We start from the raw sequence: 55,470 nt of genomic DNA, 5'->3' as shown, positions 1-55,470 counted from the left end.
CCCGGAGATAGCCGAGGCGAACAGAGTGCCAGCGCATCAGGAGTCAGGATGGCCGTACGTAGGGACGGCGGCGTGGATGTTGGTGACCGACGTCATCGTTCCGGCGCCTGCTCCAGCCGACTCACCCCAGCCGCGCAGGCCTCGTGGACGGGGCAACCACCCAAAACCACTGGCGGGAATACGGTCCCAACGGTTCCGACTCCACCCTCCCCAACCTGTGGGACGGCGGCGCCAAGGTCCTCGACGCGAACAACGCCCGTCCTCACCTTGAGCGGCGACACTGAAAGGGCTCAATAAATAATCCAGTATGCCTGGCTTGCTCTACTTTAACAGAGAGGATATAGCTCAAGTTCGAGAATTTGTTCGATGTTGAGCTTTGAGTGACAAGTTGACCGACGCGACCTTGTACCACACGAGCTTGCCTTCGACTGGGAAATAGCTTGTGCCGCCCTAGTGCTTTCCACCAGTGGCTCCGCGTACCATGCGGCGCATGGCAGCTGATAACTCGTTCCCATACACGCCAACCCCCGGGAAGCTAGAAGAATTTCTGGAAAAGCTTCAGGGCGTGGGCGTGCCGACGAGGATCGACCAGCAGTACCTAGGCTCGGTGGGGTTCGCGTCATCGAACAGTCGTCCGTTCATCCCGCTAATGAAGAAGATCGGGCTGTTGGGCAGCTCCGGTAAGCCGACCGAGCTCTACACCAAGGGCCTCCGCGGCGGGGAGAGCGGTCGCGCCCTGATTGCGGCGGGCATCCGTGCCGGGTACGACAACGTGTTCCAGACCTATAGCGACGCATACAATCGGTCTGACGCCGAACTCGCGACCTTCTTCCGGAGTCATTCGGATTTGGATGACAAGAAGGTGGGACTCGCGGTCAAGACCTTCAAGGCTGTGTGCAAGTTCGGCAACTTCAACTCGGTCGCTGGTGCCGCAGGCAATGAAGACGAAGGCGACGAGGGCGTTGCCGACGAGCAGGCCGAGTCGACGAATGGGCGCCGCCAACGCCAGCAGGGCAGCAACGGGTCCGGCTCGGTGGTCATCAACGTGAACATCGCACTCTCCGTTGATGCGACAAGTGACGCTGCTGTCTACGACGCGTTCTTCGCCGCGATGGCGAAGCACCTCAAGGGCCTGACGGATGGCGGCGCCTAGGACTCCGCGCGAGGTCGCCGACGGGGCGGCCAACGCGCAGGACGAACTACGTAGGCTTCTCGCCAAGCGGGAGACCTCGACGTATCGCGCAATGACGGTAACCGAGTCCTATGACAAGCTGATGAACCTCAACATCAAGCAGGACAAGCTGTTTCGTGAGGCACTTCAGTGCGTGGAGCATGGGCTCTACCGGTCCGCACACGTCACGTCATTCGCCGCACTGATGGATTTCATCCACGAGTGGATCGCGAACGACGCTTCCCGCCTCTCCGCGATCCAGGCCAACTACACCGCGTGGAACATCAAGCAGGCTTCGGACTTCCGCGATCAGAAGGATCACACCCTCTTTGAAGTCATGAAGAAGCAGGCTTTCATCACCAACGGAATGATGAAGGCGCTACAGGGGCTGCTAGCCAAGCGGAATGAGTGTGCGCATCCGGACGACTATGAGCCGGGCATAAACGACACGCTTGGTTACCTCGATGAAATGATGAAGCGGATTGGGGTGCTACAAAAGAAGTAGATGAAGCTAGGCACCGTATTCGTACGCGCGTTCGATATGGATCAGCGTGCGTTCGCCATCGACTGCGACCTCACTAGATGCGCACGCTCTTGGCGGTAGCGGAGCAGCAGGCCGTCGACGGAGACCGATCCACCGCCCGACTGTCAGCCAGATTGGGGCTGGGCGTCGCCTGAAGTGACCCCAGGCCCCCAGCTCTTCCGTTTTATACCGCGAGATCCAGTCACTAGTGACGCGAGCTCTCGCCCGGCGCAACGCGATGTAGCCATTGGACCGAGTGGATCCGCTCCCAGTTGCAATGTTCCGCGGACAACCGAGACGGTGGCGCCGACCTCCGTTTGAACTCGCAGGGTGAACCGCTCCGAGAACAGACCGGAGCCTCCGTCAGACGCGGAGCGGTTCTGTTCCAGCGCAAGCGATCACGAGCTTGAGAACCAGACAAAGGGGCTTGCCCTCCCCAGACAAGCCCCTTCAAGATTAGTTTAATTTTCAATTAAACATTGAACCGGAACTCCACCACGTCCCCGTCCTGCATCACGTAGTCCTTGCCCTCCATGCGGGCCTTGCCCTTGGCGCGGGCCTCGGCCACCGAGCCCGTTTCGACCAGGTCGGCGAAGGAGATGACCTCGGCCTTGATGAAGCCCTTCTGGAAGTCGGTGTGGATCACGCCGGCCGCCTCGGGGGCCGTGGCGCCCTTCTTGATGGTCCAGGCGCGGGATTCCTTGGGGCCGGCCGTGAGGTAGGTCTGCAGGCCGAGGGTGTCGAAGCCGACGCGGGCGAGGGTGGCGAGGCCGGGCTCCTCCGCGCCCACCGACTCCAGCAGCTCCAGGGCGTCCTCCTCGTCGAGTTCGGCGAGGTCCTGCTCCAGCTTGGCGTTGAGGAAGATCGCCTCGGCGGGGGCGACCAGGGCGCGCTGCTCGGTCTTGAAGTCCTCGTCGAGCAGTTCGTCCTCGTCGACATTGAAGACGTAGAGGAACGGCTTGGTGGTGAGGAGGTGCAGGTCGTGCAGGAGCTCGTTGCGCTCGGTGCCCTGGACGATGCCGTGGGCGAAGAGCGTGTCGCCCTTCTCCAGGATCTCCTTGGCCTCCTCGACGGCCTTGACCTTGGGGGCCACGTCCTTCTTGATGCGCGACTCCTTCTGGAGGCGCGGGAGGACCTTCTCGATCGTCTGGAGGTCGGCGAGGATCAGCTCGGTGTTGATCGTCTCGATGTCGTCCTTCGGCGAGACCTTGCCGTCGACGTGCACGACGTTCTCGTCCTTGAAGGCACGGATGACCTGGCAGATCGCGTCGGACTCCCGGATGTTCGCGAGGAACTTGTTACCCAGGCCCTCCCCCTCCGAGGCGCCGCGCACGATGCCGGCGATGTCGACGAAGTCGACCGTCGCGGGGAGGATGCGTTCCGACTTGAAGATCGACGCCAGCTTGGCCAGACGGGCGTCGGGGACGCCGACGACACCCACGTTGGGCTCGATCGTGGCGAACGGGTAGTTGGCCGCCAGCACGTCGTTCTTGGTCAGGGCGTTGAACAGGGTCGACTTGCCGACATTGGGCAGGCCGACGATTCCGATCGTGAGCGACACGTTGCGACTTCCCGTAGTGAGAGGGTGAGTGGGCCAGGGGCTGCCAGTGCCGGCGGGCCGGCCGATCCACCAGTTTACGGGGTTCGGGCCCCCTGGCCGGCGGCCGCGTCGAACACCTGGCCAAGCTCTCCTCTTCGGCTTGGTTTCGGCGTGTCTGGGCCGCGATTGGGCACATTAACCGACCTAAGTTGGTCCGATGGAGCAACGCAGGACCCGCCCCCGACAACCCGGACCGCGCCGAGGCGCCCCCCGCGCGCCGCTGCCGCCGCAGGCGAGACGGCGGCCGGGGACGGCCGAGCGCCGGCCCGCTCCGGGAAGGTCGCGTCCGGCACCGGTGGCGGGGCCCGCGCGGCTGCCGGGTCCACGGCTCACGGGGCTCGGCTGCGGCCTCTTCTGCATGGCCGCGATGTTCCTGCTCGGCTTCCTGGACGACCTGCTTCTCGAGGCGTCCCTGACCGTGTACGGCGTGCTGTTCCTGCCGGTGTCCGCGCTGACCGCGCTGTGGGTGCGCGGGGGCGATCTGCTGACCGCACCCGTCGTCGTCCCGATCGCCTTCGCCGTCGGCCTGCTGGCCGTCACCGACGGCGGCGGCGGTTTCCTGGGCGGGGTGATGGGCCTGGTGACCGCCCTGTCCACGCAGGCCGGCTGGCTCTACGGCGGGACGCTGATCGCCGGGGTGATCGTCATCGTCCGCCGGATCCGGCTGATCCGGCGCCGCCGCAGAGCCTGACCCCGGCCCGCGTGCCGTGGTGGCGCCTGCTTGCCGTGGCGGCGCCTACCTGCCGTGGCGGCGCCTACTTGGCGTGGTGCGCCGCGCGCATCGCCGCGCCCACGATCCCCGCGTTGTTCTGCAGCTGGGCCGGGACGATCTCGGCCTTGATGCCCTCGATGTACGGCAGGAACTTGTCGGCCTTGCGGCTCACCCCGCCGCCGATGATGAACAGGTTCGGGGTGAAGAGCATCTCGACGTGCGCCAGGTACTTGTTGACCCGGTGCGCCCACTGCTCCCAGCTGAGGTCGCCGTCCTCCTTGGCCTTGCTGGACGCCTTCTTCTCCGCGTCGTGGCCGTCCAGCTCCAGGTGGCCCAGCTCGGTGTTGGGAACCAGCTCGCCGTCGACGAACAGGGCGCTGCCGATGCCGGTGCCGAAGGTGAGCAGGAGAACCACGCCCTTGCGGTCCCGGCCGGCGCCGAACTCCATCTCGGCCACACCGGCCGCGTCCGCGTCGTTTACCACGGTCACCGGGAGTCCGCCGAGCCGCTCGCTGAACAGCGTGCGCGCGTCGGTGTCGATCCAGCTCTTGTCGACGTTCGCCGCCGTGCGGATGTGAGTGCCGTCGGTGATCACACCGGGGAAGGTGAGCCCGACCGGGCCGCTCCAGCCGAAGTGGTCGACCACCTGCTTGACCCCGTCGGCGACCCCGTCGGGCGTCGCCGGGTGCGGGGTGAGCACCTTGCACCGCTCCTGGGCCAGGTCGCCCTTGTCCAGGTCCACGGGAGCGCCCTTGATCCCGGAACCACCGATGTCCACACCGAAGATCTGCATGGCTACACGTTACGTCGTACGACTGACAGTCACGACGCCGGAGGACCGTACGAAGGTCCTTACGCCCCGGCGCCGGTGCCGCCGCGCTCGGCGACCAGGGTGGCCGCCTCTTCGCGCAGGTCACGGCGGAGTTCCTTGGGGAGTGAGAAGGTGATGGACTCCTCGGCCGCCTTGATGATCTCGACGTCGCCGTAGCCGCGTTCGGCGAGCCACTCCAGGACCTGCTCGACCAGCACCTCGGGTACGGAGGCACCGGAGGTGACGCCGACGGTCGTCACGCCCTCCAGCCACGCCTCGTCGATCTCGCTGGCGAAGTCGACCAGGTGGGCGGCGCGGGAGCCGGCCAGCTTGGCGACCTCCACCAGCCGCTTGGAGTTGGAGGAGTTGCGGGAGCCGACCACGATGACCAGTTCGGCCTCGGCGCCCATCTGCTTCACGGCGAGCTGGCGGTTCTGCGTGGCGTAGCAGATGTCGTCGCTGGGCGGGGAGATCAGCTGCGGGAACTTCTCCTTCAGGGCGTCGACGGTCTCCATCGTCTCGTCGACGGAGAGGGTGGTCTGGGAGAGCCAGACGACCTTGGACTCGTCGCGGACCTCGACCTTGGCGACGTCCGCCGGGCCGTCGACCAGCTGGATGTGGTCGGGGGCCTCGCCGGAGGTGCCGATGACCTCCTCGTGGCCCTCGTGGCCGATCAGGAGAATGTCGTAGTCCTCGTTGGCGAAGCGGACGGCTTCCTTGTGGACCTTGGTGACGAGCGGGCAGGTCGCGTCGATGGTGGCGAGGCGGCCGCGCTCGGCCTCCTCGTGGACGACGGGGGCGACACCGTGCGCGGAGAACATCACGATGTTCCCCGGCGGGACCTCCTCGGTCCGCTCGACGAAGATCGCGCCCTTCTTCTCCAGGGTCTGCACGACGTACTTGTTGTGGACGATCTCGTGCCGGACATAGATCGGGGCCCCGTACTGCTCCAGGGCCTTCTCGACGGCGATCACGGCGCGGTCCACACCCGCGCAGTAGCCACGGGGGGCGGCGAGCAGGACACGGCGGCCAGGCGAAGCAGTCATGGCACCCATCGTAAGGCCGCGTTCGGGGGGTCAAAGATCGCGTCCGGGTGACGATCCCGGGGAGACTGGCCGAAGAGCGGGGGTGTGCCAGACATACGGCCGCGGGAGGCACTGATGTCCGAGACCGGTACGGCGACGGCGCCCCCGCCCGGGGCGGACGAACGGCACCGGTTGCGGCGCAGCCTCGGCTTCCGGGACCTGGTGGTCTACGGACTGCTGTTCATCGCCCCGATGGCCCCGGTCGGCGTCTTCGGCACGCTGGACGCCAGGTCCCACGGCGCGGTGGCGCTCGTCTACGTCGTCGCCACGGTGGCGATGGCGTTCACCGCGTTCAGCTACGCGCAGATGGTGCGGGTGGTCCCGCTGGCCGGGTCCGTGTTCGCCTACGCGCGCGTGGCGCTCGGGAAGGAGGCCGGGTTCGTCGCGGGGTGGATGGCGATGCTGGACTACCTGCTGATCCCGGCGGTGGCCTACCTCTTCTCGGGGATCGCGATGAACGCGCTGGTGCCGGAGGTCTCGCGGTGGGTCTGGACGGCGCTGGCGGTGGTCGTGACGACGCTGCTGAACCTGTGGGGGGTGCGGGCGGCCGCCGTCGTCGGCTTCCTGGTGCTCGCCCTGGAGATCGTGGTGCTGCTGGTGTTCATGGTGTCGGCGGTCGTCGTCCTCGCGCGCGACGGGGCGCGGCGGGGGCTGTGGTCGCCCTTCTCGGGAGACGGGACACAGGGGGCGTTCGCGCTGTCGGCGGTGGTCGGTGCGGTGTCGGTGGCGGTGCTGTCGTATCTGGGCTTCGACGCGATCGCCACGTTCGCGGAGGAGGTGACCGGGGGGTCGGAGAAGGTGGCGCGGGCGGTGCTGTTCTGTCTGGCGCTGGCCGGTGTGCTGTTCGTCGCCCAGTCGTATCTGGTGGCGCTCCTGGAGCCGACGACGTCCGCGCGGCTGGCCGCCGATCCGGCGAAGCAGGGGACGGCGTTCTACGACGCGGTCGACGTGTCGGTGGGGGCGTGGCTGCATGATCTCGTCGCGGTCAGCAAGGCGATCGGGGCGGCGTTCGCGGCGCTGGCCGGGCAGGCGGCGGCCGGGCGGCTGCTCTTCGCGATGGGGCGGGAACGGCGGCTGCCGCGGGCGCTGGCCAGGACCGACGGTGGGGTGCCGCGGGTGGCGGTGCTGTGCGCGGCGGTGATCACGATGGTGGCGGCGGTGTGGGCGGCGCGGCGGGGCGACGGCGTGGACAGGCTGGTGTCGGTGGTCGACATCGGGGCGCTGACGGCGTTCACGTTGCTGCACGCGAGCGTGGTGAGCTGGTTCGCGGTGCGGCGGGAGGGGGGTGGGGCGGGGGTGAGCTGGGGGCGGCATGTGGTGATGCCGGTGGTGGGGGCGGCGATCACCGTCGCGGTGATCGTGGCGGCTTCGGGGGCGGCGCAGGTGGTGGGGGCGGTGTGGTTGGTGGTGGGGGTGGGGGTGCTGGTCCTGCAGCGGGGGTCGGTGGAGGGTGGCGGGTAGGGGATTTCGCCCCCGCCGCCCCTGCCCGTCCCGTCCTCCAGGGGGTGGGCCCCCTACGACCGCCCGTTTCGGGGGCTGCCGCCCCCGGACCCCCGCTTCGGCCTGAACGGCCTCGTCCTCAAACGCCGGACGGGCTGGAGAGTGGGGGCTGAGCGATGTGGTGGGGGTCCTGTCGGTGCGCGCCGTTACTCTCGGCGCATGGCTTTGAACACGTCCGCCGAAGCTCCCGTTCCCGTCGGTGAGATCTCCCGGCTGATCGGTGGGTGGATCGATCGACTGGGGGCCGTCTGGGTCGAGGGGCAGATCACACAGCTCTCGCGGCGGCCGGGGGCGGGCGTCGTGTTCCTGACGTTGCGGGATCCGTCGCACGACATCTCGATCGGCGTCACCTGTTACCGGCAGGTGTTCGACGCGGTGGCCGACGTGGTCGGCGAGGGCGCCCGGGTCGTCGTACACGCGAAGCCCGAGTGGTACGCGCCACGTGGGCAGCTGTCCCTGCGGGCTGCCGAGATAAGGCCGGTCGGGGTCGGGGAGCTGCTGGCTCGGCTGGAGATGCTCAAGAAGGCGCTGGCCGCGGAGGGGCTGTTCGCCGCCGAGCGGAAGAAGCCGTTGCCGTTTCTGCCGCAGTTGATCGGGCTGGTGTGCGGGCGGGCCTCGGCCGCCGAGCGGGACGTGCTGGAGAACGCCCGGCACCGGTGGCCGGCGGTGCGGTTCGAGGTGCGGAACGTGCCGGTGCAGGGCGTGCACGCGGTGCCGCAGGTCGTGCAGGCCGTGAAGGAGCTCGACGCGCTCGAGGAGGTGGATGTGATCATCGTCGCGCGCGGCGGCGGCAGTGTGGAGGATCTGCTGCCGTTCTCCGACGAGCAGCTGGTGCGGACGGTCGCCGGGTGCCGTACGCCCGTGGTGTCCGCCATCGGGCACGAGCCCGACAACCCGCTGCTCGACTACGTGGCCGACCTGCGCGCCTCCACCCCCACCGACGCGGCCAAGCGGGTCGTCCCGGATGTCGGGGAAGAGCTGGAGCGGGTGCGGATGCTGCGGGACCGGGGCCGGCGCAGTGTCGACGCGCTGGTGGCGCGGGAGGAGCGGGGGCTGGCGCATGCGCTCGCGCGGCCGGCCATGGAGGATCCGCACCGGATGGTCGACGAACGCGCCGATCACGTCGCCTCGCTGGTCGACCGTTCGCGGCGCACCCTCGGGCATCTGCTCGACCGCGCCGACTCCGAGCTGACGCACACGCACGCGCGCGTGGTGGCCCTGTCCCCCGCCGCCACGCTGAAGCGCGGTTACGCCGTGCTGCAGAAGGACGGCGGTCATGTGGTGCGGGATCCGGGGGACGTCGAGCCGGGCGAGGCGTTGCGGGCGCGGGTCGCCGAGGGCGAGTTCACGGTGCGGGTCGACGGCTGACGCCGTGTCGTACGAGTCGATGAGAAAGGTCAGTGCATGAGCAGCAAGACGGAAGAGGCCGCCCTCTCGTACGAGCAGGCGCGGGACGAGCTGATCGAGACCGTGCGGCGGCTGGAGGCCGGCGGGACGAGCCTTGAGGAGTCCCTCGCGCTCTGGGAGCGGGGCGAGGAGCTGGCCAGGGTGTGCCGGCGGTGGCTGGAGGGGGCGCGGGCCCGGCTGGACGCGGCGCTGGCCGAGGAGGAGGACAAGGGAGAAGGGGCCGAGGAGGAGGACTGAGCGGGGCGGTCGATGTGAGGCGGATCACTACAGTCCGGTTTTTGTTGAAGCTTGAATCTTCTCTCGCTTATGGTCGTGCCGTCAGCCTATCCGGACCGCGGTCCGGATACGAACCGCGACGCGACCTCTAGGAAGTTCAACCATGTCTCTCGTTCTCGACCCCACCGCACAGGACCTGCTGTTCCGCGAGGCCCGCACCGCCAACACCTTCACCGACGAGCAGGTTTCCGACGAGCAGGTCCAGGCGATCTACGACCTGGTCAAGTACGGCCCGACCTCGATGAACCAGTCGCCGCTGCGCGTGGTCCTGGTCCGCTCCCCCGAGGCCCGTGAGCGCCTCGTGCAGCACATGGCCGAGGGCAACCAGAAGAAGACCGCCACCGCCCCGCTGGTCGCGATCCTCGCCGCGGACAACGAGTTCCACGAGGAGCTGCCGGAGCTCTTCCCGCACTTCCCGCAGGCCAAGGACGCCATCTTCGGCGACCGCGCGGTGCGTGAGGGCAGCGCGGCCCTGAACGCCGCCCTCCAGGCCGCCTACTTCATCATCGGCGTCCGTGCCGCCGGCCTCGCCGCCGGCCCGATGACCGGCGTCGACTTCGCGGGCATCCAGAAGGAGTTCCTGGACGACGACCACACCCCGTTCGTGGTCATCAACATCGGCAAGCCGGGTCCGGACGCCTGGTTCCCGCGCTCCCCGCGCCTGGCCTACGACGACGTCGTCACGACCGTCTGAGTCACACCGCAGATGCGCGAGAGGCCCCCGGCAACGGCGCCGGGGGCCTCTCGCGCTCGCGGTTCGCGACGCCCTCGTCAGGACATCTTCAGCGCCTCGGCCATCTTCGTCAGCTGGGTGAAGGAGGCCGTGCCGGCCACCACCGTGGTCGAGCCGGAGGTGCCGTCCAGCACCAGCGCGTCGTAGCGGCCGCCGGTGTAGTGCGTCCAGGTGCGGTCGCCGATCTTCTCGGTCGTCTTCGTGGCCGACGCGCCCTGACTGGCGTCGGTGATGAAGTCCGCGCGCTTCTGAGTCGACTGCTCGATCTGGACGTACTGACCGTCGGGGGTCTGGTAGCCGAGGTGCCAGCGGTCCCCGTCCTCGCCCTGGAAACGGACCGAGGTGGCCTTCCAGGCGCCGGACAGGCCCTCGGGCGCGGCCACCGGGTAGGTCGCGGCGCGCCGTGCCGTCAGCAACTCGACCCGGTAGTCGACCCTCGGTAGGTCGGGAGCGTGATCGTCGTGCGGGACGAGCAGGTAGATGAAGCCCGCCGCGAGGCCGATCAGGGCCAGGGAGAGAATCATGTCCCGGACCGTCTTCTGCTTGCCGTTCGTGCCTGCCACGCCCCCTATCGTCGCAGGTGCCCGCTGCGCTCATCCGTGGGGTCCCCTGCTCATTTTGTCAGCCTGACGATAGAGTCGACGGGAAACCCTCATCCGGCCGTCGTCGTATCAGAAAGGTGCGTACCGATGACCGAGAATCATCATCATCTGCCGTCCGAACTCGATGTTCCCTCCGAGGCCCCCGACCGCAACCTCGCCCTGGAGCTCGTCCGGGTGACCGAGGCCGCCGCGATGGCCGCGGGACGCTGGGTCGGCCGCGGCGACAAGAACGGCGCCGACGGCGCCGCGGTGCGCGCCATGCGGACCCTCGTCTCCACCGTGTCGATGAACGGCGTGGTCGTCATCGGCGAGGGCGAGAAGGACGAGGCCCCGATGCTCTTCAACGGAGAGCGCATCGGTGACGGCACCGGGCCCGAGGTCGACATCGCCGTCGACCCGATCGACGGGACGACGCTGACCGCGAAGGGCATGCCCAACGCGATCGCCGTGCTGGCCGCGGCCGAGCGCGGGGCCATGTTCGACCCGTCCGCCGTCTTCTACATGGACAAGCTGGTCACGGGCCCGGAGGCGGCGGACTTCGTCGACATCAACGCGCCCGTGTCCGTCAACATCCGGCGGGTCGCCAAGGCGAAGCGGGCCACGCCGGAGGACGTGACCGTCGTCATCCTCGACCGGCCGCGGCACGAAGGGATCATCAAGGAGATCCGGGAGGCCGGCGCGCGCATCAAGCTGATCTCCGACGGTGACGTCGCCGGGTCGGTCTACGCGCTGCGCGAGGGCACGGGCGTCGACATGCTGCTCGGGATCGGCGGCACGCCCGAGGGCATCATCTCGGCGTGCGCGGTCAAGTGCCTGGGCGGGACCATCCAGGGCAAGCTGTGGCCCAAGGACGACGAGGAGCGGCAGCGGGCCATCGATGCCGGGCACGACCTGGACCGGGTCCTGACGACGGAGGACCTGGTGACCGGGGAGAACGTGTTCTTCGTCGCCACCGGCATCACCGACGGGGAGCTGCTGCGGGGCGTGCGGTATCGGTCGGAGACCGCGCTGACCGAGTCGATCGTGATGCGGTCGAAGTCGGGGACGGTGCGGCGGATCGACTCCGAGCACCGGCTGCGCAAGCTGCGGGCGTACAGCAGGGTCGACTTCGACAGGCCGAAGTAACGCCTACGGAGAGGGAGCTGCCGACCGTACGCGGCCACAGGTGCGCTGTGGCTGGTCGCGCAGTTCCCCGCGCCCCTAGGGGGTTGCGCCAGCGGCACGCTGCGAGGCGCCGGCAGGCGCGGCCACGCGGCGGCAGGCGCGAATCGGCACAGCCCCGCGCCCCCAGGGGGTTGCGCCAGCGGCACGCTGCGAGGCGGCGGCAGGCGCGAATCGGCACAGCCTCGCGCCTCTTGCGGGGCGCTGGCAAAAGGCGCCCTCGGTGCGGAGAGGGCGCCTTTTTGTCAGCCTGCCTGCGCTATGCGGTTTGTCGCTGCCGCCCTCGCCGCCTTCTTCAGTTCCATGTCGCGGCGCCTGCGGCGGGCCAGGACCACGCGGCGTTCGGCGGCGGTGAGGCCGCCCCAGACGCCGTAGGGCTCGGGCTGGAGCAGCGCGTGTTCGCGGCACTCGACCATCACCGGACAGCGGGCACAGACCCGCTTGGCCGCCTCCTCCCGCGACAGCCGGGCAGCGGTGGGTTCCTTGGAGGGTGCGAAGAACAGGCCTGCCTCGTCGCGCCGGCACACCGCCTCGGTGTGCCAGGGGGCGTCTTGGTCCCTGTCCCGCACAGGCACCCGCTGGGCCGGAACGGCAGCTACCTGCAGGGACGAATGCGGCGGTTGCAGCACGGGTCTACTCCTGACGACGGCTTCGCGAGCGAGAGACGATGCAGCAAGGCCTACCCGCTGTGCGCGGGCCTATGCACAGCGTCCTCAACAGCCGTAGTACGGCGGCTTGTTCACGACCCCTGAGGCCGCCGGGCCGGGAGTGATTCGCGACCGTCAACGGTCCAGGTGTTTGCGCAACTTCCTGTCGACCTTGTCCTGAACCCGGTCCAGGATGTCCTCTATGAGCTTTCCGCGCTTCGGCCGCGCCTCCACGTTGCCGAGGACGGCCCATCCGTCGACATAGACGACCGGCGCGTCGGAGTCGACCGAATCCAGTGTGTCCGCCTCGAAGTTGCCCAGCACACCGCCGCCGGTGCCGCGCAGCGACACGTTCTCCGGGACGCGGATCTGGACGTCGCCGAAGACCGAGACCGCCTTGATGACGACCTGCTGGTACTCGAAGATCGCCTCGGTGAGGTCGAGCTCGATGGAACCGAAGACCGCGTAGGCGTGCAGCCGGCGGCCCGCCCGCCAGCGGCCCCGGCGGCGGGCGCTGCTGAAGACCGCCACCACGTTGCTGTCCGCCTCGACGGGGATCGCGCCGGGCGTCGGCCGGGGCGGCACCGGCGTGTAGGCCGGGGCGGCCGGGCCGGCGTGGGCCGCGGGCAGGTCCCGTATGAAGACCTCCAGCTCACCCACCGTCTTGGCGTTCAGCACCCCCTCCACGCGCTCGGCGTGCTCGTCGGCGGTCAGGCGCCCCTCGGCGAGGGCCTCCCGCAGGATGTCGGCGACGCGGTCACGGTCGGCGTCCGAGGCGCGCAACTCGGCGACCGGCGCTCCGGCGGGCTCACGAGGGGGCTGCTTCTGAAGGTCCACGGCAGCAGGGTACCGAAACGCGATAGATCGCGACTACCCCTCATCGCCACCTGTGGAAAACCCGTACGATCCCCGAACTGAGCCTTACCTCACAGGCTCCCCGTCAGTGGCAGGTTCTACGCTGGTTGCGCCCGCCAGCGTCGGCGGGCGGCCGTCCGTCAGAGTGAGGAATGGGCTGAGATGCCTGAGTTCGCGTATACCGATCTACTCCCCCAGGGCGAGGACACCACCCCGTACCGGCTGGTGACCTCGGAGGGTGTGTCCACCGTCGAGGGACCGGACGGGCGGACGTTCCTCAAGGTGGAGCCCGAGGCGCTGCGCAAGCTGGCCGAGGAGGCCATCCACGACATCCAGCACTACCTGCGTCCCGCACACCTCGCCCAGCTCCGCCGGATCATCGACGACCCGGAAGCGTCGGGCAACGACAAGTTCGTCGCGCTCGACCTGCTGAAGAACGCGAACATCGCGGCGGCCGGCGTGCTGCCCATGTGCCAGGACACCGGCACGGCCATCGTGATGGGCAAGCGCGGGCAGAACGTGCTGACCGAGGGCGGCGACGAGGCGGCGCTGAGCCGCGGCATCTACGACGCCTATCTGAACCTCAACCTGCGCTACTCCCAGATGGCTCCGCTCACCATGTGGGAGGAGAAGAACACCGGGTCGAACCTGCCGGCCCAGGTCGAGTTGTACGCCACCGACGGCGGCGCCTACAAGTTCCTCTTCATGGCGAAGGGCGGCGGCTCCGCCAACAAGTCGTTCCTGTACCAGGAGACGAAGGCGGTCCTCAACGAGGCCTCCATGATGAAGTTCCTGGAGGCGAAGATCCGTTCGCTCGGTACGGCGGCGTGCCCGCCGTACCACCTGGCGATCGTGGTGGGTGGCACGAGCGCCGAGTACGCGCTGAAGACCGCCAAGTACGCCTCCGCGCACTACCTCGACGAGATCCCGGCCGAGGGCTCGGAGCTGGGGCACGGTTTCCGGGACAAGGACCTGGAGCAGAAGGTCTTCGAGCTGACGCAGAAGATCGGGATCGGCGCACAGTTCGGCGGCAAGTACTTCTGCCACGACGTGCGCGTGGTGCGGCTGCCGCGGCACGGCGCGTCCTGCCCGGTCGCCATCGCCGTGTCCTGCTCCGCGGACCGCCAGGCCGTCGCGAAGATCACCGCCGAGGGCGTCTTCCTGGAGCAGCTGGAGACGGACCCGGCCCGTTTCCTCCCGGAGACCACCGACGAGCATCTCGACGACTCGTCGGACGTGGTGAAGATCGACCTGAACCAGCCGATGGACACGATCCTCGCGGAGCTGACCAAGTACCCGGTCAAGACCCGGCTCTCCCTCACCGGTCCGCTGGTGGTGGCCCGGGACATCGCGCACGCCAAGATCAAGGAGCGGCTGGACGCGGGCGAGGAGATGCCGCAGTACCTGAAGGACCACCCGGTGTACTACGCCGGTCCGGCCAAGACGCCCGAGGGCTACGCCTCCGGTTCCTTCGGGCCGACGACGGCCGGCCGGATGGACTCCTACGTCGAGCAGTTCCAGGCCGCCGGCGGCTCCAAGGTGATGCTCGCCAAGGGCAACCGCAGCAAGCAGGTCACCGACGCGTGCGACGCGCACGGCGGCTTCTACCTCGGCTCCATCGGCGGGCCGGCCGCCCGCCTCGCCCAGGACTGCATCAAGAAGGTCGAGGTCGTCGAGTACGAGGAGCTCGGTATGGAGGCGGTCTGGAAGATCGAGGTCGAGGACTTCCCCGCGTTCATCGTCGTCGACGACAAGGGCAACGACTTCTTCCAGGACCCCGCCCCGGCTCCGACGTTCACCTCGATTCCGGTCCGGGGCCCCGGGCTGGCCTAGGGCGTCCGGCGCGGCGGGGGACGGATGTCGCCCCCGCCGCCCCTACCCGTCCCGTCCTCCAGGGGGTGGGCCCCCTTCGACCGCCCGTTCCGGGGGCTGCCGCCCCCGGACCCCCGCTTCGGCCTGAACGGCCTCGTCCTCAAACGCCGGACGGGCTGGAGAGTGGGGGTGCGGACCGGGTCTCGTCCGCACACGCCGGACGGGCTGAGAGAGGGGTGCGGACCGGGTCTCGTCCTCAAGCGCCGGACGGGCCGAGAGGGCGGGGGTGCGGCCCGGCCCTCGCCCACACTCCAGACGGGCTGGAGGGCGTGCGGACCAGCCCTCGTCCGTGCTCGCCGGACGGGGCCGTGGGTGTCAGTGGGGCATGCAGCCGAACCAGTTCACCGTGTTGCCGTCGGCTGTGTAGCCCATGCACCTGATGGTTCTGTCGTGCAGCTTCTCGGTGCGGTCGACCGGGCCGTTCAGGTACTCCGTCTTGTGGTGGGGCTCCACCAGGTCGTCGACCTCGATGCGGTACCAGCGGCGCTCGCCGGACGGCAGGGTGCAGCCGTGGGCGGTGATGTTGCGGCTGGGATCGCCGCTCCAGACGGGCCGTTCGGCACGGTCGCAGTGGGCGCGGCCGGCCGCACCGGCGGTGCCGGCTCCCGCGCCCAGCAGGGTCGCCGCGCCTATGGACACCGCCGCGACGGCGCCGAGCAGACCCTTTGGAGTGAAGTTCATCGGTTGGTCCTCCTGCCAGCCGTGGTGACGGCGGGGAATCGCCCTGTCACCTTGGGCCGATAGTCACATTTATCCGTGATGTCTGGCTCGGTGGCCGGGGGTGCAGTCCCCCGACCCGGTGACGTCGGTGGTGCCAATGCAGCAGGCCGGAACAACCGCCGCTCCCCGATCGCTGACAAGGGCATGAGCGACTACCGCATCGAACACGACTCCATGGGCGAGGTCCGGGTCCCCGCCCACGCCAAGTGGCGGGCCCAGACCCAGCGGGCCGTCGAGAACTTCCCCGTCTCCGGTCAGCGGATCGAGCGCGCGCACATCGAGGCGCTGGCCCGGATCAAGGGCGCCGCGGCCAAGGTGAACGCAGAGCTGGGGGTGGTCGACAAGGACATCGCCCAGGCGGTCCAGGAGGCGGCCGAGGAGGTCGCCGAGGGGATGTGGGACGAGCACTTCCCCATCGACGTGTTCCAGACCGGGTCCGGCACCTCGTCGAACATGAACACCAACGAGGTCATCGCGACGCTGGCGACCGAGCGGCTGGGGCGGGACGTCCATCCCAACGACCATGTGAACGCCTCGCAGTCCTCCAACGACGTGTTCCCGTCGTCCATCCACATCGCCGCCACCGCCGCCGTCACCCGGGACCTGATTCCGGCGCTCGACCATCTCGCCGACTCCCTGACCAGGAAGTCCGAGGAGTTCGCCGATGTGGTGAAGTCCGGGCGGACGCATTTGATGGACGCGACGCCGGTGACCCTGGGGCAGGAGTTCGGCGGGTACGCGGCGCAGGTGCGGTACGGCGTCGAGCGGCTGCGGGCCTCGCTGCCCCGGCTCGCGGAGCTGCCGCTCGGGGGGACGGCGGTGGGCACCGGGATCAACACGCCGCCCGGGTTCTCCGCCGCGGTGATCGAGGAGGTCGCCCGGGTCACCGGGCTGCCGTTCACGGAGGCACGGAACCACTTCGAGGCGCAGGGCGCCCGGGACGGGATCGTGGAGACCAGCGGGCAGCTGCGGACCGTCGCCGTCGGGCTGACGAAGATCGCCAATGACCTGCGGTGGATGTCCTCGGGGCCGCGGACCGGGCTGGCCGAGATCTCGCTGCCGGATCTGCAGCCGGGGTCCTCGATCATGCCGGGGAAGGTCAACCCGGTCATTCCGGAAGCCGTGTTGATGGTGGCCGCTCAGGTCATCGGGAACGACCAGACGATCGCCGTGGCCGGCGCGGCCGGGAACTTCGAGCTCAACGTGATGCTTCCGGTCATCGGGAAGAACGTGCTGGAGTCCGTCCGGCTGCTGGCCAACGTCTCGCGGCTGCTCGCCGACCGGACCGTGGACGGGATCACCGCGCACCGGGAGCGGGCGCGGGAGTACGCCGAGTCGTCGCCGTCCGTGGTCACGCCGCTCAACAAGTACATCGGGTACGAGGAGGCCGCCAAGGTCGCCAAGAAGGCGCTGGCCGAGCGGAAGACGATCCGCCAGGTCGTCCTTGAGGGCGGGTACGTCGAGCGGGGCGATCTGACCGTCGAGCAGCTGGACGAGGCGCTTGATGTCCTGCGGATGACACGGCCGTAACCGGGTGCGAACGTTTCGCGCCGCCCGGCCAGAACCGTGACGTCCGCCGCAGCGTCGTATGCCTACGGCACCTAATATCTGTGCATGGCAGACGGTGGAGCGGTGAGACGCGTGATGCGCGGGGAAACGGGCGGTGCGACCGGTGACGGGTCCGGTTTCTGGACTCCGGGGAGCCAGATCCTGTGGCGGTACCGGGAGAACGCCGGGGACGGCTTCCACATCGCGCGCCCCGTCACCGTCGTCCGGGACGACGAGGAGCTGCTCGCCGTCTGGCTGGCCCCCGGCACCGAGTGCGTCAAGCCCGTGCTCGCCGACGGCACGTCGGTGCGCGAGGAGCCGCTGGAGTCCCGGTACACCAAGCCGCGGGCGGTCGCGCACGGCCACTGGCTCGGCACGGGCGTGCTGAAGCTGGCCCGGCCCGGTCAGCCCTGGTCGGTGTGGCTGTTCTGGGAGCGGGGCTGGCAGTTCAAGAACTGGTACGTCAACCTTGAGCAGCCGCTGGTCCGTTGGGGCGGCGGAGTGGACTCCGAGGACTACTTTCTGGACATCTCCGTGCACCCGGACCGCAGTTGGCGCTGGCTCGACGAGGACGAGTTCGCGCAGGCCCAGCGGGACGGCCTGATGGACGCGGAGACGGCCGCGGACGTGCGGACGGCGGGCGGGGCCGCGGTGGCCGCCGTCGAGGCCTGGGAGGCGCCCTTCTCGGACGGCTGGCAGCACTGGCGCCCGGACCCGTCCTGGGCGGTACCGTCACTGCCGGAGGACTGGGACCGTACGCCCGCGCACGTGTCCTCATGAGACCCTTGATGCGCCCCCGGTCCACAACCGTAGGATCGTCCTCCGCAAGGAAACGTGAGCACAACTCCCGGAGCATGCGCCGGGCTTGACCGAACGTCACCGAGGGGCGGCAGGACGTGAGCGAGGGGTACGAGGGCAACACCGGCGAGCGGTGCGCGGGCCGCAGATCGTTCGCCGGTGGCACAGGAACAGCCTCCAGCCACGCCGAAATTCCGTTCCTGGGACACGTAATCCGGGTATCGGCACTTCGGCGGGACCACCTGCGCGCCCGGCGCGCAGCCCCGGACGGACGGATTCGACACGCGTGACGGAGCACCCCACCTCCTACGAGCGCCCACAGCCGGGCGTCGACCCCGCGGAGGCCCGCGGGGCGCTCCTGCGTTCCCCGCAGCCGCAGGTGCAGGCACAGGGACAACCGCAGCCCTGCCCGCGCGGCGGCACCGCCTTACCGGCACAGGCCCGCGCGGGCGAGACGCCCTCCGGTCCCGGTACCAGCACGTCCAAGGAGCACTCCGTCAACGGCCCCGAGCACGCCCAGCCCACCAGCGCTGAGCCCGATCCGCACCGGCCGCGCCCCACCCCGGAGGGCATCCCGCCACAGCCCGGCGCCGAGCCGGAGCGGGCGGTGAGCTCCCAGGAGCGCCGTACCGGACGCGGGCTGCCGCCCGGCCGGCCGATGCCGATGCGACGGGACGGCGACCGGCTGCGCTTCGTGGGTGCCGCGACCCGCCGGATCGCCCGGGGCATCGACCTGGACGAGATCGTGATGGGGCTGTGCCGGGCGACCGTGCCGACCTTCTCGGACGCGATCCTGGTCTATCTGCGCGACCCGCTGCCGGTCGGTGACGAGCGGCCCGTGGGCCCGGTGGTGCTGCGGCTGCGCCGCACCGACCGGATCCCGGAGGAGCGGGACACCGACGGCGGCTTCCTGCCGGTGCCGGTCCCGGAGCCGGATCCGGCCGACATCGGCCTGGCCGCGCTCACCGCGGAGCTGTGCGAAGTAAGGCCGGGCGGTGCGCTGAACGAGGTGCTGCGGGGCGTACGACCGGTGTTCGCCGACTCGCCCGCCGCCCGTGCCGCCCTCCCCGAACTCCTCGGCGAGGACAACGAGTCCCTCGTACCCGGCGCCCGGCACGCGATCCTCGCCCCGCTGCGCGGCCGGCGCCGGGTGATCGGCGCGGCCCTGTTCCTGCGCCGCCCGGAGCGGCTGGCGTTCGAGGCCGACGACCTGCTGGTCGCCGCCCAGCTGGCCACGCACAGCGCGCTCGGCATCGACAAGGCGGTGCTGTACGGCCGGGAGGCCTACATCGCCGACGAGCTGCAGCGGACCATGCTGCCGGAGAACCTGCCGAGCGCGACGGGCGTGCGGCTGGCGTCCCGCTACCTCCCGGCCGCCGAGACCGCCCGGGTGGGCGGCGACTGGTACGACGCGATCCCGCTGCCGGGGAGCCGGGTGGCGCTGGTCGTGGGCGACGTCATGGGGCACTCGATGACCTCGGCGGCGATCATGGGCCAGCTGCGGACCACGGCCCAGACGCTGGCGGGGCTGGATCTGCCGCCGCAGGAGGTCCTGCACCATCTCGACGAGCAGGCCCAGCGGCTCGGCTCCGACCGGATGGCGACCTGCCTGTACGCCGTCTACGACCCGGTCTCGCATCGCATCACCATCGCCAACGCCGGCCATCCGCCGCCGGTGCTGCTGCACCTGGGCGGCCATGCCGAGGTGCTGCGGGTGCCGGCCGGGGCGCCGATCGGCGTCGGCGGGGTCGACTTCGAGGCGGTGGAGCTGGACGCGCCGGCCGGGGCGACGCTGCTGCTGTACACCGACGGGCTGGTGGAGTCCCGGCTGCGGGACGTGTGGACCGGCATAGAGCAGCTGCGCGAGAAGCTCGCCGCGACCGCGCAGCTGACCGGGCCGGACCATCCCCCGCCGCTTGAGGCGCTGTGCGACGAGGTGCTCGACATGCTCGGGCCGGGTGACCGCGACGACGACATCGCGCTGCTCGCGGCCCGGTTCGACGGGATCGCGCCGAGCGATGTGGCGTACTGGTTCCTGGAGCCGGAGGACGCGGCGCCGGGGCGCGCCCGGCGGCTGGCGCGCCGGGCCCTGGCCCGCTGGGGGCTTGAGGAACTCACCGACTCCGTCGAGCTGTTGGTCAGCGAGGTCGTCACGAACGCGGTGCGGTACGCGTCGCGGCCGGTGACGTTGCGGTTGCTGCGGACGGATGTGCTGCGGTGCGAGGTCGGCGACGACGTGCCCCAGCTGCCGCGGCTGCGGCAGGCGCGGGCGACGGACGAGGGCGGCCGGGGGCTGTACCTGGTGAACCGGCTGGCGCGGCGGTGGGGGGCGACCCGGTTGAGCACCGGGAAGGTCGTCTGGTTCGAGCTGAACAGGTAGCGCCGAAGGGGCTGCTTGAGGTCGCCGGGGAGCTGCGGGCCGGTGGGGGCCGTTCGCGCAGTTCCCCGCGCCCCTGAAGGGGCGCTGTTGTCAGCGCCCCTTCCAAGGGCCCCGTGAGGGGCGCGGGGAGCTGCGCGAGCGGCCGCGATGGGCCCGCACCCGGCTACGTGCCGGGGCGGGCCCTTCCGTTACTGGTCGTCCGCCGGGTCCAGCGGGTTGTCCGTGGTGCCGTCCGTCGGGCTCTCCGCCGGGGTCGACGGGGCGCTGGTCGTCGGGGTCGGGGACTTCGTCGGGGTCGAGCTCGGGGTCTGGGACGGCGTCTGGGACGGGGTCGCGGACTTCGTCGGGGTCGAGCTCGGGGTCTCCGAGGGCGTCTCGGACGGGGTCAAGCTGGGGGTAGGCGACTCTGTCGGCTGGACGGCCGCGCCCAGATCGGTGTTCAGGTCGAACTTGGCCTTCTTCGTGACGCCGAAGGTGTACGCCGCCCAGATCTGCGCGGGGTAACCGCCACCGTTGATACGGCCGGTGCCGGGGATCAGGCCCGTGGCGCCGGTGAGGGACACCTGGTTGTGGGTCTTGGCGTCCTCGCCGAACAGGCCCACCGACGTGACCAGGTCGGGCGTGTACCCCGTGAACCAGGCCGACTTGTTGCTGTCGGACGTACCCGTCTTGCCGGCCACCTGCTGCCCCTTGCGCAGCGGGTTCTGGGCCACCGACACCTTGGCCGTACCGTCGTCGACCACACCGGTCAGCACCGACGTCACCTGGTCGGCCGCCTCACGGCTGATCACCTGCTCGCCGATCGGGTCCGGCAGGTCGACCTTGCGGCCGGTCTTCTCCGCCGACGCGAGGATGGTCGGGGTGACCTTCTGCCCGTGGTTGTCGAGCGTGGCGTACACCGAGGCCATCTCCAGCGGGCTCGCGCCCATGCTGCCCAGGGTCATCGCGGGCACCGCCTGGAGGCTCTCGGTGTCCAGACCGAGGTCGTCGGCGGTCTTCAGCACGTTCTTCATGCCGACGTCGACGCCCATCTGCGCGAACACCGAGTTCACGGACTTGTTCATCGCCGTCTGCACCGTGATGTTGCCGTAGTCGGCGTCGTCCTCGTTCGGCGGTGAGAAGGCGATGTCGCTGCCCTTGACCGCACGGCCGCTGGTGCCGTCGTAGATCGTGTTGGCGTTGATGTCCTTGCCGCTCTGCGTCTTGGCGTCCTGGTCCAGCGCGGCGGCGAGGATGATCGGCTTGAAGGTGGACGCCGGCTGGTAGTCGGCGCGGGTGGCGTTGTCGGTGTAGTGCTTGTAGTAGTCCACGCCGCCGTAGAGGGCGAGGATCTTCCCGGTCTTGGGGTCGACGGAGACGGCGCCGGCCTGGACGTTCTTGTCGACCTTGCGCTTCTTGCCGTCCAGCTTGCTGGTGAGCTGGCTCTTGACGGCCGCCTCCAGCTTGGTCTGCCTCTTCGGGTCGATGTTCAGGGTGATCGTCCAGCCCTGGTCGACGACCTGGGCCTCCGCCTCGGACCGGGAGATGTTGCCCTGCGACTTCATCAGCTGGTTCTCCAGCTGGGTGTTGGCCAGTTCGACCAGATAGCCCTTCTGGCCCTCCAGGCCGGAGGCGGCCTTCGGTGCCTTGGGGATCGGGAACTTCATGCCGTCACGCTTGGTCTTGTCCAGCCACTTCTGGCCGACCATGTTGTCCAGGACGTAGTTCCAGCGTTCCTGCACCAGCTTCTTGCCGACGGGGCCCGCCACCGCCCAGTCGTACTGGCTCGGCGCCTGGAGCAGCGCGGCCAGATAGGCGCCCTGCTGGACCGAGAGCTTCTCGGCGTCGACTCGGTAGTAGGCCTGGGCGGCGGCCTGGATGCCGTAGGCGCCGCGGCCGTAGTAGCTGGTGTTGATGTAGCCCGCGAGGATCTCGTCCTTGGACTTCTCGCGGTCCACCTTCAGCGAGATGACCAGTTCCTTCAGCTTGCGCGTGACGGTCTGGTCCTGGCTGAGGTAGTAGTTCTTGACGTACTGCTGGGTGATCGTCGAGCCGCCCTGGGTGCCGCGGCCCATCGCCGTGTTGTAGAGGCCGCGGGCCATGCCCCTGAGGTCGATGCCCGAGTCGGTGTAGAAGGTCTTGTTCTCCGCGGCGACGAAGGTGTGCTGGACGTCCTTCGGGACCTTGGAGAGGTCCACGATCTCGCGGTTGACGGTGCCCTTGCGGGCGAGGACCGAGCCGTCGCTGTACTTGTAGACGTTGCTCTGCGTCTGTGCGAGCGCGTTGCCCTCGGGGACGCTCACCATCATGTACAGCGCGATGAACGCGCCGATGCCCAGCAGACAGACGGTGAAGAAGGCGCCGAGCATCTTCTTCCAGGTGAACAGCCTGCGTATGCGGCCCTTCGCGGGCTTGCCCGGCGCACCGGGCTTCCCGGGCTTGCCGGGCTTCTTGGCGGCGGCCCGGCGGCGCTCCGCGCGGGTGCCGCCCTCGGCGCCCTCGGCGGCCGGTGACTCGACCACCGTCGTGGTCCCGCCCTCCGCCGTGATCTCGGGCTCGGCCTGCTCGGACGTGCGGTTCCGGGGCGCGGCGCGGCGGCCACCACGCTGTCGCGCTCTTCTCTCGTCCGCTCGTCCCATGAGTCCGTCTGCTCCGCTTCGTCTCGGCTGTCACACGTGTGTACGGGTGTCACACAGGTACGTGGCTCAGGTCAGTCCAGAAAACTAACACCGCTCGCTATGCCAAAGGACGCACGATCTGCCCTTTTTCGGACGTGACAATCAGCACCCCCACCCGACGGAACCGACGAGCGGGGCAGACGAAGGGTTGCCGGACGCCGTCAAGCGATATCACTTGGATACCCGTGAGCAGGACGAAGACGGACAGAACCGCACGACCCGGAGGGACCCGCGTCCGGACCCGACGCCTCGGCACGGCGGCGCAAGCGGGTGCTGCTGTGGCCGGATCCGGCGGTGTACGAGGCACCGGCGCGGTGGGCCGGGGACGAACTCCGGTCGGCCGACGCGCAGATCGAGTTCCCGCTGCGGCAGGCGCCGGCCGACGCGGGACGCCGGCCGACGGTGACCGGCCCCGGCCGCGCCGACCCTCAGCCGGTGGGTTCGCCCGCCTTCCCGGCGAGTGCCCACGCGTCGCCCACCGGTCCCAGGTGCCGCGACTTGTCCGGGTTGAGCACCGAGCGGATCGCCTGGATGCGGCCGCCGGCCATGTCCGGGGCCGTGGCGCCCGGGACCCCGCCCCTGGCGTCGTGAAGGAGCGCGCCCGGCCGGTCGTTCACCTGGCGCGGTTCCGGCTCGCTCACGCCAGCTCCTCCTTGAACCCCTGCCGCCAGGACGGGTACCGCAACTCCCAGCCGAGCTCCCGCTTCGCCTTGGCGTTGGAGAAGCCGCGGCCCTGGGTCATGATGATGACCGCCTGTTCGCCGGCCAGGAGGCGGGCCAGCCACACCGGCATCCGCAGCGGCCGCCTCGCCCCGGCGCACTCGGCGAGGTACGGCAGCCATGCGGCGGCCGGCGCCGGTTCGTCGTCGACGATGTTGAACACGCCCCGCGCCTTCTGCTCGACGGCCAGCACGGTGGCGCTCGCCGCGTCGTCGAGGTGGATCCAGCTGCTGTGGCCGGTGGCGCGGCCGACCAGGGGGTACTGGCGCCTGCGGACCAGCTCCACCTGGTCGTCGATGGCGCCGGGGCCGTAGAACGCGCCGTAGCGCAGGGCCGCGCCGCCCGCGTCGAGCACGGCGTCCTCCAGGTGGCGCAGGGCCAGCATGCCGCCGTGCGCGGGCGTTCCCGGCATCAGGTCCAGCGGGTCCTCCTCCGACTTCACCCAGCCGCCCTCGCGGACGCCGTTCCAGCTGGCGTGGCTCTGCGCGACGACATGGGGGACGCCGGTCGCCTCGGCGGCGGCGAGCAGATGGTCCGTGCCCTCGGTGCGCAGCCGGTTGGTGAGGGCGAACCAGCGGTCGGGATGCCTGATGTCCGGCTTGCCGGCGTGCGCCGGGGAGATCGCGGTCAGCTGATGAACGATCACGTCCGGGCGGGCCTCGGCCACCGCCGCGCCGACCGACAGCGCGTCCAGGCCGTCCATGACGACTCCGTCCGCACCCAGTTCCCTCAGCAGTCCCAGTTTGGCCGCGCTCGTCGTCGTAGCCGTCACCCGGTGCCCCCGCGCCACCAGTCGCGGCACCAGCCGCCGTCCCAGAACCCCACTGCCACCTGCCACGAACACCCGCACGGTCATCACCCTCCTGATGCGTTCCGGAACCGGGAACCGGCTCCCGGACCGGAGACGAGGCAGACCCGCGCTCCTGTGACATCGCGCTGTCGCACAACCGTGACAATCGGCTCCCACGTGCGCGTTCACACGCCCCGCCATGATCTACACACTCCGCGTATACATGCGGCGTATACACCGTGTGTAGAGTGCTCGTCATGTCCATCGGTCACACCCTTTTGGGGCTCCTGGAGTCCGGCCCGCGCCACGGTTACGACCTGAAGCGGGCCTTCGACGAGAAGTTCGGTCACGACCGGCCGCTGCACTACGGCCAGGTCTACTCGACGATGTCCCGGCTGCTGAAGAACGGGCTCGTGGAAGTCGACGGCATCGAGGCGGGCGGCGGGCCGGAACGGAAGCGGTACGCCATCACCGACGCCGGGGTCACCGACGTCGAGCGGTGGCTCGCGACTCCGGAGAAGCCGGAGGAGTACCTCCAGTCGACCCTGTACACCAAGGTCGTGCTCGCGCTGCTGACGCACCGCAACGCCGGCGACGTCCTCGACAGCCAGCGCTCCGAGCACCTGCGCAGCATGCGCATCCTCACCGACCGCAAGCGCCACGGCGACCTCGCGGACCAGCTCGTCTGCGACCACGCCCTGTTCCACCTGGAGGCGGACCTGCGCTGGCTGGAGCTGACCGCGGCACGGCTCGACAAGCTCCGGGCGGAGGTGGCCAAGTGAACGCTCCCGCCGCTCCGGCTGGTTCGCTGCTCACCGCCGAGGACCTGCGCAAGGCCTACGGCCCGACCCTCGCCCTCGACGGGGCCGGGTTCTCCATACATCCGGGCGAGGTCGTCGCCGTGATGGGCCCCTCCGGGTCCGGCAAGTCGACGCTGCTGCACTGCCTCGCCGGGATCGTGCCGCCCGACTCCGGGTCGATCATGTACGCCGGCCGCGAGATGGCGACCATGAACGACGCCGAGCGCAGCGCGCTGCGGCGCAGCGAGTTCGGGTTCGTCTTCCAGTTCGGCCAGCTGGTGCCCGAACTGACCTGCGTGGAGAACGTCGCGCTGCCGCTGCGGCTGAACGGCACCTCCCGCAAGGAGGCCGAGAAGACCGCACTGGACTGGATGCGGCGCCTGGAGGTCGACGACCTCGCGAAGAAGCGGCCCGGCGAGGTCTCCGGCGGGCAGGGGCAGCGGGTCGCGGTGGCGCGCTCGCTGGTGACCGGGCCGCGGGTGCTGTTCGCGGACGAGCCGACCGGCGCGCTCGACTCGCTCAACGGCGAGCGGGTGATGGAACTGCTCACGGACGCCGCCCGGTCCACCAACGCGGCCGTCGTCCTCGTCACGCACGAGGCGCGGGTGGCCGCCTACTCCGACCGCGAGATCGTCGTACGGGACGGCAAGTCCCGGGACATGGAGCGGGCCGTATGAGCCGGGGGCGCTGGGCCGGGGATCTGGCCATGGGGGCGCGGTTCGCCTTCACCGGCGGGCGCGAGGGCTGGATCCGGGCGCTGCTGACGGGCGTCGGCGTCGGGCTCGGGGTGGCGCTGCTGCTGCTCACGGCGGCGGTGCCCAGCATCCTGGACACCCGGCACCAGCGCGAGGCGGCCCGGCAGGACTACCTGCTGTCCCCCGCGAAGATCCCGGCGGCCGACGACACCGTCGTGGTCGCCCACTCCGACACCGTCTGGCACTCCCAGGACGTGCGCGGCCGGCTGCTCCAGCCGGAGGGCGCCAAGGCACCCCTGCCGCCGGGCATCGACCGGTTCCCGGCCGTGGGCGAGATGTACGTCTCCCCAGCGCTGGCCGACCTGCTGAAGTCCTCCGGCACCGCACTGCTGCGCGAGCGGCTGCCCGGCAAGGTCGTCGGCACCATCGGGGACTCCGGGCTCATCGGCTCCCGCGAACTCGCCTACTACGCGGGCTCCGAGCACCTGGCCCCGCTGATCGGCAAGGCCTCGGTGGAGCGGATCAACCACTTCGGGGACACCTCCGACCAGGGCTCCGAACCACTGGACCCGGTCCTGCTGCTGCTCGTCCTGATGGTGTTCGTGGTGCTGCTCACCCCGGTCGCCATCTTCGTCGCCACCGCCGTGCGGTTCGGCGGCGAGCAGCGCGACCGGCGGCTCGCGGCGCTGCGGCTGGTCGGCTGCGACGGCGGGATGGCCCGGCGGATCGCGGCGGGCGAGGCGCTCGCGGGCTCCGTGCTGGGTCTGGCGTTCGGCGTCGGCTTCTTCCTGGCCGGTGCCCAGCTCGCCGGGTCGATCGAGCTGTTCGGCATCAGCATCTTCCCGGACTACCTCACCCCGTCGCCCGTCCTGGCGCTGCTGGTGGCCGTCGCGGTCCCGGCGACCGCCGTGCTGGTCACCCTGTTCTCGCTGCGCCGGGTCGTCATCGAACCGCTGGGCGTGGTGCGCACGTCCGGACCCGGGCGGCGCCGGCTGTGGTGGCGGCTGCTGCTGCCGCTGCTCGGCCTGCTGATGCTCGCCCCGATGATCGGGAAGGGCAACAGCGGCGGCAACTTCAACCCCTACCTGGTGTCCTTCGGCGTGCTGGCCCTGCTGGTCGGCATCACCGCGCTGCTGCCGTGGGTGGTGGAGCGGGCCGTCGGCCGCCTGGACGGCGGCCCGGTCTCCTGGCAACTGGCGGTGCGCAGGCTCCAGTTGAGCAGCGGTACGGCGGCCCGGATGGTGAACGGCATCGCGGTGGCGGTGGCCGGGGCGATCGCGCTCCAGATGCTGTTCTCCGGCGTCGACGCGGACTACACCAAGTCGACCGGGAAGGACCCGTCCCGCACCCAGCTGGAGGTCGACCTGCGCGCCGCCACGACGCCGGACGCCACCACCCGCGCACTGCGGGAGACCCGGGGCGTACGGCAGACCGTGGCACTGTCGGACACCCAGTTCGGGGCCCGGCCCGCAGGCACCGAGGACACCGTGCAGATCATGGTCGGCGACTGCGCGGCCCTGCGGGAACTGGCCAGAATCTCCGCCTGCCACGACGGTGACGTCTTCATCTCCAGTGACGCGTTCACCGATCCCGCCTCCCGCAAAATGATGACGCCGGGGCACACGGTCTGGGTCGACCCCACCTACCCCGGCGGCACGAAGGGAATCGAGGCCCGCTGGACGCTGCCGGCCGAGCTCGGACGGGCGCAGGTCCGCAAGGACGCCCTGCGCAGCGACCTAACGGGCCTGCTGGCCACCCCGTCCGCCCTGCCGGCCAAGGCCCGCCCGAGCCTCACGAGCAGCGTCTACGTCCTGCTGGACCCGAAGGTCCCGGAATCGGACGCCACCGAGGAGGTACGGACCGCCGTCCACACGGTCGACCCGCTCGCCGACGTGTCGATCTGGCAGTCGACCCAGCGCTCCACCCGCTACGACACCATCCGCACCGGCCTGTTCGTGGGCGCCGCCGCCGTCCTCGCCCTCATCGGGGCGAGCCTGCTGGTCTCCCAGCTGGAGCAGTTGCGCGAGCGCAAGAAGCTGCTGTCGTCGCTGATCGCCTTCGGCACCCGGCGCCGCACCCTCACCCTGTCCGTGCTCTGGCAGACGACGATCCCCATCACCCTGGGCCTGCTGCTGGCCGTGGTGGTCGGGCTGACGCTCGGCGGGGTGCTGATGAAGATGACGGCCGTACCGCTGCGCGTGGACTGGCCGAGCGTGCTGTCGATGACCGGGTTCGGTGCGGCGATCGTCCTCGCCGTGACCCTGCTCAGCCTGCCGGCGCTGCTGCGCCTGATGCGCCCGGACGGGCTGCGCACCGAGTAGGCACCGCCGCTCCGGAGACCCCGCTCACTGCTGGTGGGCGGGGTCTGCCGCATCCCTGGGGGCTGCGCCCCCAGACCCCCCTTCGGCCTGAACGGCCTCGTCCTCAAACGCCGGACGGGCTGATTCATGTGGCTGATCGCCGTCGTCAGGCGTCGGACGGAGCGATTGATGCGGCTGATCGCCGTCGTCGGGCGCGGGACGGGGTGACTGATGCGACTGATCAGCGTCGTCGGGCGCGGGACGGGGTGACTGATGCGACTGATCAGCGTCGTCGGGCGCAGGACGGGGTGACTGATGCGACTGATCAGCGTCGTCGGGCGCAGGACGGGGTGACTGATGCGACTGATCAGCGTCGTCGGGCGCAGGACGGGGCGATTGATGCGGCTGATCGCCGTCGTCGGGCGCCGGGCGGGCTGATTCGGGTGGTTGTTCGGGTTCGTCGGGCTCGGTGCCCGCGTAGCGTTCCTGCGAGTAGCGGTGCAGATAGCTGACGACCGTGTTGGTCACCGCGACCAGCGGCACCGCCACCACCGCGCCGCCCAGGCCCGCTACCAGGCTGCCGGCCGTGACCGAGAGGACCACGGCGAGGGGATGGACGCGGACCGCCCGGCCCAGGATGAACGGCTGGAGGATGTGGCCCTCGATCTGCTGGACCGCTAGGACGACGGCCAGGGTCAGCACCGCGGTGACGACGCCCTGGGTCACCAGCGCCACGATCACCGCCAGCGCGCCGGAGGCGACGGCGCCGACGAGCGGGATGAACGAGAACAGGAAGATGAAGACTGCCAGCGGCACGGCCATCGGGACATGCAGGAAGTAGATGCCGATGCCGATGAAGATGGCGTCGATGAGGGCGACCAGGACCGTGCCCCGGACGTAGGCCGTGAGCGTGCGCCAGGCGCGCGGGCCGGCGCCGGCCACCCCCTCGCGGGCGGCGGCGGGGACCAGCTTGAGGAACCACTGCCAGATGCGGTCGCCGTCGTACAGCAGGAAGAGCGTCGAGAAGAAGACCAGCAGGATGCCGGTCAGGGCCTCCACGACGACCTGGACTCCCTCCAGGCCGAACGACGTGATCTGGTCGGTGTTGGCGCCGATGGCCTCGCGGAGGTTCTTGGCGATCTGGTTGATCTGCTTGTCGGTGACGTGGAAGGGACTCTTCAGCAGCCAGTTGCGCAGATCGTCGATGCCGCTCTGGATCTGGTCGGAGAGGGTGTCGATGTTCTCCATGACCTGCCAGGTCACGAACCAGCCCATCAGGCCGATCACCACGAAGCCGGAGATGGCGGTGAGCGCGGTGGCGGGCCCGCGCGGGACGCCGTAACGGCGCAGGCGGGCGACCGTGGGCTGGAGCAGGGCGGTGATGAGCAGGGCGACGACGAAGGCGAAGACGACCAGTTGCACGGAGCTGATGACCCGCATCAGGATCCAGACCGCGCCGGCCAGCACCAGCAGCCGCCAGCCGGCCTCGGCGGCGACGCGCACACCCCAGGGGACTGCCGTCACCGGGTCGGGACGCGGCACCGGCTTCCGGACGGGTGCGGGGACCGGCGGGGCCGGGTCGGGGGCGGGGGCGTGCGCCGGAACGGACACGGCCGGGGCGGGCGGCTCCGGCTCGGTGTGCTCCCGCTCCACCTCGGCCCGGCGCTCGTCCAACCGCTCGCCCATCTCGGTCAGTCCAGCGCCGATGCGGCCGAGCCACTCAGGCACGCGCGACATGATCCGCCCTCTCCCCACCACTCCCCCCTGGAGTCGTCCGATCCGACCGTACAGGGCAACAGCCCCTCCCCCTAGGACGGGGGAGGGGCTGCCAATGGTTGAGAAGGGCTCACTGCGACGCGCCCTGCTTTTGTCTTTTTGTCTTTTAGGGGCGCGGGGAACTGCGCGACCAGCCACACACGACCCGCGGACGCCTACGAACCGCAAGCACCCACGAGCCGCAGAGCAGTTCGTCGGCCGAACCTGGGCGGAACGCCTAATACCAGTGGTTCGCCTGCCAGAACGACCAGGCCTCACAAGGGCTGCCGTACCGCGAGTTCATGTAGTTGAGGCCCCACTTGATCTGCGTGGCCGGGTTGGTCTGCCAGTCGGCGCCCACAGAGGACATCTTGGAGCCGGGCAGAGCCTGGAAGAGGCCGTAGGCGCCGGAGGAGGCGTTGACCGCCTGGTAGTTCCAACTGGACTCGTGGTCCACGATGTTGCTGAAGCACTGGTACTGGCCGCTGGCCACCATCTGCTGCGCCATCGCCTGGATCTGCGCCACGGTGTACGAGCTCTGGACCGGGAAGCTGGAGGAGGACCTGCTGGCCGCTTCCTTCGCCTGGGCGCGCTCCTTGGCTTCCTTCGCCGCCTTCTCGGCCTCGGCCTTCTTGGCCTCGGCGGTCTTGGCTGCGGCCACCCGGGCGGCCTGCTCGGCGTCCTTCTTGGCGGAGGCGTCCGCCTGGATCGCCACGGCGTCGGCCTGCTGCGTCAGGGACGCGGTCTGCACCTGGGCCTGCTCACCCGCGGGCAGATCCGCGAGGAGCGTGGTGTCGGCTGCCGTAGCCTCGGCGTCGTTGTTCGGCTGGGCAACACTGCCCGAGGCCACACCCACGACGCTTCCGACGGCGGTGACCGCGGTGGCCGAGGCCACTGCGAATCCCCGGACCGAGATCCGGCTCACACGGTTTCCTTCCAGCATCGACCGCTTCGGTGACCCTGGCGGACGCAATCGTGCCCCTGACACTGGTCTCCTCACTACTGGGTCACGGGAGACACGGGCCCGGTGGGCAACTCCTGGAAGGGAGCGCCGCGTGGTGCTCGGGCGGCATACGACGTCGCTATGGAATTAGCAGTGATGCTTCTGTTGTTCCGTACCGCTGGGGGTACAGGTGTGTCGTATGCGGGGCCTGACAGGAGTGAGACTCTGCCGTAACCAGACGCCGGGTGGCAATTCAGAGTTGCGTGTGAAAGCTCACATCCGGTTTCTCCCTGGGGATTTCAGGAAACCGCCACACGCGAAGGCGCCGCCCGACTAGGCTCGGGGCCTTTGCCGGACGGCGCCAACGGATGGGTAATCAGCCCAAGTTGGACACAGGGATCAGATGGCTCAGATGTGTCCGTCCTCCAGCATTTCGGTCACAAGAGCGGCGATCTGGGACCTCTCGGACCGGGTGAGGGTGACATGCGCGAACAGCGGATGCCCCTTCAGCTTCTCCACGACGGCAACCACACCGTCGTAACGTCCGACGCGCAGATTGTCCCTTTGCGCCACATCGTGGGTCAGAACCACCCGCGAATTCGCGCCGATCCGGGACAGAACGGTCAGCAGGACGTTCCGTTCCAGTGACTGCGCCTCGTCCACGATCACGAACGCGTCGTGCAGGGAGCGGCCGCGGATGTGGGTGAGCGGCAGCACCTCCAGCATCCCGCGGGCGGTGACCTCCTCGATGACCTCGCGACTGGTGACCGCCGAGAGGGTGTCGAAGACCGCCTGCGCCCAAGGGCTCATCTTCTCCGACTCGGAGCCCGGCAGATAGCCCAGTTCCTGCCCGCCGACCGCGTACAGCGGACGGAAGACCATCACCTTCTTGTGCTGGCGGCGCTCCAGGACCGCCTCCAGGCCCGCGCACAGCGCCAGCGCCGACTTGCCGGTGCCGGCCCGGCCGCCCATCGACACGATGCCGACGTCCGGGTCGAGCAGCAGATCGAGCGCGATGCGCTGCTCGGCGCTGCGGCCCTTGATGCCGAACGCCTCCCGATCGCCGCGCACCACACGGACGTTGCCCTCGGCCGTCACCCGGCCCAGCGCCTTGCCGCGCTCGGACTGGATGGTCAGGCCGGTGTGCACGGGGAGGTCGGAGGCCTCCGGGACGTACACGTGCCCTTCCTCGAAGAGGAGGTCCACCTGTTCGCCGGACAGCGTCAGTTCGGACATTCCGGTCCAGCCGGAGGCGCCCGTGATGGCGAGTTCGGCGCGGTACTCCTCGGCGAGGAGGCCGACCGACGACGCCTTGATCCTGAGCGGGAGGTCCTTCGAGACGACGGTGACGTCGTACCCCTCGGCCTGCAGGTTGCGGGCGACCGCGAGGATGCGGGAGTCGTTGTCCCCCAGGCGATAGCCGCTGGGCAGCACGCTGGGGTCCGAGTGATTGAGCTCGACACGGATCGTGCCGCCGAGGTCCCCGATCGGGATCGGGGCGTCCAGACGGCCGTGCCGGACCCGGTAGTCGTCGAGCAGGCGCAGCGCCTGCCTGGCGAAGTAACCGAGTTCGGGATGGTGCCGCTTGGCCTCGAGTTCCGTGACCACGACGATCGGGAGCACGACCTCGTGCTCCTCGAAGCGGGCCATGGCGTTCGGGTCGGCCAGCAGGACGCTGGTGTCGAGAACATAGGTGCGCCGGTCGGACTTGCGGCGCGTTGTGCTGGTCACCACGGAAGGACGTACCCCCTCGGATGAGGTCGGGGAGCGACGAAGGCGAGCTGGACCGGTTGACGGCCGCCTTGCACGGGCCGAAAACCGGCCCCCCGCTGCTTCTTCCGTGCCGTGACCGCACGGTCGGGCTGGTGCAAAGGGCCTCCCGGGCGGGCGGCCCCGAGCCGCCCACTGAGAACCGATGCCCGTGGTTCGGGCATCGACCTGCTTGGCTTATGCCCTCGAACATGCGCCACCATGCCACGGTCCGCAACGACGGGAAAGTGAACTCCGTGTTACTCGCGCCCCAATATGGGTGATTTACGCCTCATGGGCGGGGTGGGGTCATCCACCGTGACGGCGGGGTTATCCAGCGTGGCGACGGTGGCGGGGGGCGTATGCCGTGTTGACGTCCGCCGTCACGATGACGTCACCCGCCGTAGCGGCGGTGCCGGGCCGCGTAGTCACGCAGGGCGCGCAGGAAGTCGACCTTGCGGAACGCGGGCCAGAAGACCTCGCAGAAGTAGTACTCGGCGTGGGCGGTCTGCCAGAGCATGAATCCGGACAGCCGCTGCTCGCCGCTGGTTCGGATCACCAGGTCCGGGTCGGGCTGGGCGCCGGTGTAGAGGTGACGGCCGATCATGTCGACGGTGACGGAGTCGGCGAGGTCCTCCATCGCGACGCCCTTGTCGTGGGCGTCCAGGATCATCGAGCGGACGGCGTCGGCGATCTCCTGGCGGCCGCCGTAGCCGATGGCGACGTTCACCAGTATTCCGTCGACGTGCGCGGTGGCCTCCTCGGCCTCCTTCAGCGCGGTCTGCATCGGGGAGGGCAGCAGGTCGGGGGTGCCGACGTGGTGGACGCGCCAGCGGCCGTCGGCGGCGAGGGTGCGGACGACGTCCTCGATGATGCCGAGGAGGGGGACCAGCTCTTCCTTGGCGCGGTCGAAGTTGTCCGTGGAGAGCAGCCAGAGGGTGACGACCTCGACGTCGGTCTCGGAGCACCAGCCGAGGAACTCCTCGATCTTCTCGGCGCCGGCGCGGTGACCGTGCACCGTGCTGGATCCCGCGGCCTTCGCCCAGCGGCGGTTGCCATCCATGATGACGCCGATGTGCTTGGGCACCTGAGCGTGGTCCAGGTGGCCTTCCACCCGGCGTGCGTAGAGCCTGACGAGCAGGCCGCGCAGCTTGTCGCGCAGGTTCACTTGAGTCCGCCCCTCGTGATTCGGATGCGGGGGTCCGCCCGCCGAAGCCTACCCCGCTGGGAGTTGGAGGAGGCGCGGTGGGGATGGCGCCCAATAGGGGTAAGGGCTTGTGCCGTTTGGCGAGTGCGGGCGGGTTATGGCTGTTCGCGCCCACGCGGCGGAGCCGCATGTCGCCAGTGTCCCGCACCCCTTCGGGGGCGCGCCCCTGAGGCCGACTGAGAAGTGGGTGAGAAGCGGGCACAAAAAACGGGCCGGTCCGTGGGGGGGAGACGGACCGGCCCGAGGGGGGGCTTCCACCATAACCCTTCGTAAGTGATGCTGCGTGCATCAGCACGCATTAACTACTCTCCGGAGTCGTCCGACGACGCCCTGACGGGCCCGAAACGCTGGATTCACGGGTCCCGATTGGCCGATTCACAGCGGAATCCCAGGAAAAGTAGCCGCTTACGGGGAGATCAAGAGGGTTTGAGCCGTCTTGGGGATGCCTCGGCGAGTTGTGCGCCCGTCCCCCCGACGGGCTACCCCGGGCGCGAACGATGACTTGACGGGAGCGAGTGGGGCGTTACGGCACCGCGCAGCCCCCTCCACTGCGCGGTACCGCCCGCGCAGCTTTGCTCACGCGAATTGCCTTGGTCTGAACTTACGTGAGCCAACCGGGTGATACGAAACGAAAGAGGTAACGATGCGGGAACGCTGTGAAGACAGAGGATGAACGGAAAGGGTCCACGTTCACTTATGCGCAGATCCACGAACTAGAGCACTAGTTGACCGTATTGATGCATCGCGTCACGATATGCCCTACCTTGATCGCTTGGCTTGCTTTACAACCGGTCGGATGCCCGGAAGCCCGGACGGCAGTTCTTGGCCATTCTTCGCCGCCTGGCTTTGCAAGGCCGGTGGATCACGGCCGGCGCGCCGGTCTGCGGGCGTCGAAGAGGTGCCGCGAGCTGTGCGCGACGAACGGGCCCTCGGCCTCGATCCGCCGGTGCAGGGCGCGGAGTCGGGGCTCGTACTCCTCGACCGTGAAGCCGGGGACCATCCACACGACCTTCCGCAGGAAGTACACGACGGCCGCGATGTCGTGGAACTCCATCCGCAGCCGCTCCGCCCGCAGACCGACGACCTCCAGCCCGGCCGCCTCCGCCGCCGCGCGCTCGCCGTCGGGGTGCCGGCCGCCGCGGACGGCCTCCGGCTGCGGGCCGAGGAAGAACTCGACGAGCTCGAAGACGCTGGCGGGCCCGACGTGCTGCGCGAAGTACGTGCCGCCCGGGCACAGCACGCGCGCGATCTCGGCCCAGTGCGCCCGCACCGGGTGCCGGCTGAGGACCAGGTCGAAGGTCTCGTCCGCGAACGGCAGCGGGGCGTCCTCGGGCGAGTCGACGACCACGGCACCGCGCGCGCTCAGCAGGGCGCTCGCCTTCGTGACGTTCGGCGGCCAGCCCTCGGTGGCGGCGAGCAGCCAGGGCCGGTCCGGGGCCGCCGTACCGAGGGCGAAGTCGAACACCTCGCCGCCGCCGGTCTGGATGTCGAGCGCCGCCGAGGCGCGGGCCAGGCGCCCACCGGCCGCACGGGCGTACCCCCAGGTGGGGCGGGCCTCGGTGGCGCGCCCGTCGAACCAGGAGAAGTCCCACCCCTCGGTCGGCACGGCGGCGCCCTCGGCGACGAGGTCCTCGAAGGCGCGGTGCGTCTGCTGCTCTGCCATGGGCCGCATAATCGCAGCGGGTTGCCGGTACCCGCTGCTAATTTCGCCCGCCATGAAGACCGATGAGATGTACACCGCAGGTGAGAAGGAAACCCTGCACACGAGCCTGGACCGGCACCGGGACGCGGTCCTGTGGAAACTGCAGGGCCTCGACGACGAACAGCTCCGCCGGCCGATGACCCCGTCGGGGACGAACCTGCTGGGGCTGGTGAAGCATCTGGCGTCGGTGGAGTACGCCTGGTTCGTGGCGAGCTTCGGCGGCGAGGTCGAGCCGCTGTGGTTCGACCCGAGCACCGACGACGACCTGACCGTCGGCCCCGACGAGACGACCCGGCAGATCATCGACTTCTACGGACGTGCGCGCGCCGCGGCCGACACGGTGATCACCGAACGCCCGCTGGACGCCCTGGGCCGCCCGGACTGGCGGGACCACTCCGTCTCCCTGCGCTGGGTCCTCGTCCACATGATCGAGGAGACGGCGCGGCACGCCGGGCACATGGACATCGTGCGGGAACTGATCGACGGGGCCACGGGCGACCATCCGCGCGCCGCCGGAACGGCGTGACCAGGTCGTAGGGCGGGCGGCCGGGCGCCCTCGGCCGCCGTCCACCTACGCGTCGAGGGGTTCAGCGCGCCCCGTGCCGTCCTCGCTCAGCACGAGCAGCACATACCCCTCGTCCACGGGGTGCCGCGGGTCGTCGTACGGCACGAAGCCGCTCTTCTCCAGGAGGCGTACGGAGGCGGTGTTCTCGGCGAAGGAGTCGGCGAACAGGGGCCGTACGGTCTCCTCCCGGAGGAAGAGGGCGAGGGCGCGGCTGCCGACGCCTCTCCCCCAGTAGGCGCGCCCGAGCCAGTACCCGGTGAACCGGCGCTCGCCCTCCCACCAGGCGACGATGTTCCCCGCGACCTCTCCGTCCACGACGACGGTCCGCACCAGACCGGTCGGATCCCCGAGCACCCGCTCCCTCCAGTGCCGGAGGAAGGCCTCCCGCGGCCGGGGCGTGAACCTCGACCGCCGGACGGCCTCCGGGTCGTGCTCGTAGGCGAGGAAGATCTCGAGATCGTCGTCCCGTACGGACCGCAGCCGAACGTCGTTGGTCGTCATACCGGCGAGTGTGGCACCCGCCACTGACAACGCCGGGCGGCCTGCTCCCGGGCACCCGTTGCACCACCCCTTGCACATCCCCTTGCACCACCCTTTACGGCACCAGCGGCCGGACCTCCTCCGCGGTGAACCGTACGAAGGCCTCGGGGTCGGGATCGTCCGCCGTCGGCTGGAGGATGACGGTGTCGGCGCCGGCCTCCACGAGCCGCTGCACGGCCTTGGCGACGGCGCCCGCGTCGCCGGCGACACCGAGGTCGGGGACGGACTCCAGCCCCTCCGCGACGAGTTCGGCCCGGAGCCGGGCGGGGGCGTCGGGTCCGGTGGCGGTGAGCAGATAGACGACGACCCTGTGCGGCTCGCCCGCGTCGCGTCCCGCGGCCAGCCGCCCCTCCTCGATGAGCCGCAGGGCCCGGCGGACGCGGTCGGGCGAGGTGGCGGCGGTGAGAACGGTCCCGTCGGCGGCGGCACCGGAGAGGCGCAGCGTACGAGGGCCCTCGGCGCCGGCGAGGATCTCGACCGGGCCGGCGGGCGGCCAGTCGAGCGTGACGTCGTCGAGGTGGACGTACCGCCCGCTGACGGTGAGCCGTTCCCCGCGCAACAGCGCGCGCAGGGCGTCGAGATGCTCGCGCAGCAGGGTCAGCGGGGAGTCGGCGCGGGCGCCGACCTGGCCCATCCAGTCCTGCACACCGTGCCCGACGCCGACGGTCGCGCGCCCCGGGAACATCCGGTGCAGCGCGGCGACCTCCATGGCGGTGACGGCGACGTTCCGCAACGGCACCGGCAGCAGCCCGACCCCGACCCGCACCCGCTCCGACCAGGCAAGAGCGGCCGCGGCCCCGGAAATCCCGCCCTCCCGAAAACAGTCCTCCCACAACCACAGCTCTTCGAGCCCCACCCCGTCAGCAACCCGAACGACGTCCCGCAACCGCTCGGGGGGAAGCTGGGGACGGAAGACAGCGCCGAGTGATGTCATGGGGGAGGTCTTACCCGGGGACCTGGGTCGCGGCAACTCCATAAGGCACCGGGTTGTTCACCCGGTCGCGGAGTTCGGGTCCGGTAGCCGTACTCCGGCACGGCGGGCTCGTTCGAGGGCGGCCGGACTTGCGCCACGGGGGTCGGCGACGCCTCGTTTGTTCATCGGGCGCTGTTGGACCACATGGAAGCGACTGGGACCGGGAACCGCGATGACGGCGGCGAAGCGAGGGTCGCCGGCGATCCACACCTCCCTGATCTGCTTGGTCTTCTCCGTCGTGTAGCCACGCCCGAGACGCCGCCTCCACCACATGGACCGAATGTGCACCTTCAGAATCATCGGCAGCTTCTCGTCCGGGCGCTCCGGGTTGGGGAAGCTCAACCAGACGTCCCCGGCGGTGGCTCCTGGAACCTTTCCGATCCCGTTTTCCGGTTCCTCGAACACCTGCCATGGATAGGCGCGCAGCAGACGCCGCGTTTGGAAGGCCCAGGAGATGTAGGACGGCTGAAGAAACGCCCGGTAGAACGAGTAGAGCAGAGGAACGAAGAAGAGCCACAGCGTCCAGGTCATCGACATGATCACGTACCAGGCCAGCAGCCCCAGCCACGCTGCGGGCCACAGGATCTGACCCAAGAACGCGCAGGTGACCAGCTTCGCCCACGCGCGGCGGGTCGCCGGATCGTCCCAGGCCGTGGGGTGGTGCGTATGGAGCATGTCATTCCTTGTCGGGTTCGTCGTCGGACGCTTCCGGAAGCGGGTCTTCGAAACTGACCGTACCGGCGATGTCCCTGAGCAGATCTCGGTAGTGCCGAGCGTGCTCGACCTCCGTTGTGGCCAGTGAGAGGATCGCGACACGTCTGCCGTCGAGACACGGAACGTATGCTGTGACCTGCAGCAGTCCATCAGGGGCGCCGAGTCCCAGCTCTGGTGGCTCGTGCAGACGCGTCTGCACGAGCGAGGCCGGACCGCACGGCAGGTCCAGCGTTTCGATGTGCTCGGCCCCTTCCGTACCAGCGGCCGCCCGTCCTGCGAGGACACTGCGCGGAGCCCAGTCGGTACCACGCCAGGCAAGCGTGAAAAGAGACAGCAACGGTCCGCCGTCCCCCTCATCGTCCGCGTGAAGCCCCAGGCAACAGTGCACCGCGCCGGCTTCCAGAAGCAGTTGGGCCAGTCGGAGCACCGGACCAAGACCGGTCACCGGATCTTCCGCCTGTGCCACATCACGCGTTGCCGCCGCCAACTCGTCGAGCGGAAGTGGCACGAATCCCGGAGGCAACGCGAACCAGACATCGACGTCCTTGCTCCTGGCCGAGTCGTCGATCATGTAGGCGACAGCGCTCATGACGCTTCCCCCGCGCCACGCAGCAGGAAGTGGAGCGCGCCCGCTGTGGCCGGAACGTCGACGCCCAAGGTTCTCGGTCCGTCGAGAAGGCTGCTGACTGTCTTGGCCGTGTCGTTGTCCAGGGCGTCAGCGAAGCTGCTGGCGACGCCATAGACGGCTGTGCCGGCCCCCAGGATCGTAGCCGGCTTGTCGACCTTTTCGACGATCGGCGCCAGCCGTCCGCCGAACACACGGGGATGAGACAGAAGGCTCACAGCCCCTTCGGCTGCCGCGGCCTCTGTCCGAACCGAGACGCCCACCGTCTTGATCGAGGTCCCCGCTCTGGCTCCGGCCTTGGCAATCTTCTGCCCGAGGGTCAACACTTCCTCGGCCTCGCCGACCGATCCTGCCGTGGCGGCCAGCAACTCAGGGGCTTTCATGGCCCCCTTTGCCACCGCCCCCAACCCCGGCAGCATCCCCAGGAAGTCCCCCGCGACCCCCAGCAGGTTGCCCCAGAAGTCGACGTCCAGTTCACCCTTGGTGAAGCCGTCCTCCAGTGATGCCAGGACTTCGGGGTCGCTGACCCGGAGGCCGAAGGCCATTCCACTGAGGAGGCCCGCCGCCAGGAACAGCATCCAGGGCGCGATGGCCGTGAGGCCCAGCAGTGCGATCACACCCAGGACGGCGGCGCACGCGCTGAGGATGTCGGGGAGGTTGTCGCCCAGCCAGTCGGTGAACTTGTCCCACGCGTTCGGTTCGTGCGGCGCCAGCTTGTGTGTGGCGTCGCTGATGTGCCGGGCCCGCTTGCGGGCGGTCTCCTCGTGCTCGCCGGCGAGGGAGCGGGCGCGCTTCAGTACGTCGTCCAGGTCCCCCTGCGCCGCCGTGACCTTGTTGTTCGCCTTGTGCAGGGCCGAGTCGGCGCCATCGCGGGCCTTGCTCTTGCCCGCGGTCCTCTCCGCCGCGTCCGCGTGCCCCTGGGCCCGCTGCAATGCCTCGCGGGCGTCCTTGGCCTCGCCGTCGAGTCTCTTCGCGCGCCGCTGGAACTCCTCCAGCTCCGTGACCCAGAGATCCAGGTGCCTCGCCGCCTTGTTGACAGAGTGGGCACCGTTCTTCAGGTTGAGCGGCAACGGGCCACCCTCCAGCTGCTCCCGGAAGGCGACGGCCGCGTCTCCCTCCCAGTAGCTGCCGTTCATCAGCTTCGTGACCTTGGAGTGCGCCTTCTCCATCTCCTTGGCGCAGTCGGACAGCTTGCGGTGGATCTCCCGCACCAGGTCGGTGCTGCCGGGCACCGGGTTGAAGCCGAGATGGGGGTAGGGGTTCGCGACCGTCACTTGCCCCCGCCCTTGCTCCGGGCCTTCTCCAACGCCTTCTCCAGAGCTACGTCCACCTCGTGGAAGTCGTCCTTCGCCTTCTTCGTGATGTCCGTGAGCTCCCCGATCTGCTCGGCGATCTCCTTCGCCCCGTAGTGCCAGTCCTCCTGGAACCGGTCACACGCCTTGTCCAGGTCGTCCGTGCCGAGGCCGTTGACCCCTGGGTCGTGCAACACCTTCTGCAACGCTGTGAACGACTCCTGCGCCTTCTTCAAGTCCTTGAAAAACCTGTCCAGTTCGGTGCCGTCGACCTTCAGACGGTCAGCCATGTGCATTCCTCTTCACGCGGGTCTCCGAGTCAGAGGAACTGCGGGCGGCCGGAAGCAGGACCGCAGAGGTGGTGGGCACGGCGGAGGGAAGCCGGGCAGGGCGGTTCACCGGGGGGCTCCAGGTGGGGCTAGAGGTCTCTTGATCCGCTCAACGATATCCGCGGACTCGGGTGACACGTGTCCAGACCTCGGAGAGGCCGGAGGAGCCTCGCCTCAGCCGGGACATCGGTCGCCACATCACCTGTCACCCGCATTGTGGATACGGTCGGAGCGAACACCTGTGGCGGAGCCATGGAAGGGGTGGAGCGTGGGGCGGTGGCGAGACGGGCGCGGGACGTTGCTCGTGCATGGTGGTGGGGGTGGGGTGACGGCTGTTCCGTTGGAGATCGCCGCCTCCATTCGTGCGCGTACCAGAGGGCTGCTGGGGCGTGACGGTCTTGACGGCGCGATTCTGCTGTCGCCCGCCAACGGGATCCACACCTTTCGGATGCGGATGGCGATCGATGTCGCCTATCTGGATCGCCGCCTCAAGGTCATCGCCGTGCGCACCATGCGGCCGGGGCGTCTCGGACTGCCCCGGCTCCGTTCCCGGCATGTGCTGGAGGCGGAGGCCGGGGCGATGGCTGGGTGGGGTGTGGAGGCGGGGGCGAGGGTGAGTGTGAATGTGAGTGTCGAGGAGGGGCGGGGTGGATGACCGTCGGGGGCCGAGCCGTGCCGTGGAAGATCTTCAGGAGCCGGTCCGCGGGAACGTGACCTCCACCCGGCGGTTCTTCTTCCTTCCCTCTTCCGTCGAGTTGTCCGCGATCGGGTACTGCTCGCCGTAACCGCGGACGTCGAAGGTGATGTTCGGGTCGTTCAGGTCCTGGTCCAGGACGCCCTGTACGGCGTTGGCGCGCTGGCGGGAGAGGACGTCCCCGTGGGCCGAGGTGCCCAGGTTGTCGGTGAAGCCGAAGACGCGGACCTGGGTCGGGTTCTGCTTCCTGATCTCGTCGGCGATCGCCCCGATCCGCGCCTTCGCGGCCTCGCTCAGCTTCGCGCTGTCCTTGCTGAACAGCACCTCGGCCTGGAGGGCGAACGTCACGTCCGTGTTGGTGTCCGTACGGCGCTCGTCACCGCTCTGGTCCTCGACGACCGACTTGATGTCCAGGACCTTGGGTGCGGCGAGGGTGGCGCCCTCGGGGAGCTTCAGGTCTGGGTCGGTCGGGTCGATCTTCACGGGGGCGCTGGCGGAGGGTTCCGTGCCCGGGGGGACGCTCGGGTCGCCGCCGTCCGCACGGGCGGTCGTCGCGCCGTAGAGATTCGCGACGAGGAGGAGCGTCGCGGCGCCCAGGGTCAGGGGGAGGCGTGGTGTGGTCACTTCGGCCTCACCCGGAGATCTTGATGGTGCCGCTGGCGAAGGTGGGGAGTTGGAGGGTCACTTCGGTGGTGTCCGCCGGCGGGGCGGGGAACTGCATGAAGACGGGGATGGTCTGGCCGGCGTCCACATTCGTGATGCCGGTACTGGTGAGCGGTCGACCGTCCGTGTCACGGAGGACGTAGTAGCGCTTCTTCCCCTTCGAGTCCACCAAGGTGGCCCCGCCGAGGGAGAAGCCGTGTTTGGTGATCTCCGTTTCGTCACCGCTGACCTGAGCGGGGATGACAACCGAGTTGGCGCCGTCGTTCTTGATGTCCCCGTTGACGGTGACGAAGCCACCCGAGTCCCGCTGAGCAGAGGTGACCTGCAGGAGAAGGCCGTCCGTTCCCTTGAGTTCGGCCAATGGCGTCTCGGACTGGCCTTCCTGAGCGCTCGGGTTCGATCCGCTGCCTTTCGAGGCGGAGGCCGACGTCTGGGGCTTGTCCGCCTTGTCGTCGCTCCCACCGCCGCAGCCGGTTGCCACGGCCAGACCGGTCGCGACCAGCAACGCGACCGTCCCCCTGCGAGCCATCGCAGTGAACCGAATGCTCATCGCACCGCTTCCTTCTTCACTCGTCGATTCGCTTGTCAGTCGGCCAGATGGACGTCGAAGAGGTCCTCGGGACCCGGGAGATCCGTGAGGTCGGCCGGGTCCAGGGTCCAGTTCCGGTCCCTGCAGGTGAGTTCGGGCAGTACGCCGACCGCACCGGACAGCCTGAACTTGCAGATCGACTCGATCACGGCGGTGGCGTGTGCCGTCGACCTCATGTTCTCGGTCCCCGGCACGACGGAGTCGCCCACGGTCTTGTTCGTCTCGGCATCGACCTTGTAACTCAGTGGCGGTTCGGATGTGCACTGAGCCGTCGCGTCGTTCTGGGACGCCAGTTGGGCGGCACGCCAGCAGGAATCCGCGACGTCCACGTTGCCGTCGAATATGTCCTGCCACTTGGTCGGGTCGAGTACGTCCTTCACCCACTGGTCCGCAAGCTCGTCACGCGTGTTCATGGCCGCGGCGAGGGCCGCCGCGTCGGCGGCCGTCTGGGCACCGTTCCGGTTCACCGCGGCCTGGCCGACCGCGAGGTACGCGAGCGCGAGAAAGAGCAGGCCTCCCACTACCGTGATGTAGATAGGGAAGGCCTGCCCCGAGTCGCCGTAGCGGCGAGCAGGCATCACGTGATCTTGTTGATCTCCGCAGTGATTTTGGTGAGGATCGTCTGGCCGATGCTGGTACCCGTAACGGCAAGCACGATCGCCACCACCACCGCGATGATCCCCAGATACTCGACCGCGGTCTGACCCCGGTCGTCGGCACGGCGCTGCATTGCGACAAGCATCCTCAGCATCAGGTCGCTCATGGTGCTCCCCTCCGGGTTCGGTTCCGATCCTCGTAACGTACGGCGGAACATACCCATCCGCGGAGGGTCCCAGGACCCAAATCCGGACCCAGTTCATCCTGTTCATCTCAGGCCACCCCCAGCCACTTGGCCGTCGCCAGGGCGCGGGTGGTGGTGTGGAGCTTGGCGAAGATGCGGTTGATGTGGTTCTTGACCGTCTTCTCGCTGATGAAGCAGACGGCGGCGATCTGCTGGTTGTTCATGCCGGACGCGATGAGGTCCATGATCTCCGCCTCCCTGCCGCTCAGTTGAAACCGGGACTGAGATGACTGTCCCATAGTCGATTGCAATTGCGAAAGCCTTTTGGGGGATGATTCCTTAGGTAGAGCTCGTAGTTCTGGTCCTGCGTGTGCAGTTGCATGGCTTCTGACATGCGCCAGCAACGCGTTCGTCGCCGTCGGTGTGAAGTGCGGGCGGCCCCGGCCCACGTCCCGTACCGCCTGTGTCAGCTGCTGGGTCGTGAACTCGCCGTGGACCAGGTAGCCCCCGGCGCCGAGCCGGACCGCCTCCTGCACGAGGTCCGTCTCGTCGCTGTACGTCAGCATCATGACCGGGGCGACGCGGACCAGGTGGGGCAGGGCCGCCATGCCGTCCACGCCGGGCATGCGGACGTCCAGGAGGATGACGTCGGGACGGTGGTGCAGGGCCGCCTCGTAGGCCGCGCGGCCGTCCTCGGCCTCCGCCACCACCGTGAGGTCGTCCGCCGCGGAGAGGACGGCCGTCAGGCCTGCCCGGATCACCGGGTTGTCGTCGGCCACCAGGACGCGCAGTCCCCCCGGCTCGTCGGTCAAGTCGTCGGTCATGTCAGCGGCACCTCCACTCGGACCTCCGTGCCCTTGTCGGTGGTCAGTTGGATACGGGCGCCCACCGACGCCGCCCGTTCCGTCATGCCGAGCAGGCCGAAGTGGCCGGTGCGGCGCAGGTCTTCGAGCGTCGTGTCCGGGGGGAGGCCCCGGCCGTCGTCATGGATCGTCACCACCAGGTGGGTGGGGGTGGCGGCGGCCCGTACGTCGACCCTCGTCGCGTGCGCGTGGCGGTGCGCGTTCTCCAGGGCCTCCGCCGCGATGCCCAGCAGCTGGCGGGCGGTGGGGGGCGGCAGCGGGACCGGTGCGGCGGGGCCGTCGTATTTCGCGGGGAGGGCCGTGCGCGCGGTGAAGCCCGCCGTCAGCGACTCCAGTTGGGGCAGTACGTCGCCTGCCTCCGTCCCGCCGCGCAGGTCCGTCAGGAGTTCGCGGGACTCCGCCGCGGCCCTGCGCGCCGCCCTCGCCAGCAGCTCCGCCTGCTGTCTGATCAGGGCCGGGTCCAGACGGTCCGCGGGCGCGGCCGCCGACGCGGCGAGACCGTCGGCGACCAGCGCCACGCCGTACAGCGTCTTGGTCACCGAGTCGTGCATCTCGCGGGCCAGCCGGGCGCGTTCCGCGCTCGCCGCCTCGGTCGCGGCCAGGCGGGCCCGGGTCTCGGTCAGGGCCTCGGTGGCGGCGCCGAAGCGGAGCATCAGGTTGCGCAGGGTCGAGCCCATCGCGCCGGTGATGACGCAGAGGCCGGGCAGGAGAAGGGACTCGGCCAGCACCGAGTGGTGCCTCAGTGTCTCCTGCGCCACCAGGAGGATCAGCGACTGGAGCGAGGCGAAGACCGCCGCTCCGCGCCAGCTGTAGAGGAGGCCGGCGAGGAGGGGGGTGCAGACGCTGACGTACGCGAGGGTGGTGTCGGGGCCCGCCGAGATCAGGAGGAGGGAGCCGAAGAGGGTGTCGGCGGCCAGCAGGGTGGGGTGGCGCAGGAGGAGGGGGCCGAAGCGCTGCCAGTCCCGGAAGAGGACGTACGAGACCATGAACGTGACGACCACTGCCGAGCCGACCAGACGGGCGCCCAGGCCGGGGGTGGCGTTGAGGAGGGCGGCGGGGGTCGCCACGGCGATCATCGCCAGGCGGAGGCCGAAGACCTGACGGCACATCGCCTGCAGGGCGCGGATCTCGACCTTCTCGCCGTCCGCTCCGGTGGTGCGGGGCTCGGTCTTCTTCCCGTGCTCGTTGGTCGCCACGGTCATCGCCTCCGCCTACTTCCCCGTGACCGACCCGAAGTCGATCCCCGAGCCCAGCAGCAGGCCCGCGGCCAGCAGCAGCAGCGTCGCCGGGACCATGAACGTGGTGATCATGAGGGTGGCCCTCGGTACCGCCCGGGCCGCCTTGCGGCGGGCGTTCTGGGCGTCGGTGCGGCGCATGTCCTTGGCCAGCGCGACCAGGGTGTCGACGATCGGCGCACCCAGTTCCTCGCCCTGCTGCAACGCCGTCACGAACATCGCCACCTGTTCGGAGTCGTTGCGCCGGCGCAGTTCCGCGAAGGCCTGGCGGCGGCTCATGCCGAGGTCGAGCTGGCGGAGGGTGATGCGGAGTTCGTCGGCCCAGGGGCCCTCGTAGTGCGTGGCCACCCGGTCCAGGGCCTGGCGGAAGCCGAGGCCGGCGCCGACCACCACCGCGAGGACGTCCAGGAAGTCCGGCAGGGTGCGTTCGATGACGTCCTTGCGGATGCGGATCGCCGACCAGATGCCGACCTCCGTCCAGAACGCGCCGAAGAGGAGGAGCAGGACGGCGACCAGCCACTGGCCGCGGAGGAGGAAGACCACGAAGCCGGTGCCGCCGAGGGCGCCGTAGACCGCGCGGCGGGCCGCGTAGCGGTCGATGGTAAGGCCGCCGGGGTTGCCCGCCAGGTCGATCCTGCGGCGGTACTTGGCCACCTGGCGCGGGCCCATCAGGCGGAGCACGGCGGGGGCGTACCGCATGCCCATGCGGTCGATGAGGGAGTTGGCGGCGCCGGTGCGGGTGGCGCCCACCTCCAGGGCGATCGCCAGGTCGGCGGGGAGCTTCGCGTCCGCGCGGTACATGCGGATGCCCGCGAAGACGCCGTAGACGGCGAGGGCCATGAGGAGAGCCAGGAGGAGTGCCATGTGACATACCACCTCTACCTATACGTCGATGCGGCTGAGGCGGCGGATGAGGACGAAGCCGACGGCATAGAGGCCGAAGGCGATGATCACGGCCGCCTGGCCGAGCCCGGTGCCGGTCATGCGTGCCAGGGTGTCGTCCTTGACCCCGTTCATCAGGAACAGGGCGCCGACGCCGAGGACCGGGACGGCGTACGACGTCATGGTCACCTGGGAGAGCTGGGTGCGGATCTCCCGGCGGGTCTCCTTGCGCTCCTCCAGGGTCTCGGTCAGGTTGCGCAGGGCGGAGACCACCTGGCCGCCCGCCCGGTTGGAGAGGACGAGCGTGGTGACGAGGACGACCAGTTCGCGGGAGGGGAGCCGGTCGGCGAGCTCGCCGAGCGCGTCGTCCATGGAGTGGCCGATCGCCAACTGGTCGGCGACCCTGCCCAGTTCCTCGCCCGCCGGGGCCTCCAGCTCCTCCGCCGCCATGCCGATCGCGGTGCGCAGGGCGAGGCCGGCGTGGGTGGCGTTGGCCAGGATGCGGGCCAGTTCGGGGAGTTGGGCGATGAACCGCTCGATGCGTTTCTGGCGCTGCCAGTTGAGGAACTGGACGGCGGCGAAGATGCCGAGCAGGCCGGCGATCGGGCCGAAGAAGGGGGCGAGGGCGGCCTGGCCGATGAGCCAGAGGGCCACGACGGTGGCGAGCATGTAGACGAGGAACTCGCCGGGCGTCACGTCCAGGCCCGTTGCCGCCAGGCGGAGTTCCAGGCGGCGGCCGATCGACGTGCCGCGCAGGCGCCGGTCCAGGTTGCGGAAGCGGCGCCGGCGCCCGGTGAGCGGGGCCTGGCCGGTGTAGGAGAGGCGGTCCACCAGGGCGGCGCGCTGGGCCCGGCCGGAGGCGTAGGTGTGCAGGCCCACCACGGCCAGGATGCAGGCCAGCAGCGTGATGCCGGTGGTGAGGGAGACGAGGTCGTGGAGGGACATGGGCCGCCTACCGGGCTTCTCGGGTGGTGAGCTGGTCGAAGTGCTGGGCCACGCCGAAGGCCTGCGGGATCGGCTGGCTCGCCATGTAGAGGCGGTCGGCGGTGCGGCGTGGCAGCGGGAAGTACTGGAAGGCGCCGTAGACCCGGCCGTCGTGGGTCATGGGCTGGGCGTCGAAGCGGGCCACCGTCGCCAGCCGGTACGGCTCGCTGCCGTGGCTGTCGAGGACGGCGATCTCGGTGATCCGGCGGGCGCCGTCGGCGAACCGGGTCAGCTGGACGATGACCTCGACCGCGCTGTTGATCTGGTCGTGCAGGGCGACGAAGGGAACTTCGACGTCCGACATGGAGGCCAGTGTCTGGAGCCTGGTCAGGGCGTCCTCGGCGCTGTTGGCGTGGACGGTGGCGAGCGAGCCGTCGTGGCCTGTGGACATGGCCTGCAGCATGTCGAGGGATTCGCCACCGCGGACCTCGCCGACCACGATCCGGTCGGGGCGCATCCGCAGCGAGTTGCGGACCAGGTCGCGGATGGTGACCTGGCCTTTGCCCTCGACGTTCGACGGGCGGGACTCCAGGCGGACCACGTGTGACTGCTGGAGCTGGAGTTCGGCGGAGTCCTCGATGGTGATGATGCGTTCGTGGGCCGGGATCAGACCGGAGAGGGCGTTCAGCAGGGTGGTCTTTCCGGTGCCGGTGGCCCCGGAGACGATGATGTTGAACTTCGCCTGCACCAGGCCCGCCAGCAGGAACACCATGTGCTCGTCGAGCGAGCCGAAGCCGATCAGCTCCTGGAGGGTGAAGGAGCGCGGGAAGCGGCGGATGGTGAGGATGGGGCCGGTCAGGGAGAGCGGCGGGATGATGACGTTGACGCGTTCGCCGGAGGGGAGGCGGGCGTCGACCATCGGGTTGGACTCGTCGACGCGGCGGTTGACCGTGGAGACGATGCGTTCGATGGTCTGCATCAGCTGGTCCGCCGAGACGAAGCGGAGCGGCAACTGCTCGACGCGGCCGCCGCGTTCGACGAAGATCGCGTCGGGGCCGTTGACCATGATCTCGGTGATCGACGCGTCTTCGAGGAGCGGTTCCAGGATGCCGAGGCCGAGGGCCTCGTCGACGACCCGGCGGATCAGCTGGGAGCGTTCGACGGTCGACAGGACCGGGCCCTCGCGGCTGATGATGTGGCCGAGGACGCGTTCGAGACGGGCCCGGCGCTCGGCGGCGGCCAGCGCGCTCATCTCCGCGAGGTCGATCTCCTCCAGGAGCTTGGCCCGGTAGGAGGAGACCATGTGGCCGTCCTCACCCCGGCTGCCGTGCTCCTCGGGGGAGTTGATGCGTGCCCGCAGGCTCATGGTGCCGTACTCCTCGTTCAGTGGTCGACGGGCATCGTGGCGGACTTGGTGGCGTTGCCGAGGTCCCAGACGATCTTGGGGATGTGGACCGTGGCGGTGACGGTGACCGAGTCGCCGCCGCCGGAGGACGCGCAGCTCACGTCGATCCCGCTGCTGACCGCGGACGAGCAGGCGGCGCCGACGTCCTCCTCCAGCGAGGCGGCGCGGGCCCCCGCCCGCGCCGCCGTCCCGGCCTGCTCGGCGGCGTAGGCGACGGCGCCGAGCTGGATGCCGGCCAGCCCGACGAGGAGCAGGATCGGGAGGAAGCCGAGGTACTCGATGGCGGCCTGGCCGCGGTCGCGGGGGTGCCGCGGAGGGTGCCGACGGGGGCGCATCTCAGTGCTTCACCTCCTCCACCGTGCCGGCGTGGCCGTGCACGGTGACGGGGAAGTCGATCGAGCCGGGGAACAGTACCGGGACGCGCAGGGAGACGTCCGCGGTCACCGTGCCGGTGCCGTCGCACTGTTCCACTGTGGCTCCCTCCCGCCAGGCCCCGGAGAGGTCCTTCAGCGCGGCGCTCTGGCAGACACCGAACCGTTCGCTCCGGGGTACGGCCGTGCCCGCCCGTACGCCTTCGTCGGCAGCGTTCCCCGCGAGGGTGAAGGCGTACCCCACGAGGACGGCCTGCCACATGAGCACCAGGGTGAGGATGATGACCGGGGTCATGCCGAGGAGTTCGATGGAGACCTGTCCGCGATCGGCTGCGGGCCGGTGGGGGCTGGTCGCGCAGTTCCCCGCGCCCCTGAAGGGGCGCTGAGCGCCCCGAAGGGGCGCGGGGAACTGCGCGCTCGGCCCCCACACAGCCGCGCCCGGCCAACGGCCTCTCACGGCAGCTCCTTCCGCCGCCGGAACCCCACCGCCGCCCGCTCCCCGCCCCGGGCCCGTGTCCCGGACCGGCGTGGCGGTGTCCCCTCTGCCGTCCGCACCAGCCCCAGCTCCCCGGCCAGCCCCCAGATCGCCTGCTTCACCGTGCTCCGCGAGTCCAGCTCGTGCATCCGGCCCGCGTCCACCGCCCCCTGGAGCTCCTTGAAGTTCGCCGGGATCGGTGTCCCCACCAGCGCGGTCCCGGTGATCCGCTGGATCAGCGCCGGCTGGATCTCCGTACCGCGCGTGTACCGGTTGACCACCACCGTCGTCTCCTCGGCCTTGCGGATCTGCAGCCGGTCCCACATCCGCACCGTCCGCTTCGCCGCCCGTACGGCGACCACGTCCGGCGTGGTGACCAGCAGGGCGAGGTCCGCGGTCTCCACGGCCGCCGCACCCGCCCCGCCGAGCTGCGCGCCGCAGTCGACGATCACCACCTCGTAGCGGGAGCGCAGGGCGCTGAGGATCTGGCGGGCGGCGCGGTCGGTGACCTCCTCGCCGCGTTCGCCCTCGGCGGGTGCGAGGAGCAGGGCGAGCCCGGTGTCGTGGCGGAAGACGGCTTCGGCCATCACCCGCGGGGAGATGTCGTTGACCGCGGCGAGGTCGGCGACCGAGCGGCGGAACTGGACGTCCAGGTAGGAGGCGATGTCGCCGGTCTGGAGGTCGAGGTCGACGAGGGCGGTGGAGTGGCCGGAGGCCTGCGCGGCGAGGGCGATCTGGACCGCGACGACGGTCGCGCCGGTCCCGCCCTTCGCGCCGCTGACGGTGACGACGGTGCCGCCGACGCCGGCGAACACGTCGGCGCCGTGGCCGAGATGGCGTCGTACGCCCGTGGACCACTGGGCGACGGCCTGGACGCGGCCGGCCAGCTCCTCGTAGCTCAGCGGAAGCCCGACCAGGCCGCGGGCGCCGGAATCCATCGCGGCGGCGAACAGGCCGGGGCTGGTGTCGGTGGTGACGAGGACGACGCCCACGGCGGGGAAGCGCAGGGCGACCTCGCGGATCAGTTCGAGGGCCGGGACGGGGCCGATGCGTTCGTGGACGACGACGACCTCGGGGAGTTCGTCGACGGACTCGGCGGCGGCCCGGGCGAGGGTGTCGACGAGTTGCGTGGAGTCGACGACGGGGGCCAGCGGTTCGGCGTCCGGGAGCTGGCTGAGCAGGGAGACCAGGGAGCGGACGGCGTCCGCGTCACCGACGGCGGGGAGGATCCTGATGGGCATGGAAGGCGCCTCTCACTTGTCCGTCGCGAGTTCGTAGGTACGGTCCTTGTCCGGCACGGTGGTCGTGGTGCCGGGGGCGACCAGGGCGAGCCGGACCCGCTGGGCGAAGGACTCCGCGTAGGTGAGGCGCTGGGCGTCGAGCGTGGACAGCGCGAAGGTGATGGGGACGGCGTCGGTGGGCTGCTGGTTCTTGTTGTCCGGTTCCAGCGAGGTGAGTTGGCCGACGTCCAGGACGCGGGCGTTGGTCACGATGATCTTCGACTGGTCGGGGTCGCTCTGCTGCTTGCCCTCGAAGGTGGCGTAGACGTTGACCAGCGAGCCGGGCGTGATCTTGCCGGCGACCCCGGTGGCCGCGTCGATCAGGATCGCGACCTCCTGCTGGCCCGCCTTGAGTTCGGGCTGGTCGACGATCATGTCGGTCTGGAGCTGGGAGCCCTGCTTCAGCGTGGTGATCGCGATCTTGCCCTGGATCTGGGCGAGGTTGGTGACGGCGTTGGCGGACAGCCACCGCTTGGGCATCGAGATCTTCTTGAACTGACTCGCGCTCAACGTGGTGTACGGCGCGACGTCGGACCGGAGTTCATAGGCGGTGACCTTGGGGCCGACCTCGGACTTCGCGTTGTCGATGACCGACAGCACGCCGGCGAACGCGCCGAGCGCGCAGATCACCGACAGGATCAGGAGTATCACGCCGCGGCGCTGACGGGAGTTCATGGACCGTGCGACCTCATCGGGGGAAGTGGGGGAACCGAGCGGTGGGTGGTACGGGTTCGTCCGGGGGCGGCCGCCGCCCCGGGGCGTCAGGCGGGTGTCCGCTGTGCCAGCGCGCGGGGCGGCGGCGGATCGTAGACGGGCGGGGTGGCGGAGCAGAAGACGCAGCGGTCGCCGATGACGTCGATGCCGCACCAGTGGCAGCTGGTCTGCCGTACCGAGGTGACCAGTTGGTAGAGGACCGACAGGTCGGCGAGGTAGCTGGTGAACTCGATCATCCGGCCGGTGCCCCACCACGCGGACGACTCGGCGGGCAGCGGGGTCTCGCGCAGGCCGTGCGCGCCCCAGGCCTTGGCGAGGCCGCCGATCCAGTCGGACTGCAGCTGTCCCTTGGCGACCAGCATCCAGGTACTGAACTCGGGGCCGTTCAGCACGGCCTCCGGGGCGATCCGGACGAGTTGCGGCTCGGGGTGGGCGACGATCCCGAACTGGGTGCCGGGCATCCAGGACTTGGCGTGCGCCTTGAGACCGACCGGGACGCGGTCCAGCTTGGCGACGGAGCCGAGGACGGCGCCGGAGTGGATGTAGTGGGTGAGCAGCCGGCCGGCCGACGCGAGCACGCCGGGGCTGAGGTCGCAGGAGGCCAGCTGGCGCAGTTGCCGGGCCAGGACGGCGATGCCGAGCGGCGGCAGGTCGGGGCGGAACAGCGCGATCCGGTCGCTCTCCAGGAGGGAGCGGAGGGTGTGCAGCCGCCTGGTCACGGCCTCCGGGACGGCGTCCGAGTACAGGACGACCACATGTCCGTACTGCTCGATGAGGGCCACGAACTCGGCGAGGGTCTGTTCGAGCGGGCGCCGGTCGAGGTCCCGGAGCACGACCGCGGGCATGGTCCGCTCGTCCTGGACCGGCAGCGCCATGTCGGCACTGGTCACGGCAATGGCAGTTGGCACGCGCAGCTCCCCGCTCTTCACACCCGGCGGCCCACCGGTGTTACTCCAATGAGCCGGGACGACTTCATTGCGTGACTTCCTCAGCACTGTAACCACGCACCTGTGACCGGAGAACAGCGTTTGTGTAGCTGTCTGGGATCCGTGACCACACAAGTAACGCCAAACCGGGACAGGTTGAGCATATGACCGGGGCCCGTTCCGCCTCCCCGGACCTTTGAATTTGGTCTGGACCTATTGACACGTGAATTGGTCTGGACCACCTTGATTGTCATGCCCAGACTCATCCCCCGGCTCGTGTCCCGGCATGCCGGACAGCGACGCATCCGCACCTGGTCGGCCGTGGCCGCTCTCGCCACGGCACTCGCGATGGCGGGCCTGGCCTCCGCGCCGGCCTCCGCCGCCGACGTCAACAACGTGAAGAACCCCGGCTTCGAGTCGGCCCTGTCCAACTGGACCTGTTCCGCGGCCAGCGGTACGACCGTCTCCTCCCCCGTCCACTCCGGTGCCGCCGCGCTGAAGGCGACCCCGGCCGGGCAGGACTACGCCCAGTGCAGCCAGACGGTGGCGGTCAAGGCCAGCTCCACCTACACGCTGAGCGCGTGGGTGCAGGGCTCCTACACCTACCTCGGTGTGACCGGCACCGGCACCACGGACGTGTCGACCTGGACCCCGAACACGTCCTGGACGCAGTTGTCGACGACCTTCACCACCGGCGCCTCGACCACCTCGGTGACGGTCTGGACGCACGGCTGGTACGGCCAGGCCGCCTACTACGCCGACGACTTCTCGGTCTACGGCCCCGACGGCGGGGGCGGCTCCGACCCGGCCCCGACCGTCCCCGCGACCCCCACCGGCCTCGCGGTCTCCGGTACGACGTCGTCCTCCGCGTCGCTGTCCTGGAGCGCGGTGTCGGGCGCGACCGGCTACAACGTCTACCAGAACGGCACCAAGGTCTCGGCGGTCACCGGCGCCTCGGCCACGGTCACCGGACTCGCGGCCTCGACGGCGTACTCCTTCCAGGTCACCGCGACCAACTCGGCGGGTGAGTCGGCGAAGTCGACGGCGGTGACGGCGACGACGACCGCGTCCGGCGGCAGCGGCGGAGGCTCGCTGCCCAAGCACGCGGTGACGGGCTACTGGCAGAACTTCAACAACGGCGCGACCGTCCAGAAGATCTCGGACGTGCCGTCCTCGTACGACATCATCGCCGTCGCCTTCGCGGACGCGACCAGCACACCGGGCGCGGTGAGCTTCACCCTCGACTCCTCCGGGCTCGGCGGGTACACGGTCGACCAGTTCAAGGCCGACATCAAGGCCAAGCAGGCGGCCGGCAAGAAGGTCATCATCTCCATCGGCGGCCAGAACGGCACGATCTCGGTAAGCGACTCGACGTCCGCGACGAACTTCGCCAACTCCGTCTATTCGCTGATGCAGACGTACGGCTTCGACGGCGTCGACATCGACCTGGAGAACGGCATCAACGCGACCTACATGAGCCAGGCGCTGCGCTCCCTGTCGTCGAAGGCGGGCTCCTCGCTCGTCATCACGATGGCCCCGCAGACGATCGACATGCAGTCGACGTCCAACGGGTACTTCCAGACGGCCCTGAACATCAAGGACATCCTCACCGTCGTCAACATGCAGTACTACAACAGCGGTTCGATGCTGGGCTGCGACGGCAAGGTGTACAGCCAGGGCTCGGTGGACTTCCTCACCGCGCTCGCCTGCATCCAGCTCCAGGGCGGTCTGTCGCCGTCCCAGGTGGGCCTCGGCCTGCCGGCGTCGACCAGCGCGGCGGGCAGCGGCTACGTCTCGCCGACCGTGGTCAACAACGCCCTCGACTGCCTGACCAAGCTCACCAACTGCGGCTCCTTCAAGCCGTCGACGGCGTACCCCGACCTGCGGGGCGCGATGACCTGGTCGACGAACTGGGACGCGGCGGCCGGCAACGCGTGGTCGTCCTCGGTGGGCGCCCACGTGCACGCGCTGCCGTAGGGATCACCGGCGCCCTAAAGGGGCCCGGGTCCGAGACATGTGCGGCTCCGCCGCGTGGGCGCGACCAGCCCCCACCGACCTGCACCCGCAAGACGGGCCGCGACCCACGCAAGGCGTCGCGGCCCGCCCGGCGGAGCTACTCGCACCCGCAGGTACCGAGCTCGAACCACACGGTCTTGCCCGGCCCGTCCTGGTGGCAGCCCCAGCGCCGGGCAAGCGCATCCACCAGGTACATCCCTCTGCCGCCCTCCGCGAGGCCCGCCTCCAGCACCCGCGGCGGGCGGCGGTCCTCGTCGGCGACCTCGCAGCGCAGCACCCCGTGCGAGGCCGCCAGGGTGAGCCGGAACCGGGTCGCCGCATGACAGAGGGCGTTCGCGGCCAGCTCGCCGGCCAGCAGCTCGCACACGTACGCCACGTCGTCCTGCTCCGCGAGCCCCCATTCCTCCAGCTGCCGCCGCACCACCGCGCGCGCCTCGCGGGCCGCCGTGGGACGGGGGTCGTACTCGACGCTCAGATGGCCGGCCCGGGCCGGGGGCTGCGGGTACGCGGCGTACTGAGGGCCGGGATCCGGGAGCCGGCCCCCGGCGGGCTGCGGCATGCCTCCCGGCGCGCCCGTGCCCGTCTCCCCGCACGCGGGGAGGAACACCTGATCCGGTACCCGCGTATGCGCCGCCGCGGGGGTACGCGCGTACGGCATCTCGCTCACGCGTACTGGACGCGGATCTTCGCCCCGTCCCCCGCCGCCCCGTCCCGGACATCGACGTACGCGCACACCTGGCGGGTGAACCACAGCCCCTGCCCCGGCTCCGGCTCCCCGCCGGGCGGCGGCACGAACCCGGCCAGCGGATCCGCCACCGCCCGGCACAGCCGCAGCTCGCAGACGCAGGCCGGGGCCTCGCCCCAGGCGAGGACCTCGACCACCGGCCCGTGCGCG

General features: G+C 69.9%; 54 protein-coding genes and 1 pseudogene (1 of these 55 running past the window's edge). 19 read left to right on the top strand and 36 right to left on the bottom strand.

Annotation, left to right across the window (positions count from 1 at the left end; all coding sequences use genetic code 11):
- Positions 1 to 490: 490 nt before the first annotated feature.
- Both KVT45_RS25960 and KVT45_RS25955 read left to right on the top strand, forming a co-directional pair.
- A complete protein-coding gene (locus tag KVT45_RS25960; RefSeq protein WP_217551389.1) occupies positions 491 to 1,153 on the top strand; it encodes a DUF5343 domain-containing protein in 663 nt (220 codons plus the stop codon).
- Positions 1,140 to 1,676, top strand: a complete 537-nt coding sequence (locus tag KVT45_RS25955) for a hypothetical protein (RefSeq protein WP_217551387.1) — start codon at positions 1,140 to 1,142, stop codon at positions 1,674 to 1,676. The genes KVT45_RS25960 and KVT45_RS25955 overlap by 14 nt, the downstream gene beginning before the upstream one ends.
- 490 nt (positions 1,677 to 2,166) lie before the next feature.
- Here KVT45_RS25955 and ychF read toward each other — a convergent pair whose 3' ends face one another.
- Positions 2,167 to 3,255, bottom strand: coding sequence for a redox-regulated ATPase YchF (gene ychF / locus KVT45_RS25950; RefSeq protein WP_217551385.1), 1,089 nt, complete (start codon positions 3,253 to 3,255; stop codon positions 2,167 to 2,169).
- Between the two features lie 196 nt (positions 3,256 to 3,451).
- Between ychF and KVT45_RS25945 the strand changes: the two genes are divergently transcribed.
- A complete protein-coding gene (locus KVT45_RS25945) occupies positions 3,452 to 3,985 on the top strand; it encodes a DUF6542 domain-containing protein (RefSeq protein WP_217551383.1) in 534 nt (177 codons plus the stop codon).
- Between the two features lie 64 nt (positions 3,986 to 4,049).
- Here KVT45_RS25945 and ppgK read toward each other — a convergent pair whose 3' ends face one another.
- Together ppgK and KVT45_RS25935 are read right to left on the bottom strand one after the other, a co-directional pair.
- Positions 4,050 to 4,799, bottom strand: a complete 750-nt coding sequence (ppgK, locus tag KVT45_RS25940; protein ID WP_217551381.1) for a polyphosphate--glucose phosphotransferase — start codon at positions 4,797 to 4,799, stop codon at positions 4,050 to 4,052.
- 59 nt (positions 4,800 to 4,858) lie between these two features.
- Positions 4,859 to 5,872: a 4-hydroxy-3-methylbut-2-enyl diphosphate reductase gene (locus KVT45_RS25935; RefSeq protein ID WP_217551379.1), complete on the bottom strand. Its 1,014-nt coding sequence runs from the start codon at positions 5,870 to 5,872 to the stop codon at positions 4,859 to 4,861.
- Positions 5,873 to 5,977: 105 nt separating this feature from the next.
- On the opposite strand from KVT45_RS25935, the gene KVT45_RS25930 reads away from it, so the two are divergent.
- The 4 genes from KVT45_RS25930 to KVT45_RS25915 all read left to right on the top strand — a co-directional run bounded on the left by KVT45_RS25930 (position 5,978) and on the right by KVT45_RS25915 (position 9,779).
- The gene (locus KVT45_RS25930; protein WP_217551377.1) at positions 5,978 to 7,363 is read left to right on the top strand and encodes an APC family permease; all 1,386 of its coding nucleotides are present in this window, start codon (positions 5,978 to 5,980) and stop codon (positions 7,361 to 7,363) included.
- Between the two features lie 198 nt (positions 7,364 to 7,561).
- Positions 7,562 to 8,770 (top strand): exodeoxyribonuclease VII large subunit, encoded by a 1,209-nt coding sequence (xseA, locus tag KVT45_RS25925; RefSeq protein ID WP_217551375.1) that lies wholly within the window; start codon positions 7,562 to 7,564, stop codon positions 8,768 to 8,770.
- 36 nt (positions 8,771 to 8,806) lie between these two features.
- Positions 8,807 to 9,046 (top strand): exodeoxyribonuclease VII small subunit, encoded by a 240-nt coding sequence (locus tag KVT45_RS25920; RefSeq protein ID WP_217551374.1) that lies wholly within the window; start codon positions 8,807 to 8,809, stop codon positions 9,044 to 9,046.
- Positions 9,047 to 9,188: 142 nt separating this feature from the next.
- Entirely contained in the window at positions 9,189 to 9,779 is a 591-nt protein-coding gene (locus KVT45_RS25915) for a malonic semialdehyde reductase (protein WP_217551372.1), read from the top strand.
- Between the two features lie 77 nt (positions 9,780 to 9,856).
- On the opposite strand, the gene KVT45_RS25910 is transcribed toward KVT45_RS25915, so the two are convergent.
- Positions 9,857 to 10,381: a DUF4245 domain-containing protein gene (locus KVT45_RS25910; RefSeq protein WP_217551370.1), complete on the bottom strand. Its 525-nt coding sequence runs from the start codon at positions 10,379 to 10,381 to the stop codon at positions 9,857 to 9,859.
- A gap of 126 nt (positions 10,382 to 10,507) precedes the next feature.
- Between KVT45_RS25910 and glpX the strand changes: the two genes are divergently transcribed.
- Complete coding sequence (glpX, locus tag KVT45_RS25905; RefSeq protein ID WP_217551368.1) at positions 10,508 to 11,545, top strand: class II fructose-bisphosphatase; 1,038 nt, start codon at positions 10,508 to 10,510, stop codon at positions 11,543 to 11,545.
- A 281-nt stretch (positions 11,546 to 11,826) separates the two neighbouring features.
- Here the strand turns inward: glpX and KVT45_RS25900 are convergent, their stop codons facing one another.
- Both KVT45_RS25900 and KVT45_RS25895 read right to left on the bottom strand, forming a co-directional pair.
- Positions 11,827 to 12,210, bottom strand: coding sequence for a WhiB family transcriptional regulator (locus KVT45_RS25900; RefSeq protein ID WP_217551366.1), 384 nt, complete (start codon positions 12,208 to 12,210; stop codon positions 11,827 to 11,829).
- Between the two features lie 153 nt (positions 12,211 to 12,363).
- Positions 12,364 to 13,065 (bottom strand): DUF1707 domain-containing protein, encoded by a 702-nt coding sequence (locus tag KVT45_RS25895; RefSeq protein WP_217551364.1) that lies wholly within the window; start codon positions 13,063 to 13,065, stop codon positions 12,364 to 12,366.
- Positions 13,066 to 13,245: 180 nt separating this feature from the next.
- Here KVT45_RS25895 and KVT45_RS25890 point away from each other — a divergent pair, with 180 nt between their 5' ends.
- Positions 13,246 to 14,916 carry a fumarate hydratase gene (locus KVT45_RS25890; protein WP_217551362.1) on the top strand — a complete coding sequence of 557 codons (1,671 nt, stop codon included), beginning with the start codon at positions 13,246 to 13,248 and terminating at the stop codon, positions 14,914 to 14,916.
- A gap of 354 nt (positions 14,917 to 15,270) precedes the next feature.
- Here KVT45_RS25890 and KVT45_RS25885 read toward each other — a convergent pair whose 3' ends face one another.
- Complete coding sequence (locus tag KVT45_RS25885) at positions 15,271 to 15,636, bottom strand: hypothetical protein (RefSeq protein ID WP_217551360.1); 366 nt, start codon at positions 15,634 to 15,636, stop codon at positions 15,271 to 15,273.
- Between the two features lie 183 nt (positions 15,637 to 15,819).
- On the opposite strand from KVT45_RS25885, the gene KVT45_RS25880 reads away from it, so the two are divergent.
- The 3 genes from KVT45_RS25880 (at position 15,820) to KVT45_RS25870 (ending at position 20,401) form a co-directional block, all read left to right on the top strand.
- A complete protein-coding gene (locus KVT45_RS25880) occupies positions 15,820 to 17,205 on the top strand; it encodes an aspartate ammonia-lyase (RefSeq protein ID WP_217551359.1) in 1,386 nt (461 codons plus the stop codon).
- A 114-nt stretch (positions 17,206 to 17,319) separates the two neighbouring features.
- Positions 17,320 to 18,003 carry a DUF402 domain-containing protein gene (locus tag KVT45_RS25875; RefSeq protein ID WP_254647369.1) on the top strand — a complete coding sequence of 228 codons (684 nt, stop codon included), beginning with the start codon at positions 17,320 to 17,322 and terminating at the stop codon, positions 18,001 to 18,003.
- A 304-nt stretch (positions 18,004 to 18,307) separates the two neighbouring features.
- A complete protein-coding gene (locus KVT45_RS25870) occupies positions 18,308 to 20,401 on the top strand; it encodes a SpoIIE family protein phosphatase (RefSeq protein ID WP_217551355.1) in 2,094 nt (697 codons plus the stop codon).
- A 188-nt stretch (positions 20,402 to 20,589) separates the two neighbouring features.
- Here KVT45_RS25870 and KVT45_RS25865 read toward each other — a convergent pair whose 3' ends face one another.
- A complete protein-coding gene (locus tag KVT45_RS25865) occupies positions 20,590 to 23,019 on the bottom strand; it encodes a transglycosylase domain-containing protein (RefSeq protein WP_217551353.1) in 2,430 nt (809 codons plus the stop codon).
- A 309-nt stretch (positions 23,020 to 23,328) separates the two neighbouring features.
- On the opposite strand from KVT45_RS25865, the gene KVT45_RS56470 reads away from it, so the two are divergent.
- The gene (locus KVT45_RS56470) at positions 23,329 to 23,649 is read left to right on the top strand and encodes a hypothetical protein (protein ID WP_308310864.1); all 321 of its coding nucleotides are present in this window, start codon (positions 23,329 to 23,331) and stop codon (positions 23,647 to 23,649) included.
- Positions 23,650 to 23,695: 46 nt separating this feature from the next.
- Here KVT45_RS56470 and KVT45_RS25855 read toward each other — a convergent pair whose 3' ends face one another.
- Positions 23,696 to 24,634 carry an NAD(P)-dependent oxidoreductase gene (locus tag KVT45_RS25855; protein WP_217551350.1) on the bottom strand — a complete coding sequence of 313 codons (939 nt, stop codon included), beginning with the start codon at positions 24,632 to 24,634 and terminating at the stop codon, positions 23,696 to 23,698.
- A gap of 191 nt (positions 24,635 to 24,825) precedes the next feature.
- Between KVT45_RS25855 and KVT45_RS25850 the strand changes: the two genes are divergently transcribed.
- Genes KVT45_RS25850 through KVT45_RS25840 form a run of 3 tightly spaced genes read left to right on the top strand, consistent with a single transcriptional unit; the run spans position 24,826 to position 28,384 of the window.
- A complete protein-coding gene (locus KVT45_RS25850) occupies positions 24,826 to 25,350 on the top strand; it encodes a PadR family transcriptional regulator (RefSeq protein ID WP_217551348.1) in 525 nt (174 codons plus the stop codon).
- Positions 25,347 to 26,045 (top strand): ABC transporter ATP-binding protein, encoded by a 699-nt coding sequence (locus KVT45_RS25845; RefSeq protein WP_217551346.1) that lies wholly within the window; start codon positions 25,347 to 25,349, stop codon positions 26,043 to 26,045. Before KVT45_RS25850 ends, KVT45_RS25845 begins: the two co-directional genes overlap by 4 nt.
- Positions 26,042 to 28,384, top strand: coding sequence for an ABC transporter permease (locus KVT45_RS25840; protein WP_217551344.1), 2,343 nt, complete (start codon positions 26,042 to 26,044; stop codon positions 28,382 to 28,384). The genes KVT45_RS25845 and KVT45_RS25840 overlap by 4 nt, the downstream gene beginning before the upstream one ends.
- Before the next feature lie 462 nt (positions 28,385 to 28,846).
- Here the strand turns inward: KVT45_RS25840 and KVT45_RS25835 are convergent.
- The 5 genes and pseudogenes from KVT45_RS25835 to KVT45_RS25815 all read right to left on the bottom strand — a co-directional run.
- A pseudogene (locus tag KVT45_RS25835) lies at positions 28,847 to 30,100 on the bottom strand (AI-2E family transporter); the annotation flags it as partial.
- A 256-nt stretch (positions 30,101 to 30,356) separates the two neighbouring features.
- Positions 30,357 to 31,061: a transglycosylase SLT domain-containing protein gene (locus KVT45_RS25830; RefSeq protein WP_089099083.1), complete on the bottom strand. Its 705-nt coding sequence runs from the start codon at positions 31,059 to 31,061 to the stop codon at positions 30,357 to 30,359.
- Positions 31,062 to 31,469: 408 nt separating this feature from the next.
- A complete protein-coding gene (locus KVT45_RS25825) occupies positions 31,470 to 32,795 on the bottom strand; it encodes a PhoH family protein (RefSeq protein WP_217551342.1) in 1,326 nt (441 codons plus the stop codon).
- Between the two features lie 409 nt (positions 32,796 to 33,204).
- A complete protein-coding gene (locus tag KVT45_RS25820) occupies positions 33,205 to 33,978 on the bottom strand; it encodes an isoprenyl transferase (protein WP_217551340.1) in 774 nt (257 codons plus the stop codon).
- A gap of 901 nt (positions 33,979 to 34,879) precedes the next feature.
- The gene (locus KVT45_RS25815) at positions 34,880 to 35,680 is read right to left on the bottom strand and encodes a methyltransferase domain-containing protein (protein ID WP_217551338.1); all 801 of its coding nucleotides are present in this window, start codon (positions 35,678 to 35,680) and stop codon (positions 34,880 to 34,882) included.
- Between the two features lie 52 nt (positions 35,681 to 35,732).
- On the opposite strand from KVT45_RS25815, the gene KVT45_RS25810 reads away from it, so the two are divergent.
- On the top strand, positions 35,733 to 36,245 hold the full coding sequence (locus tag KVT45_RS25810; protein WP_217551336.1) for a DinB family protein: 513 nt from the start codon (positions 35,733 to 35,735) through the stop codon (positions 36,243 to 36,245).
- 45 nt (positions 36,246 to 36,290) lie between these two features.
- Here the strand turns inward: KVT45_RS25810 and KVT45_RS25805 are convergent, their stop codons facing one another.
- The 6 genes from KVT45_RS25805 to KVT45_RS25780 form a co-directional block, all read right to left on the bottom strand.
- Positions 36,291 to 36,785: a GNAT family N-acetyltransferase gene (locus KVT45_RS25805; RefSeq protein ID WP_217551334.1), complete on the bottom strand. Its 495-nt coding sequence runs from the start codon at positions 36,783 to 36,785 to the stop codon at positions 36,291 to 36,293.
- A 94-nt stretch (positions 36,786 to 36,879) separates the two neighbouring features.
- The gene (locus KVT45_RS25800; protein WP_217551332.1) at positions 36,880 to 37,758 is read right to left on the bottom strand and encodes an LLM class flavin-dependent oxidoreductase; all 879 of its coding nucleotides are present in this window, start codon (positions 37,756 to 37,758) and stop codon (positions 36,880 to 36,882) included.
- 57 nt (positions 37,759 to 37,815) lie between these two features.
- Positions 37,816 to 38,472: a hypothetical protein gene (locus KVT45_RS25795; protein WP_217551330.1), complete on the bottom strand. Its 657-nt coding sequence runs from the start codon at positions 38,470 to 38,472 to the stop codon at positions 37,816 to 37,818.
- 1 nt (position 38,473) lies between these two features.
- Entirely contained in the window at positions 38,474 to 39,100 is a 627-nt protein-coding gene (locus KVT45_RS25790) for a hypothetical protein (RefSeq protein WP_217551328.1), read from the bottom strand.
- Complete coding sequence (locus KVT45_RS25785; RefSeq protein WP_308310863.1) at positions 39,097 to 40,410, bottom strand: hypothetical protein; 1,314 nt, start codon at positions 40,408 to 40,410, stop codon at positions 39,097 to 39,099. Before KVT45_RS25785 ends, KVT45_RS25790 begins: the two co-directional genes overlap by 4 nt.
- On the bottom strand, positions 40,407 to 40,718 hold the full coding sequence (locus KVT45_RS25780) for a hypothetical protein (protein WP_217551326.1): 312 nt from the start codon (positions 40,716 to 40,718) through the stop codon (positions 40,407 to 40,409). The genes KVT45_RS25785 and KVT45_RS25780 overlap by 4 nt, the downstream gene beginning before the upstream one ends.
- Positions 40,719 to 41,025: 307 nt before the next feature.
- Between KVT45_RS25780 and KVT45_RS25775 the strand changes: the two genes are divergently transcribed.
- On the top strand, positions 41,026 to 41,412 hold the full coding sequence (locus KVT45_RS25775) for a DUF192 domain-containing protein (protein WP_217551324.1): 387 nt from the start codon (positions 41,026 to 41,028) through the stop codon (positions 41,410 to 41,412).
- 33 nt (positions 41,413 to 41,445) lie between these two features.
- On the opposite strand, the gene KVT45_RS25770 is transcribed toward KVT45_RS25775, so the two are convergent.
- The 14 genes from KVT45_RS25770 to KVT45_RS25705 all read right to left on the bottom strand — a co-directional run bounded on the left by KVT45_RS25770 (position 41,446) and on the right by KVT45_RS25705 (position 52,508).
- The gene (locus tag KVT45_RS25770; RefSeq protein ID WP_217551322.1) at positions 41,446 to 42,075 is read right to left on the bottom strand and encodes an OmpA family protein; all 630 of its coding nucleotides are present in this window, start codon (positions 42,073 to 42,075) and stop codon (positions 41,446 to 41,448) included.
- A 7-nt stretch (positions 42,076 to 42,082) separates the two neighbouring features.
- Positions 42,083 to 42,664, bottom strand: coding sequence for a hypothetical protein (locus tag KVT45_RS25765; protein WP_217551320.1), 582 nt, complete (start codon positions 42,662 to 42,664; stop codon positions 42,083 to 42,085).
- Positions 42,665 to 42,699: 35 nt separating this feature from the next.
- Entirely contained in the window at positions 42,700 to 43,281 is a 582-nt protein-coding gene (locus tag KVT45_RS25760) for a pilus assembly protein TadG-related protein (protein WP_217551318.1), read from the bottom strand.
- Positions 43,281 to 43,466 (bottom strand): hypothetical protein, encoded by a 186-nt coding sequence (locus tag KVT45_RS25755; RefSeq protein WP_217551317.1) that lies wholly within the window; start codon positions 43,464 to 43,466, stop codon positions 43,281 to 43,283. Before KVT45_RS25755 ends, KVT45_RS25760 begins: the two co-directional genes overlap by 1 nt.
- A 107-nt stretch (positions 43,467 to 43,573) precedes the next feature.
- On the bottom strand, positions 43,574 to 44,308 hold the full coding sequence (locus KVT45_RS25750) for a response regulator transcription factor (RefSeq protein WP_217551315.1): 735 nt from the start codon (positions 44,306 to 44,308) through the stop codon (positions 43,574 to 43,576).
- The gene (locus KVT45_RS25745) at positions 44,305 to 45,456 is read right to left on the bottom strand and encodes a sensor histidine kinase (protein ID WP_217551452.1); all 1,152 of its coding nucleotides are present in this window, start codon (positions 45,454 to 45,456) and stop codon (positions 44,305 to 44,307) included. Before KVT45_RS25745 ends, KVT45_RS25750 begins: the two co-directional genes overlap by 4 nt.
- 102 nt (positions 45,457 to 45,558) lie before the next feature.
- Positions 45,559 to 46,446, bottom strand: a complete 888-nt coding sequence (locus KVT45_RS25740) for a DUF5936 domain-containing protein (RefSeq protein ID WP_217551313.1) — start codon at positions 46,444 to 46,446, stop codon at positions 45,559 to 45,561.
- A gap of 18 nt (positions 46,447 to 46,464) precedes the next feature.
- Entirely contained in the window at positions 46,465 to 47,409 is a 945-nt protein-coding gene (locus KVT45_RS25735; protein ID WP_217551311.1) for a type II secretion system F family protein, read from the bottom strand.
- A gap of 7 nt (positions 47,410 to 47,416) precedes the next feature.
- Positions 47,417 to 48,754: a CpaF family protein gene (locus KVT45_RS25730; RefSeq protein WP_217551309.1), complete on the bottom strand. Its 1,338-nt coding sequence runs from the start codon at positions 48,752 to 48,754 to the stop codon at positions 47,417 to 47,419.
- Between the two features lie 17 nt (positions 48,755 to 48,771).
- On the bottom strand, positions 48,772 to 49,128 hold the full coding sequence (locus KVT45_RS25725; RefSeq protein ID WP_217551307.1) for a TadE/TadG family type IV pilus assembly protein: 357 nt from the start codon (positions 49,126 to 49,128) through the stop codon (positions 48,772 to 48,774).
- A 1-nt stretch (position 49,129) separates the two neighbouring features.
- Positions 49,130 to 49,459 carry a pilus assembly protein gene (locus KVT45_RS25720; RefSeq protein WP_217551450.1) on the bottom strand — a complete coding sequence of 110 codons (330 nt, stop codon included), beginning with the start codon at positions 49,457 to 49,459 and terminating at the stop codon, positions 49,130 to 49,132.
- A 158-nt stretch (positions 49,460 to 49,617) separates the two neighbouring features.
- On the bottom strand, positions 49,618 to 50,880 hold the full coding sequence (locus tag KVT45_RS25715) for a P-loop NTPase (RefSeq protein ID WP_217551304.1): 1,263 nt from the start codon (positions 50,878 to 50,880) through the stop codon (positions 49,618 to 49,620).
- Between the two features lie 12 nt (positions 50,881 to 50,892).
- A complete protein-coding gene (gene cpaB / locus KVT45_RS25710) occupies positions 50,893 to 51,594 on the bottom strand; it encodes a Flp pilus assembly protein CpaB (RefSeq protein WP_217551302.1) in 702 nt (233 codons plus the stop codon).
- An 86-nt stretch (positions 51,595 to 51,680) separates the two neighbouring features.
- A complete protein-coding gene (locus KVT45_RS25705; protein WP_254647361.1) occupies positions 51,681 to 52,508 on the bottom strand; it encodes a hypothetical protein in 828 nt (275 codons plus the stop codon).
- A 303-nt stretch (positions 52,509 to 52,811) separates the two neighbouring features.
- Between KVT45_RS25705 and KVT45_RS25700 the strand changes: the two genes are divergently transcribed.
- Positions 52,812 to 54,536, top strand: coding sequence for a chitinase (locus KVT45_RS25700; RefSeq protein WP_217551298.1), 1,725 nt, complete (start codon positions 52,812 to 52,814; stop codon positions 54,534 to 54,536).
- Positions 54,537 to 54,672: 136 nt separating this feature from the next.
- Here the strand turns inward: KVT45_RS25700 and KVT45_RS25695 are convergent, their stop codons facing one another.
- Both KVT45_RS25695 and KVT45_RS25690 read right to left on the bottom strand, forming a co-directional pair.
- Complete coding sequence (locus tag KVT45_RS25695) at positions 54,673 to 55,134, bottom strand: ATP-binding protein (RefSeq protein ID WP_254647334.1); 462 nt, start codon at positions 55,132 to 55,134, stop codon at positions 54,673 to 54,675.
- A 104-nt stretch (positions 55,135 to 55,238) separates the two neighbouring features.
- Positions 55,239 to 55,470 carry the 3' end of an MEDS domain-containing protein gene (locus tag KVT45_RS25690; protein ID WP_217551296.1) on the bottom strand. It continues 689 nt past the right edge of the window, so only the last 232 of its 921 coding nucleotides appear in the window; the start codon falls outside the window, past its right edge — the gene reads right to left on this strand; it ends in the stop codon at positions 55,239 to 55,241.

Source organism: Streptomyces sp. GbtcB6 (assembly GCF_019091475.1).
GTDB classification, from domain to species: Bacteria; Actinomycetota; Actinomycetes; order Streptomycetales; family Streptomycetaceae; genus Streptomyces; species Streptomyces hyaluromycini.
This window is presented reverse-complemented; position numbering and strand designations above follow the sequence as displayed.

Coding starts and splice junctions, on each gene's coding strand:
- KVT45_RS25955 (WP_217551387.1), top strand. CDS start 1,140: ATGGCGGCGCCTAGGACTCCGCGCGAGGTCGCCGACGGGGCGGCCAAC.
- KVT45_RS25740 (WP_217551313.1), bottom strand. CDS start 46,446: ATGGCACTCCTCCTGGCTCTCCTCATGGCCCTCGCCGTCTACGGCGTC.
- glpX (WP_217551368.1), top strand. CDS start 10,508: ATGACCGAGAATCATCATCATCTGCCGTCCGAACTCGATGTTCCCTCC.
- KVT45_RS25890 (WP_217551362.1), top strand. CDS start 13,246: ATGCCTGAGTTCGCGTATACCGATCTACTCCCCCAGGGCGAGGACACC.
- KVT45_RS25885 (WP_217551360.1), bottom strand. CDS start 15,636: ATGAACTTCACTCCAAAGGGTCTGCTCGGCGCCGTCGCGGCGGTGTCC.
- KVT45_RS25830 (WP_089099083.1), bottom strand. CDS start 31,061: ATGCTGGAAGGAAACCGTGTGAGCCGGATCTCGGTCCGGGGATTCGCA.
- KVT45_RS25730 (WP_217551309.1), bottom strand. CDS start 48,754: ATGAGCCTGCGGGCACGCATCAACTCCCCCGAGGAGCACGGCAGCCGG.
- KVT45_RS25875 (WP_254647369.1), top strand. CDS start 17,320: ATGCGCGGGGAAACGGGCGGTGCGACCGGTGACGGGTCCGGTTTCTGG.
- KVT45_RS25705 (WP_254647361.1), bottom strand. CDS start 52,508: ATGGCGCTGCCGGTCCAGGACGAGCGGACCATGCCCGCGGTCGTGCTC.
- KVT45_RS25800 (WP_217551332.1), bottom strand. CDS start 37,758: ATGACATCACTCGGCGCTGTCTTCCGTCCCCAGCTTCCCCCCGAGCGG.
- cpaB (WP_217551302.1), bottom strand. CDS start 51,594: ATGAACTCCCGTCAGCGCCGCGGCGTGATACTCCTGATCCTGTCGGTG.
- KVT45_RS25720 (WP_217551450.1), bottom strand. CDS start 49,459: ATGACCCCGGTCATCATCCTCACCCTGGTGCTCATGTGGCAGGCCGTC.
- KVT45_RS25700 (WP_217551298.1), top strand. CDS start 52,812: ATGCCCAGACTCATCCCCCGGCTCGTGTCCCGGCATGCCGGACAGCGA.
- KVT45_RS25745 (WP_217551452.1), bottom strand. CDS start 45,456: ATGTGCCGTCAGGTCTTCGGCCTCCGCCTGGCGATGATCGCCGTGGCG.
- KVT45_RS25810 (WP_217551336.1), top strand. CDS start 35,733: ATGAAGACCGATGAGATGTACACCGCAGGTGAGAAGGAAACCCTGCAC.
- KVT45_RS25945 (WP_217551383.1), top strand. CDS start 3,452: ATGGAGCAACGCAGGACCCGCCCCCGACAACCCGGACCGCGCCGAGGC.
- KVT45_RS25715 (WP_217551304.1), bottom strand. CDS start 50,880: ATGCCCATCAGGATCCTCCCCGCCGTCGGTGACGCGGACGCCGTCCGC.
- KVT45_RS25935 (WP_217551379.1), bottom strand. CDS start 5,872: ATGGGTGCCATGACTGCTTCGCCTGGCCGCCGTGTCCTGCTCGCCGCC.
- KVT45_RS25930 (WP_217551377.1), top strand. CDS start 5,978: ATGTCCGAGACCGGTACGGCGACGGCGCCCCCGCCCGGGGCGGACGAA.
- KVT45_RS25915 (WP_217551372.1), top strand. CDS start 9,189: ATGTCTCTCGTTCTCGACCCCACCGCACAGGACCTGCTGTTCCGCGAG.
- KVT45_RS25850 (WP_217551348.1), top strand. CDS start 24,826: ATGTCCATCGGTCACACCCTTTTGGGGCTCCTGGAGTCCGGCCCGCGC.
- KVT45_RS25795 (WP_217551330.1), bottom strand. CDS start 38,472: ATGCTCCATACGCACCACCCCACGGCCTGGGACGATCCGGCGACCCGC.
- KVT45_RS25960 (WP_217551389.1), top strand. CDS start 491: ATGGCAGCTGATAACTCGTTCCCATACACGCCAACCCCCGGGAAGCTA.
- KVT45_RS25920 (WP_217551374.1), top strand. CDS start 8,807: ATGAGCAGCAAGACGGAAGAGGCCGCCCTCTCGTACGAGCAGGCGCGG.
- KVT45_RS25880 (WP_217551359.1), top strand. CDS start 15,820: ATGAGCGACTACCGCATCGAACACGACTCCATGGGCGAGGTCCGGGTC.
- KVT45_RS25805 (WP_217551334.1), bottom strand. CDS start 36,785: ATGACGACCAACGACGTTCGGCTGCGGTCCGTACGGGACGACGATCTC.
- KVT45_RS25725 (WP_217551307.1), bottom strand. CDS start 49,128: ATGCGCCCCCGTCGGCACCCTCCGCGGCACCCCCGCGACCGCGGCCAG.
- KVT45_RS25865 (WP_217551353.1), bottom strand. CDS start 23,019: ATGGGACGAGCGGACGAGAGAAGAGCGCGACAGCGTGGTGGCCGCCGC.
- KVT45_RS25780 (WP_217551326.1), bottom strand. CDS start 40,718: ATGGCTGACCGTCTGAAGGTCGACGGCACCGAACTGGACAGGTTTTTC.
- xseA (WP_217551375.1), top strand. CDS start 7,562: ATGGCTTTGAACACGTCCGCCGAAGCTCCCGTTCCCGTCGGTGAGATC.
- KVT45_RS25750 (WP_217551315.1), bottom strand. CDS start 44,308: ATGACCGACGACTTGACCGACGAGCCGGGGGGACTGCGCGTCCTGGTG.
- ppgK (WP_217551381.1), bottom strand. CDS start 4,799: ATGCAGATCTTCGGTGTGGACATCGGTGGTTCCGGGATCAAGGGCGCT.
- KVT45_RS25765 (WP_217551320.1), bottom strand. CDS start 42,664: ATGAGCATTCGGTTCACTGCGATGGCTCGCAGGGGGACGGTCGCGTTG.
- KVT45_RS25790 (WP_217551328.1), bottom strand. CDS start 39,100: ATGAGCGCTGTCGCCTACATGATCGACGACTCGGCCAGGAGCAAGGAC.
- KVT45_RS25760 (WP_217551318.1), bottom strand. CDS start 43,281: ATGCCTGCTCGCCGCTACGGCGACTCGGGGCAGGCCTTCCCTATCTAC.
- KVT45_RS25695 (WP_254647334.1), bottom strand. CDS start 55,134: ATGCCGCAGCCCGCCGGGGGCCGGCTCCCGGATCCCGGCCCTCAGTAC.
- KVT45_RS25735 (WP_217551311.1), bottom strand. CDS start 47,409: ATGTCCCTCCACGACCTCGTCTCCCTCACCACCGGCATCACGCTGCTG.
- KVT45_RS25755 (WP_217551317.1), bottom strand. CDS start 43,466: ATGAGCGACCTGATGCTGAGGATGCTTGTCGCAATGCAGCGCCGTGCC.
- KVT45_RS25815 (WP_217551338.1), bottom strand. CDS start 35,680: ATGGCAGAGCAGCAGACGCACCGCGCCTTCGAGGACCTCGTCGCCGAG.
- KVT45_RS25855 (WP_217551350.1), bottom strand. CDS start 24,634: ATGACCGTGCGGGTGTTCGTGGCAGGTGGCAGTGGGGTTCTGGGACGG.
- KVT45_RS25840 (WP_217551344.1), top strand. CDS start 26,042: ATGAGCCGGGGGCGCTGGGCCGGGGATCTGGCCATGGGGGCGCGGTTC.